Source organism: Meiothermus sp. Pnk-1, from assembly GCF_003226535.1.
Classification (GTDB): Bacteria; Deinococcota; Deinococci; order Deinococcales; family Thermaceae; genus Allomeiothermus.
Window position 1 is genome coordinate 54,033 of the sequence record NZ_QKOB01000010.1, and the last position, 54,814, is coordinate 108,846.

General features: G+C 63.5%; 54 protein-coding genes and 2 tRNA genes (2 of these 56 only partly in view). 25 read left to right on the forward strand and 31 right to left on the reverse strand.

Annotation, left to right across the window (positions count from 1 at the left end; translation table 11 throughout):
• The 7 genes in view from DNA98_RS13010 to DNA98_RS13040 are tightly spaced (at most 11 nt apart) and all read left to right on the forward strand, a layout consistent with a single transcriptional unit that may run on beyond the window.
• A protein-coding gene (locus DNA98_RS13010; protein WP_110531412.1) for a hypothetical protein crosses the window boundary here: on the forward strand, positions 1 to 482 show its 3' portion. Its footprint begins 148 nt before the window's first position; only the last 482 of its 630 coding nucleotides appear in the window; the start codon falls outside the window, past its left edge; it ends in the stop codon at positions 480 to 482.
• Positions 482 to 1,759 carry a DnaB-like helicase C-terminal domain-containing protein gene (locus DNA98_RS13015; protein ID WP_110531414.1) on the forward strand — a complete coding sequence of 426 codons (1,278 nt, stop codon included), beginning with the start codon at positions 482 to 484 and terminating at the stop codon, positions 1,757 to 1,759. Before DNA98_RS13010 ends, DNA98_RS13015 begins: the two co-directional genes overlap by 1 nt.
• A 9-nt stretch (positions 1,760 to 1,768) precedes the next feature.
• Complete coding sequence (locus tag DNA98_RS13020) at positions 1,769 to 1,987, forward strand: hypothetical protein (RefSeq protein WP_110531417.1); 219 nt, start codon at positions 1,769 to 1,771, stop codon at positions 1,985 to 1,987.
• 5 nt (positions 1,988 to 1,992) lie between these two features.
• Complete coding sequence (locus tag DNA98_RS13025) at positions 1,993 to 2,469, forward strand: hypothetical protein (protein ID WP_129865642.1); 477 nt, start codon at positions 1,993 to 1,995, stop codon at positions 2,467 to 2,469.
• 9 nt (positions 2,470 to 2,478) lie between these two features.
• Complete coding sequence (locus DNA98_RS13030) at positions 2,479 to 2,898, forward strand: hypothetical protein (RefSeq protein WP_110531421.1); 420 nt, start codon at positions 2,479 to 2,481, stop codon at positions 2,896 to 2,898.
• Positions 2,899 to 2,909: 11 nt separating this feature from the next.
• Positions 2,910 to 3,584, forward strand: a complete 675-nt coding sequence (locus DNA98_RS13035; protein ID WP_110531424.1) for a hypothetical protein — start codon at positions 2,910 to 2,912, stop codon at positions 3,582 to 3,584.
• A complete protein-coding gene (locus tag DNA98_RS13040; RefSeq protein WP_110531426.1) occupies positions 3,584 to 4,036 on the forward strand; it encodes a hypothetical protein in 453 nt (150 codons plus the stop codon). The genes DNA98_RS13035 and DNA98_RS13040 overlap by 1 nt, the downstream gene beginning before the upstream one ends.
• Here DNA98_RS13040 and DNA98_RS13045 read toward each other — a convergent pair.
• Positions 4,033 to 4,482, reverse strand: a complete 450-nt coding sequence (locus tag DNA98_RS13045; RefSeq protein WP_129865643.1) for a hypothetical protein — start codon at positions 4,480 to 4,482, stop codon at positions 4,033 to 4,035. The genes DNA98_RS13040 and DNA98_RS13045 overlap by 4 nt on opposite strands.
• A gap of 122 nt (positions 4,483 to 4,604) precedes the next feature.
• Here DNA98_RS13045 and DNA98_RS17695 point away from each other — a divergent pair, with 122 nt between their 5' ends.
• Positions 4,605 to 5,291, forward strand: a complete 687-nt coding sequence (locus DNA98_RS17695; protein WP_129865644.1) for a Rad52/Rad22 family DNA repair protein — start codon at positions 4,605 to 4,607, stop codon at positions 5,289 to 5,291.
• A 54-nt stretch (positions 5,292 to 5,345) separates the two neighbouring features.
• Here DNA98_RS17695 and DNA98_RS13055 read toward each other — a convergent pair whose 3' ends face one another.
• From DNA98_RS13055 to glgP, 12 genes are all read right to left on the reverse strand, one after another.
• Positions 5,346 to 6,263, reverse strand: coding sequence for a tyrosine-type recombinase/integrase (locus tag DNA98_RS13055; protein ID WP_110531430.1), 918 nt, complete (start codon positions 6,261 to 6,263; stop codon positions 5,346 to 5,348).
• A gap of 89 nt (positions 6,264 to 6,352) precedes the next feature.
• Positions 6,353 to 6,439: transfer RNA gene (locus DNA98_RS13060), tRNA-Leu, on the reverse strand.
• A gap of 123 nt (positions 6,440 to 6,562) precedes the next feature.
• Positions 6,563 to 6,889: a DUF503 domain-containing protein gene (locus tag DNA98_RS13065; RefSeq protein ID WP_110531432.1), complete on the reverse strand. Its 327-nt coding sequence runs from the start codon at positions 6,887 to 6,889 to the stop codon at positions 6,563 to 6,565.
• Positions 6,890 to 7,034: 145 nt separating this feature from the next.
• Positions 7,035 to 7,916 (reverse strand): formate dehydrogenase accessory sulfurtransferase FdhD, encoded by an 882-nt coding sequence (gene fdhD, locus DNA98_RS13070; protein ID WP_110531434.1) that lies wholly within the window; start codon positions 7,914 to 7,916, stop codon positions 7,035 to 7,037.
• Positions 7,913 to 10,183 (reverse strand): FdhF/YdeP family oxidoreductase, encoded by a 2,271-nt coding sequence (locus tag DNA98_RS13075; protein WP_110531436.1) that lies wholly within the window; start codon positions 10,181 to 10,183, stop codon positions 7,913 to 7,915. The genes fdhD and DNA98_RS13075 overlap by 4 nt, the downstream gene beginning before the upstream one ends.
• A 165-nt stretch (positions 10,184 to 10,348) precedes the next feature.
• A complete protein-coding gene (locus DNA98_RS13080; protein WP_110531438.1) occupies positions 10,349 to 11,419 on the reverse strand; it encodes an alpha/beta hydrolase in 1,071 nt (356 codons plus the stop codon).
• Positions 11,420 to 11,590: 171 nt separating this feature from the next.
• Positions 11,591 to 14,302 (reverse strand): aconitate hydratase AcnA, encoded by a 2,712-nt coding sequence (acnA, locus tag DNA98_RS13085; protein WP_110531440.1) that lies wholly within the window; start codon positions 14,300 to 14,302, stop codon positions 11,591 to 11,593.
• 398 nt (positions 14,303 to 14,700) lie between these two features.
• Positions 14,701 to 15,597: an FAD-binding oxidoreductase gene (locus tag DNA98_RS13090; protein WP_110531442.1), complete on the reverse strand. Its 897-nt coding sequence runs from the start codon at positions 15,595 to 15,597 to the stop codon at positions 14,701 to 14,703.
• Positions 15,572 to 15,997, reverse strand: coding sequence for a hypothetical protein (locus tag DNA98_RS13095; protein WP_110531444.1), 426 nt, complete (start codon positions 15,995 to 15,997; stop codon positions 15,572 to 15,574). Before DNA98_RS13095 ends, DNA98_RS13090 begins: the two co-directional genes overlap by 26 nt.
• A gap of 110 nt (positions 15,998 to 16,107) precedes the next feature.
• Positions 16,108 to 16,467 (reverse strand): hypothetical protein, encoded by a 360-nt coding sequence (locus DNA98_RS13100; protein WP_110531446.1) that lies wholly within the window; start codon positions 16,465 to 16,467, stop codon positions 16,108 to 16,110.
• 132 nt (positions 16,468 to 16,599) lie between these two features.
• Complete coding sequence (gene miaB / locus DNA98_RS13105; RefSeq protein WP_110531536.1) at positions 16,600 to 17,922, reverse strand: tRNA (N6-isopentenyl adenosine(37)-C2)-methylthiotransferase MiaB; 1,323 nt, start codon at positions 17,920 to 17,922, stop codon at positions 16,600 to 16,602.
• Positions 17,923 to 18,100: 178 nt separating this feature from the next.
• Positions 18,101 to 20,593 (reverse strand): alpha-glucan family phosphorylase, encoded by a 2,493-nt coding sequence (glgP, locus tag DNA98_RS13110; RefSeq protein ID WP_110531448.1) that lies wholly within the window; start codon positions 20,591 to 20,593, stop codon positions 18,101 to 18,103.
• Positions 20,594 to 20,685: 92 nt separating this feature from the next.
• Here glgP and DNA98_RS13115 point away from each other — a divergent pair, with 92 nt between their 5' ends.
• The 3 genes from DNA98_RS13115 (at position 20,686) to DNA98_RS13125 (ending at position 23,650) form a co-directional block, all read left to right on the forward strand.
• Positions 20,686 to 21,393 carry a YkgJ family cysteine cluster protein gene (locus DNA98_RS13115; protein WP_110531450.1) on the forward strand — a complete coding sequence of 236 codons (708 nt, stop codon included), beginning with the start codon at positions 20,686 to 20,688 and terminating at the stop codon, positions 21,391 to 21,393.
• Positions 21,394 to 21,977: 584 nt separating this feature from the next.
• Positions 21,978 to 23,285, forward strand: coding sequence for a serine hydrolase (locus tag DNA98_RS13120; RefSeq protein ID WP_158531650.1), 1,308 nt, complete (start codon positions 21,978 to 21,980; stop codon positions 23,283 to 23,285).
• 152 nt (positions 23,286 to 23,437) lie between these two features.
• Positions 23,438 to 23,650 carry a hypothetical protein gene (locus DNA98_RS13125; protein ID WP_110531454.1) on the forward strand — a complete coding sequence of 71 codons (213 nt, stop codon included), beginning with the start codon at positions 23,438 to 23,440 and terminating at the stop codon, positions 23,648 to 23,650.
• A 193-nt stretch (positions 23,651 to 23,843) separates the two neighbouring features.
• On the opposite strand, the gene DNA98_RS13130 is transcribed toward DNA98_RS13125, so the two are convergent.
• Positions 23,844 to 23,935: transfer RNA gene (locus DNA98_RS13130), tRNA-Ser, on the reverse strand.
• Positions 23,936 to 24,062: 127 nt separating this feature from the next.
• Between DNA98_RS13130 and rpmE the strand changes: the two genes are divergently transcribed.
• A complete protein-coding gene (gene rpmE, locus DNA98_RS13135) occupies positions 24,063 to 24,287 on the forward strand; it encodes a 50S ribosomal protein L31 (RefSeq protein WP_110531456.1) in 225 nt (74 codons plus the stop codon).
• Positions 24,288 to 24,396: 109 nt separating this feature from the next.
• Complete coding sequence (locus tag DNA98_RS13140) at positions 24,397 to 25,008, forward strand: thymidine kinase (protein WP_110531458.1); 612 nt, start codon at positions 24,397 to 24,399, stop codon at positions 25,006 to 25,008.
• Here the strand turns inward: DNA98_RS13140 and DNA98_RS13145 are convergent.
• On the reverse strand, positions 25,005 to 25,394 hold the full coding sequence (locus DNA98_RS13145) for an Hsp20/alpha crystallin family protein (RefSeq protein ID WP_110531460.1): 390 nt from the start codon (positions 25,392 to 25,394) through the stop codon (positions 25,005 to 25,007). The two genes, DNA98_RS13140 and DNA98_RS13145, sit on opposite strands and share 4 nt — an antisense overlap.
• Before the next feature lie 73 nt (positions 25,395 to 25,467).
• Here DNA98_RS13145 and miaA point away from each other — a divergent pair, with 73 nt between their 5' ends.
• The 4 genes from miaA to DNA98_RS13165 all read left to right on the forward strand — a co-directional run bounded on the left by miaA (position 25,468) and on the right by DNA98_RS13165 (position 29,927).
• Positions 25,468 to 26,385, forward strand: coding sequence for a tRNA (adenosine(37)-N6)-dimethylallyltransferase MiaA (gene miaA / locus DNA98_RS13150; RefSeq protein WP_110531538.1), 918 nt, complete (start codon positions 25,468 to 25,470; stop codon positions 26,383 to 26,385).
• A 158-nt stretch (positions 26,386 to 26,543) separates the two neighbouring features.
• Positions 26,544 to 27,986 carry an Asp-tRNA(Asn)/Glu-tRNA(Gln) amidotransferase subunit GatA gene (gene gatA, locus DNA98_RS13155; protein ID WP_110531462.1) on the forward strand — a complete coding sequence of 481 codons (1,443 nt, stop codon included), beginning with the start codon at positions 26,544 to 26,546 and terminating at the stop codon, positions 27,984 to 27,986.
• 88 nt (positions 27,987 to 28,074) lie between these two features.
• Positions 28,075 to 28,833: a PolC-type DNA polymerase III gene (locus DNA98_RS13160; protein WP_110531464.1), complete on the forward strand. Its 759-nt coding sequence runs from the start codon at positions 28,075 to 28,077 to the stop codon at positions 28,831 to 28,833.
• Entirely contained in the window at positions 28,830 to 29,927 is a 1,098-nt protein-coding gene (locus DNA98_RS13165; protein ID WP_110531466.1) for a hypothetical protein, read from the forward strand. Before DNA98_RS13160 ends, DNA98_RS13165 begins: the two co-directional genes overlap by 4 nt.
• Before the next feature lie 31 nt (positions 29,928 to 29,958).
• On the opposite strand, the gene csaB is transcribed toward DNA98_RS13165, so the two are convergent.
• The 4 genes from csaB to DNA98_RS13185 all read right to left on the reverse strand — a co-directional run bounded on the left by csaB (position 29,959) and on the right by DNA98_RS13185 (position 34,599).
• Positions 29,959 to 30,957, reverse strand: a complete 999-nt coding sequence (gene csaB, locus DNA98_RS13170) for a polysaccharide pyruvyl transferase CsaB (RefSeq protein ID WP_110531468.1) — start codon at positions 30,955 to 30,957, stop codon at positions 29,959 to 29,961.
• Positions 30,942 to 32,690 (reverse strand): DUF5693 family protein, encoded by a 1,749-nt coding sequence (locus DNA98_RS13175; RefSeq protein ID WP_110531470.1) that lies wholly within the window; start codon positions 32,688 to 32,690, stop codon positions 30,942 to 30,944. Before DNA98_RS13175 ends, csaB begins: the two co-directional genes overlap by 16 nt.
• Positions 32,687 to 33,355: a uridine kinase gene (udk, locus tag DNA98_RS13180; RefSeq protein ID WP_110531472.1), complete on the reverse strand. Its 669-nt coding sequence runs from the start codon at positions 33,353 to 33,355 to the stop codon at positions 32,687 to 32,689. Before udk ends, DNA98_RS13175 begins: the two co-directional genes overlap by 4 nt.
• A gap of 101 nt (positions 33,356 to 33,456) precedes the next feature.
• Positions 33,457 to 34,599, reverse strand: a complete 1,143-nt coding sequence (locus DNA98_RS13185) for an ABC transporter ATP-binding protein (protein ID WP_110531540.1) — start codon at positions 34,597 to 34,599, stop codon at positions 33,457 to 33,459.
• A 309-nt stretch (positions 34,600 to 34,908) separates the two neighbouring features.
• Here DNA98_RS13185 and mscL point away from each other — a divergent pair, with 309 nt between their 5' ends.
• Positions 34,909 to 35,307: a large conductance mechanosensitive channel protein MscL gene (gene mscL / locus DNA98_RS13190; RefSeq protein ID WP_110531474.1), complete on the forward strand. Its 399-nt coding sequence runs from the start codon at positions 34,909 to 34,911 to the stop codon at positions 35,305 to 35,307.
• Positions 35,308 to 35,351: 44 nt separating this feature from the next.
• Here the strand turns inward: mscL and icd are convergent, their stop codons facing one another.
• Together icd and DNA98_RS13200 are read right to left on the reverse strand one after the other, a co-directional pair.
• Positions 35,352 to 36,629 carry an NADP-dependent isocitrate dehydrogenase gene (gene icd / locus DNA98_RS13195; RefSeq protein WP_110531476.1) on the reverse strand — a complete coding sequence of 426 codons (1,278 nt, stop codon included), beginning with the start codon at positions 36,627 to 36,629 and terminating at the stop codon, positions 35,352 to 35,354.
• A 98-nt stretch (positions 36,630 to 36,727) separates the two neighbouring features.
• Positions 36,728 to 37,273, reverse strand: a complete 546-nt coding sequence (locus DNA98_RS13200) for a 5-formyltetrahydrofolate cyclo-ligase (RefSeq protein WP_110531478.1) — start codon at positions 37,271 to 37,273, stop codon at positions 36,728 to 36,730.
• A 137-nt stretch (positions 37,274 to 37,410) separates the two neighbouring features.
• Here DNA98_RS13200 and DNA98_RS13205 point away from each other — a divergent pair, with 137 nt between their 5' ends.
• The 6 genes from DNA98_RS13205 to DNA98_RS13230 all read left to right on the forward strand — a co-directional run bounded on the left by DNA98_RS13205 (position 37,411) and on the right by DNA98_RS13230 (position 43,395).
• Positions 37,411 to 37,620 (forward strand): FmdB family transcriptional regulator, encoded by a 210-nt coding sequence (locus DNA98_RS13205; protein WP_110531480.1) that lies wholly within the window; start codon positions 37,411 to 37,413, stop codon positions 37,618 to 37,620.
• Positions 37,621 to 37,734: 114 nt separating this feature from the next.
• Positions 37,735 to 38,691, forward strand: coding sequence for a prohibitin family protein (locus DNA98_RS13210; protein ID WP_174720006.1), 957 nt, complete (start codon positions 37,735 to 37,737; stop codon positions 38,689 to 38,691).
• A 91-nt stretch (positions 38,692 to 38,782) separates the two neighbouring features.
• Positions 38,783 to 40,030, forward strand: a complete 1,248-nt coding sequence (locus tag DNA98_RS13215) for an extracellular solute-binding protein (RefSeq protein ID WP_174720007.1) — start codon at positions 38,783 to 38,785, stop codon at positions 40,028 to 40,030.
• A gap of 36 nt (positions 40,031 to 40,066) precedes the next feature.
• A complete protein-coding gene (locus DNA98_RS13220) occupies positions 40,067 to 40,957 on the forward strand; it encodes a carbohydrate ABC transporter permease (RefSeq protein ID WP_110531481.1) in 891 nt (296 codons plus the stop codon).
• A 144-nt stretch (positions 40,958 to 41,101) separates the two neighbouring features.
• Positions 41,102 to 41,914, forward strand: a complete 813-nt coding sequence (locus DNA98_RS13225) for a carbohydrate ABC transporter permease (RefSeq protein ID WP_110531484.1) — start codon at positions 41,102 to 41,104, stop codon at positions 41,912 to 41,914.
• A 38-nt stretch (positions 41,915 to 41,952) separates the two neighbouring features.
• Positions 41,953 to 43,395 (forward strand): lyase family protein, encoded by a 1,443-nt coding sequence (locus tag DNA98_RS13230; RefSeq protein WP_110531486.1) that lies wholly within the window; start codon positions 41,953 to 41,955, stop codon positions 43,393 to 43,395.
• 412 nt (positions 43,396 to 43,807) lie between these two features.
• Here DNA98_RS13230 and DNA98_RS13235 read toward each other — a convergent pair whose 3' ends face one another.
• From DNA98_RS13235 to DNA98_RS13250, 4 genes are read right to left on the reverse strand one after another with little or no spacing between them, the layout of a single operon-like run.
• The gene (locus tag DNA98_RS13235; RefSeq protein WP_233493209.1) at positions 43,808 to 44,593 is read right to left on the reverse strand and encodes a glutaminyl-peptide cyclotransferase; all 786 of its coding nucleotides are present in this window, start codon (positions 44,591 to 44,593) and stop codon (positions 43,808 to 43,810) included.
• Positions 44,594 to 44,596: 3 nt separating this feature from the next.
• Positions 44,597 to 45,214 carry a dTMP kinase gene (gene tmk / locus DNA98_RS13240; protein ID WP_110531490.1) on the reverse strand — a complete coding sequence of 206 codons (618 nt, stop codon included), beginning with the start codon at positions 45,212 to 45,214 and terminating at the stop codon, positions 44,597 to 44,599.
• 19 nt (positions 45,215 to 45,233) lie between these two features.
• On the reverse strand, positions 45,234 to 46,010 hold the full coding sequence (locus DNA98_RS13245; RefSeq protein ID WP_110531492.1) for a Nif3-like dinuclear metal center hexameric protein: 777 nt from the start codon (positions 46,008 to 46,010) through the stop codon (positions 45,234 to 45,236).
• 44 nt (positions 46,011 to 46,054) lie between these two features.
• Positions 46,055 to 47,491: a UDP-N-acetylmuramoyl-L-alanyl-D-glutamate--2,6-diaminopimelate ligase gene (locus DNA98_RS13250; RefSeq protein ID WP_165363959.1), complete on the reverse strand. Its 1,437-nt coding sequence runs from the start codon at positions 47,489 to 47,491 to the stop codon at positions 46,055 to 46,057.
• An 87-nt stretch (positions 47,492 to 47,578) separates the two neighbouring features.
• Between DNA98_RS13250 and DNA98_RS13255 the strand changes: the two genes are divergently transcribed.
• Positions 47,579 to 48,610, forward strand: a complete 1,032-nt coding sequence (locus DNA98_RS13255) for a sensor domain-containing diguanylate cyclase (protein ID WP_110531496.1) — start codon at positions 47,579 to 47,581, stop codon at positions 48,608 to 48,610.
• On the opposite strand, the gene aguB is transcribed toward DNA98_RS13255, so the two are convergent.
• The 6 genes from aguB to DNA98_RS13285 form a co-directional block, all read right to left on the reverse strand.
• Positions 48,601 to 49,479 carry an N-carbamoylputrescine amidase gene (gene aguB, locus DNA98_RS13260; protein ID WP_110531497.1) on the reverse strand — a complete coding sequence of 293 codons (879 nt, stop codon included), beginning with the start codon at positions 49,477 to 49,479 and terminating at the stop codon, positions 48,601 to 48,603. The two genes, DNA98_RS13255 and aguB, sit on opposite strands and share 10 nt — an antisense overlap.
• Positions 49,480 to 50,529 carry an agmatine/peptidylarginine deiminase gene (locus DNA98_RS13265; protein ID WP_233493210.1) on the reverse strand — a complete coding sequence of 350 codons (1,050 nt, stop codon included), beginning with the start codon at positions 50,527 to 50,529 and terminating at the stop codon, positions 49,480 to 49,482.
• 29 nt (positions 50,530 to 50,558) lie between these two features.
• On the reverse strand, positions 50,559 to 51,203 hold the full coding sequence (locus DNA98_RS13270) for a deoxynucleoside kinase (protein WP_110531498.1): 645 nt from the start codon (positions 51,201 to 51,203) through the stop codon (positions 50,559 to 50,561).
• Between the two features lie 10 nt (positions 51,204 to 51,213).
• Positions 51,214 to 51,831, reverse strand: coding sequence for a deoxynucleoside kinase (locus DNA98_RS13275; RefSeq protein WP_110531500.1), 618 nt, complete (start codon positions 51,829 to 51,831; stop codon positions 51,214 to 51,216).
• Positions 51,832 to 51,902: 71 nt separating this feature from the next.
• Positions 51,903 to 52,979 carry a S1C family serine protease gene (locus tag DNA98_RS13280; RefSeq protein ID WP_110531548.1) on the reverse strand — a complete coding sequence of 359 codons (1,077 nt, stop codon included), beginning with the start codon at positions 52,977 to 52,979 and terminating at the stop codon, positions 51,903 to 51,905.
• 5 nt (positions 52,980 to 52,984) lie between these two features.
• Positions 52,985 to 54,814, reverse strand: partial view of an arginine--tRNA ligase gene (locus DNA98_RS13285; RefSeq protein WP_110531502.1) — the 3' portion only. 9 nt of this gene lie beyond the right edge of the window; the window shows 1,830 of its 1,839 coding nt (coding positions 10-1,839); its start codon lies off the right edge, out of view; it ends in the stop codon at positions 52,985 to 52,987.

A 54,814-nucleotide genomic window follows, 5' to 3' on the forward strand; every position in this document is an offset into this window, starting at 1 on the left:
ACCTCCGCCGGGCGCTCGACCCCCGGCAGTCGATCTTGTCCAGCATCTCCCTGATGCTCGGTGAGCTGTTGGAGGCCGTGCCCGAGAACAACAGCAAGGAGTTTTGGGTGGCCCCGTACCGCTCAAAAATCGGCCTCGCCCTCTACGACTTGGTGGATGGCGAGGGGAACCCCCCCGTTCAGCGGGGCTGGGCAGGGCTGATCCTCCCCCAGGAGGGGCGGCAGCTCCTGGGCGAGGGGGCATATGCCGTCTACCAGGGCGGCGTAGCCCTGATAGACATCCTCATTTCGCTGGGCCGAGCGATCCTGATCGGGATCATCACGGAGGGGCTCCGGCGGGCGGGGAAGCTGGAGGGCCTGGGCGGCCTCGATTTTGAGAAAATCAGACTGGAGTCCATTCAGAACGCTGCCGTGGCGATGGTCCTGGGCTACCATGAGGACGCCCTGACGATACTCAGGCTGGGGGATTTGGAGGTGTCCTGATGCAGGCGCAGCTCTCTTTACCGGCATCCCCAGCCGCCGAGCGCAACCTGGTGGGGGCGGTGCTGCTCGACGCCACGGCGCTGGATGCTGCCCTGAGCGCCGGAGTCGTCCCGGACGACTTCAGCGAGGTGCCCCTGCGCCGGGCCTGGGAGGCCATTCTAGCCGCCTTCCACGGCGGTCAACCCCTCACCCCGGTGGTGCTGGGGGGGCTGGGGGCCGATCCGGCCCTGCTCATGGAGCTGATGGCCGCCACCGCCGGGGCTGCGGCCTGGGCGGATAGCTACGCCCGGATGGTGCGGGATGCCGCTGAGCGGCGGCGGCTGATTCAGCTAGCCCTCAAGGCCGCCTCGGAGGCGGCCTCGGAGGCCCCCCTGGATGCAGTCTGGGCAAAGCTGCTCGACGCTCGGGCCAACGCCGGGAGCGCCGGGCAGCTCAAAACCTTCGCCGAGATGGCCGAGGGCCTGCTGGAGGCCCTGATGTCGGGGGAGTCGGGCGGGATGCCGACCGGCTTCCCCACCCTCGACCGCCTCTCGGGGGCCGGGGGGCTGTACCGCGACCTCAACATCCTGGCCGCCCGGCCTAGCCAGGGCAAAACCCAGGCCGCCTTGCAGATCATCGAGCACGTGGCCGAGCAGGGGGCGAGCGTGCTGTTCATCAACATGGACACCCCCGAGGAGCAGATACGCCGCCGACAGGTGGCCTACCGCCTGGGGATGACGGCCAACGATCTGCGCGAGGGTATCCGCAATAACCCGGCGATCCTCCAGCGGGCTAAGGCCGCCATCGAGGAGCTGAAACGGCTCCCCATCCACTACCGCTGTGGCCCCACCAGCATCCTGGACGTGCGCCTGGCCGCCCGGCAGTTGCGGGCCAGGGGCGACCTGGGCCTCATCGTGGTGGACTACTTGCAACAGGTATCCACCGGGAACGACCGGCACGACGAGTTTGAGCGAGTGACCATCGTCTCCCGCTCGCTCAAGGATTTGGCGAGCGAGCTGGAGGTGCCGGTGCTGGCCCTCTCGCAGCTCTCGCGGGGAACCGAGAGCCGCAACGACAAGCGGCCCAAGCTCTCCGACCTCCGGCAGTCGGGCCAGGTCGAGCAGGACGCGGCGATGGTGATCGCCCTCTACCGCCCTCACTACTACGACCGGGAGGCCAATCCCAACGAGGCGGAGTGGCTGCTACTCAAGCAAAAAGATGGCCCGGTGGGGACGATCCACATGCGGTACAACCCAGGCACCGGGTTCGGCGATGTGGGCGAGTTTTCCGAGAACTAGGAGGCGGAGATGGTCGTATTTGCGTTGGGGTGGTTGGCGTGCGGGCTCTGGGTGTGGGCGCTGTGCCGCGCGGAGGCGGCGCGGGCGAGGCAGCGGCTGCATTGGGGGTGGGGGCTCCCGGTGGTGCTGCTCGGCCCCGTGACCCCCTTGCTGGCCCTGGTGGTCGAGGCGGCGCGTACCCCCATTGACAGTTTATTTGACTCTAAGTATACCCAGCATTGGAGGTGATTGAGATGTACTGGTTGGCACGCTGGAAGCGCGAAGAAGGTGGAGAGCCCCGCCCCGGAGCCCTTGGGATGGCCTGGCCGGACCCGGCAGGAGAAGGGTGGCTGTTCGCCCACGGCGGCTCGGAATACCTCTGCTACCCCTGCTACGAGAGCGAGCTGGAGCTGATTCGCCGCTGGGACCGCGTGAAGGTGGGGGACCTCGATGGGCGCTACCGGCTCATCTCTGACCCCCAGGACCGGCTGGCGGTGCTGGAGCACCTCGGCCTGGACGGGGAAGCCCCCGAGTGGCCCCACCTCTTTGTTTGGGAAGAGGACGGGGAGTACGTGGAGGTGTGGGGCTGCCACTTCAGCGGGCTGCTACTGCTCGGCTACCCGGCGGTGATGCTGTTCCCCGCCGGGACCCTCCCCGAGCCTGACGACGACCCTGGGGAGTGGACGGAGTGGCGGGACTTCGAGGGGCCGGAGTTGCCCGCTGAGTGGTAGGAGGTAGCGATGAGGGTCGAGGGACTGTTTGACTTGAAGATCAAAGACATCGAGGTCTTACCCTCCGGCAAGGCGGTGGCCAAAGGCACCGCCTCGGCCAGCTTCAAGGTGGAGGAGGGCAAGTGGCACAGCAAGTACTTCGTTTTCCGCGCCTATGGGACCAAGGATGACCCCGATTGGCCCCTGGGGCTGCCCACCGGTGACCGGTGGATCAGGGGGGTCAAACTGAGCGGGGAGTACGAGGAGCGCCCCCTGCTCGACAAGCGCACCGGGGAGCAGAGCCCGGTGTCTTTCCTGACCGTGTTCGCCCCTGAAGCCGTCAAGGTCAAATCCGGCCAGGAGTGGGTTCCCTTGACCGGCGCAGGGAACGAGCCGGAGCCGGATATTGACGACGGGCTGGAGATCGACGAGGACGAGCTGCCGTTCTAAGGAGGTCACGCATGGGGATTCACGCAAAGGTCCTTGAGTTTGCCAAGCACCTGGCCGTTGCCTTCGGCAAGGTTTGGCCGGACTACCTGGGTGCAGTGGGTTACGACAACCTGGCGGAAGCGCTGCGCCAGGATGGCTACGGGGAGGGGGAGGCGTTCACCATCGACAACAACCCGAATGGAACCACCTACCTGTGCGACCGCGTGGAGTCGGGGCCGCTGGCCCTAGAGTGGCGCATCTGGATGAACGGCGACCAGCCCGAGTTTTGCGCTTGGGTGACGGAGGCTGGGTTGAGCAGCGACCGTTTGATCCGGGTTTGCTCGTTTTATCTCCGCTACGAACTAAGCGGCGGGCTCACGTTCGACGATGCCGTTCGCGCGCGGCACGTGAAGCTGATCCGGCGATTCATCGAGGCGGCGGATGCGCACGTTCCGGTCATGGAAAAGCTCAGCTTTGACTGGTGTGAGGAGGTAGCCCGGCGGAACGAAATCGCGGAGCTACGGGGGGCTATCGTTAGCGCTCCCTTAGAGGAGTTGCATCGCTTGGTGGAGCAGAGTGAGGCCATGAGCCGCGCAATGGCGCAGGAAGCTGCGGCTGAGTTCAGGGCGTTGCGCAGGGTGGTTGACGATGCCCGGAACCGCTGGGTGGAGTACCTGGACAGTTTGCTGCTACCGGCGGAGGCGTAATGCGCGACGGCCTGAAGCTCCTGGATGGGCGTTGCACCCCCGAGGACTTTGCCCTGGCCCTCGGGGGGCAGCCCGAACATGGCCGCTGGTGGCTGCGCTGGCACGGGCTCAAGCCTTACCGGGGGCATCCCGAGGGGGCCTGGGAGGTGGAGGAGATTCGCCGCATTCTGCTGGGCCAGCGGGTGCGCCCCCACCCCCGCCCGGCCCGGCGGCCCCGCGAGGGGGTGTGGTACGCCTGCGAGATACGCCTGCTCTACGCCTGGCGGGATCGCCCCCTGGCCGAGATTGCCCGCCATCTGGGGCGCAGCGAGGGGGCGGTGCGGGGAGCGATGGAGCGCTACGGCGTCTTCGATTATGTGCCCCCAGGCTGGGTGCCCGTTTACGAGGCCCCCGGCATAGGGGGGGCGGTGCGCCGCTTCTTCGGCGTCCCCCACGTCCTGCTGTCGGGCTAGACGAGCGTCTTGGTCCTCTTGCCACGGCCATCCTCGTCCGGGATGGCCGTGAGCAACTTTTCAAGAAAGCGCTCCCAGAAGCCCTCCTCTTGCCGCTTCGCCTCGAACCAGTCCAGAATGCCTTCCATGATATCGGAGAGGTTCTTGCGCTCCCCCTGCCGGGCCTGATGTATCTTCAACTCCAGCAACAGGGCATCGTCCTCGGGGTCGAGGTAAACGCCCAGCCGCCCGTGATCGCGGCGAGAGGCGCGCCCGATGTAGCGCAGCAGCTCGTCGCGCTCGCCCTTCTTGCCGCCATACACATCGCGGGCAAGGTCTAAAATGGCCCGGACAATCTCGCTGTACTGGGCGATATAGCCCATCTTTCTCAGTTCAAGCGCCACCTCCATCAGGCGATGGATGTGCTGCTCACTGGTGTAGTAAGTTCGCTTCACTCCGTATGACATATGCCCTCCTGATCCACCTATCCATCCACCTATCCATCCACCCTCACAAGACAAATATATCAAAGGTCATGTGTTGACGAATCTTTTGATCCTCTGTATACTAAGCGTCAAAGGAGGACTCAATGGCAGGGAAAACGCTCAACGAACTGCTCGGCAACCTACAAGCCCCGTTCGCCGAGGTGGACTGGAAGGTCCAGTCCACCACCAAGGACAAATCGCGGGGCCAGGTGGTGCCCTACATCGACGCCCGCTCGGTGGCGGAGCGGCTTGACGAGGCGGTCGGCCCCGAGGGCTGGCAGGACAGCTACGACATCCTCCTGGCCCAGGGGGACAGCTTCGTGGTGCGCTGCCGCCTGAGCGTGTTGGGGGTATCCAAGGAAGACGTAGGCGAGGGCGATAGCCTCAAAGCCGCTTTCTCCGATGCCCTGAAGCGCGCGGCGGTGAAGTTCGGGGTAGGGCGCTACCTGTACCGGATGCCCGACGTCTGGGTCGAGATCGAGGAGGGGCGCTTCATTCCCCGCTCGACCGTCCGGGCGCTGGACGCCGCCTACCGCCGCTTCATCGAGACGGGGGAGTGGCGGTTGGACGCTGCCCCCGCCAAGGCCCCAGCGGCTGAGCCCGCCGTCGCCAAGGCCGCCCCCGCTGCCCCTGCTGCCCCCGCCAAGTCGTCCAACGGCAACGATCTGGCGCGGCTCAAGGGGGAACTCGCGGCCCTGGCCCGGCAGGGGGCCAAGCTCCCGGCGGGGTGGGAGCGGGTGGCCGACGCGGAGGTGTTGCGGCGCTTAGTGGAGCGGCACAAGGCCAACTAGCCCACCCCCACCCACACGGCGTCCACCCCAGGCTCTGAGCCTGGGGTGGCGCTTTTACTCCATCCGGCGGAATCCCGGAGAGGCGCGGGTATGCACGGCCTTGAGGTTGGGGTCTCTCATCTGGGCGTAGTGCAGGGTCATGTACGGGCTCTCGTGGCCCAGAATGCGCTGGGCCGTGGCTACGTCCCCGCCCATCGTCAGCAGCTCGACGACAAAGCCCCGGCGGAAGGCGTGGACGCTCAGGCGGGGGAGGTTGGCCCGCTCGCATAGCCTGTGAATGAGCCGCAGCACCCCGTGCCGGTCGAGGGGCCGCTTGCCGTCGGCTACGAACACCTGCTCGAAGGGGGCCTCGCGGTATTCGGGGCGCTCGCGGCGCAAATAGGCGTTGACCATGCGCATCACCTGCGGGTCCACCGGCACCAGCCGCTCCTTCCCACGCTTGCCCCGCACCCGCACATAGCCGGGCTCAACGCGGAAATCCTCGAAGCGCAGGGCGCATAGCTCGCTGACCCGGAGCCCGGTGTTGAAGAGCAGGCCGAGGATGGCCTGGTCGCGCAGGGGGTGCCGGGTGAGCAGGGCAGCCTTCATCAGCGCCTTGAAGTCGTCGTAGCCGACCACCGGCAGGACTGGTTTCTCTCGCGGCGGGAACTTGAAGCTTTTGAAGGGGGTTGCCTCGATGAACTCGTTGGCCGCCAGGTGGCCGAAGAAAGCGCGGAGCCCCTTGAGGTTGGCCAGGATGCCATTGCGGCTATAGCGCGGCACGGGGCCGGTTTTGCGCCGCACCGTCAGGCCCTCCATGTACTCGACGAACAGGCGCAGGTGGTAGGGCTTGACCTGCTCGGGGTCGTGTAGCCCCTGCCCCTGCGCCCACTCGATGAACAGCCCCGCCGATTGCTGATAGAATCGGCGGGTGTTGGGGTTGCCGGTAGCGCGTAGCCAATCCTCCAGGAGGAACTGCCAGTTTGGACGCATTCCTACCTCCAGTGGTCGCGCGACCTGGCGAAGAGTGGTTACCTGACTTTTGCTCACCCCGTTGAGCTTTTGCCGTCTGGGGGAGTTTTTGGTGCCGGGAACAGGACTTGAACCTGCACACCCGTAGGGGTACACGACCCTGAATCGTGCGCGTCTACCAATTCCGCCATCCCGGCAGGCGCAAGGAAAATACTAGCGGGACGAGGCGGCTGCGTCAAGAGCATGCAATCGGTCAGGTGGGGTTTGTAGGACGTAGGACAACCTCATCGCTGCCGGCCAGGGGACGGTTTCTAGGCCGGCTACTGTGCCCAGAGGGGAACTATGCCCTCCAGGCTTACTTCGTCCACTTTCCAGTTCTCCTCAGCTACCTCGTACTCGGCTTGGGCGGCCAGAAAATCTGCGGCTTCGCGCAAAATAGTCTCCACCCAGACGATGTCGTAGCCCATGACGGTGAAGCCCACCACCTCCCAGCTATGGTCATCTTGCCCTGCGAGCCGAGCCACCGAGACCGGAAAACGTGAGCGCAGCCGCTCGACGGCGGGCTTTACCAGCGCCCTCTTCTCTTTAAGGCTACGTACCCAGGGCATCTCCAGGCGGGCGGTGTAGACACCAAGGTAGGCTTTCATGATGGTTCTACCCCTCCTTGCCGGGCGGGATGGCGCCTAGGCGTCAAATGCCATCGCTTTGCCGCGAGGCGGGGGAGGCCGGACGTAACGAGCGACAAGCTCCGGAGGGTGGGCGGGTAGCGGATAGCTCTTTGGGGCATTGCGTCTAGACTAGCAGAATTCGCTCGGGGTGAGCGTAAATATTGAAACGTTCTCCACGCAAAAACCCTACCAGGGTCAGGCCAAAGGAGGTCGCCAGGTCCACCGCGAGGTTGCTGGGGGCCGAGACCGAAGCGAAGATCGGGATGCCCGCGTTGAGGGCCTTCTGCACCAGCTCGAAGCTGGCCCGCCCGCTCACCACCACGATGCACTGCGCGAGCGGAAGCTTACCCTCCAAAAACGCCCAGCCCACCAGCTTGTCCATGGCGTTGTGTCGCCCGATGTCCTCGCGCAGGGCTATCAGGTGACCCTCGAGATCGAACAACCCCGCCGCGTGTAGCCCGCCGGTCAGGTCGAAGAGCTTCTGGGCATTACGCAGCTTTTCCGGTAGGGTGCGCAGGACCTCTGCCGTGACCGCAGCGTCGCCCAAGAGCGGCTGTAGCCCCCGTAGGGATAGCGACTCGAGGCTGGCCTTGCCGCATAGTCCGCAGGCGCTGGTGGTGAAGAAGTGGCGCTCGAGGGGGGCCAGCTCGGGCAAGGCTTCAGCGCGAAGCTCCACGTTGACGATGTTGTAGCGCTGATCTGCCCAGCGATCGGGGCGAAAAAACGCCGCCCCCTCGTCCACACAGTACGCAATTCTCCTGATCTCGCTCCGCTGCTGGATAACCCCCTCGCCGAACAGGAACCCTGCGGCCAACTCGAAATCGTTGCCGGGGGTGCGCAGCGTCACCGCGACGGTTTTCCGCTCGTTCCCGGCAACCAGGCGAAGCTCGAGCGGCTCCTCCACCGCCAGGTCGTCCGAGGCCCAGCGGGTTTGCTTTGGCTTGACCTCGAGCCGACGCACCTTGACTTTGTTGCCGACGCGTGGCCTGGCCGATACCTTGCTCATAGCGTGGCCTGGAGGCGGGGTTCCTCGGCAGAGGTGAGGGCTCGCGCCGGGCTGATGAAGACATAAGCGTCCTTATAGCCGGGGATTTTGGCTTTAGGGGAGCGCTTCTCCCCGATGAGTACGTTTCCCTCGGGCCAGTGTACCTGTACGCTGCCCCGCTTCACCTCCCCGATAAAGACCCGGCAGGTCAGCTTGCCCTTTTCGTTGCTCAGCACGACGTTCTGGCCGGAAGCGAGCCCAAGCTTCGCGACATCGCTGGCCGACATCAGCACGGCATCCCTGGGCAGCCCGTTGATGGGGTCGGTAGCTTCGTGCACCATGCTGTTGAACTGCTTCCCCCGCCGGGTGACGAGCCGCAAGGCCCCGGCGGGGATCCGGCGCTCGGGGAGCGGCACCGCCTTGAAGTGGGCCTTTCCGTCCGGGGTAGGGCAGACCCCGTCCGGGCAGAGGTGCGGGCCGCCATACTGGAAGGCATCGCCCTTGGCTTTGAGGTGCTGGATGCCGTCATAGAGGGGTACGACCCGGGCGATCTCGGCCCGCACTGCATCCATTCCCTCGAACTTCAGTTTGTCGGCCAGCCAGGGGCGGGCCCGGGCCGCGACCTCGAGCAGGACCTCCCCTTCGGGCCGGGCCTCCCGGATGCGGGGGCCGGGGATCTCCGGGCTGAAGATCACCCGGCGCTCGGTGCTGGTCTCGGTGACGCCGCCTTTGATCTCGTAGCGGGTGGTGGCGGGAAGCAGGATCACCTCCTCGCCCTCTACCAGCATCTGGCTCGAGATGACGATGTCCTGGTGCACCCGCAGGGGAACTTTGCCCAAGGCTTCGCGTACGCTATGGGGGTCCGGCAAGACCTCGAGGAAGTTCCCGCCTATGCTCCACAGTACCTCTAGCTGGCCTTGCCGGGCGGCCTCGAGCATCTCCGGCGCGGTGAGGCCGGCGCGGTCCGGCACCCCGAAGCCCCATAGCTCCTCGAACCGCGCCGCGTTTTCCGGGTTGATCGGCCATCCACCGGGGAACACCGTCGCATACGCCCCCATCTCGGCCCCGCCCTGCACCCCCGAATGCCCACGGATCGGCATCAAGCCGCAGCCCTCGCGGCCCAGGTAGCCCCGCGACAGGGCCAGGTTGATGATCGCCTGTACGGTATCCTCGCCGAAGGAGTGTTGGGTCACACCCATGCTCCACACCAGCACGGCCCGCTCGGCCTGGGCCAGCAGTTGGGCGAAGGCGCCCATCTCATCTCGGGAGAGACCGGCGCCTCCCTCGAGGCTCTCCCAGGGGGTATTGGCCAGCATCTGCTGGAGCTCGTCAAACCCTGCTGTGCGTGCTTCGATGAATTCCCGCTTGATCTGGCCCTGCTCGATGAGGTGCTTGAGCGTTCCGTGGACGAAGGCGATGTCCCCACCGGGCTCGACCTGGAAAAACCGGTCGGCGATCTTCGTACCGAACAGGGCGCTCTCGAGGTCGGAGGGCACCCAGTATCGCTCCATGGCCGGTTCGCGGTAGGGGTTGACCACCGCCACCTTGGTCCCGGCCTTTTTGGCGTAGTAGAGGTACTTCATCATCACCGGCTGGTTGACCGCCACGTTCGAGCCGAAGAACACGATCAGGTCGGTGCCGATGAGGTCACGGTAGCTGCAGGTGGTCGCGGCTACCCCCAGGGCTTCCTTCAGCGCGACGGTGCTGGGGCTATGGCAGATGCGGGCGGCGTTGTCGATGTTGTTGGTGCCTAGGGCCCGCACCGCTTTCTGGACCAGGTAGTAGGTCTCGTTGGGAAGGCCCCGGCTGGTCAGGTAGAAAGCCAGGCGCTCGGGCTGGCTGCGGGAGAGGCGCAGGGCGATGCGGTCCAGCGCTTCGCTCCAGGAGATGCGGGTGAAGCCTTTTTCCCCGCGCTTGCGCCGCATGGGATAGGGGAGGCGGCCCAGCTCGCGGAGTTCGGCGCTGGTTTTGCCCTCCAGCCTCGAGACGTCCTCGAGCGCCCCGGCCTCCAGCGGCCCCAGGGTGTTGAGCCGCAGAAGCCTGAGCCGCACGTTGCAAAGGTGAATGCCCCGGATGGTCCAGTCCCGCATCCCGTAGGTGCCCAATGCGCAGCCGTCACAGCAGCCGTCGCTCAGGATGCGATAGGCGTACTCGAGGTTATCCCGGTTCTCCCAGGCCGCCCGGAAGACCTCGAAGAAGTTGTTGGGTTTTTGCTCGCCGATCCCGAGGGGGACCCTGGAGGCCCACAGCTCCGGCATCCATCCCTTTTTGACGGGTTTCAAGGCCACCAAAACCTCCTAGCCATCACCGATTGGGTCTAAGGATAACCCAACCGCGAGGATCATGTGAGCGCTAGCTCTCTCTCCACCAGGAGAAGGGAGGTCGAGCCGAAGGGGCCGGAGCGCACGGAAGCTTCGCCTCGGCCCCAAGCGAGGGGGAGGCCTGGTTTGTCCTTACGAAGACGCCGCGTTTAGGTGAGCGTGGAAAATCGGGTCGAAGACCGCGGGTTTTTCCATGTGCGGCGAGTGTCCGGTGTCGGCGATGACCTCTTCGCGGAAATAACCGCCATTCCTGGCGTAACGCTCGAGCACATAGCGGGTCTGCCCCACCATCGGCTGGGGCGGGTGCACCTCGTCGCCGGGCCAACCGGGAACCGCGCCCATCTTGCCCAGGGTGCCCATATCGAAGAGGCTGAAATCGCTCACGATCTGGTCATCGGAGCCGCGCACCCAGAGGATGGGGGGTTTGGCCTTGGCCGAGAGCATCCGCTCCACGTTGTCCCCGATGTACTTGGGTGAGATGGCGTTGGCCGGGCCGAACTTGCCCGGGGCCACCCCCGGCCAGTGGGGGGAGGGTTCGAAGTCTCCGGGGTACCTGTCCGGCCCGATCCGCTCGGAGAGCAATCCCGAGAGCAACTCCTCCTCGCGTGGATGTTCGAAGGGCGGCTTCCAGTAAAAGCTGTTCATCACCGTGCGCGGCGAAGCTGGATATTCGGTGCCACGGTACTTCTCGGCCATCAGCCGGGCAAACTCGGGGTTGACGATGCCCCCACCTGAACCGGCGAAGTCAGGGGCGCAGGGGGTGCCCTGCAGGTCTTTGGTGCCCCCGAAGCCGAAGGGCGAGCCGGGGCAGATCACGGTCGCGCTCAGCACCCGCTCGGGATGCGCCGCGAGCATCGCCCAGATCACGCTCCCGCCCAGGCTGTGCCCGGCGACGTGAAACTTCTGGATGCCCAGGGTATCCATGAGGCTTAGCAGGTCGTCCACCCAGTCCATGCAGCCGCGGGTGGCGTCGATCGGTATATCTTGGGTGTCGCCGTAGCCGCGCAGGTCGGGGGCGATGGCGCGATACCCCTTCGGCAGGGCCAGCATGGTCTCCTCCCAAAAGGTCGCAGAGGAGGCATTCCCGTGAACCAAGAGTACCGCTATGCTATCCTCCGGCCCGCCCATCAGCACGTGCATCTGGATACGCGGGGTCTGGACCATGCGGGACTCGAGGCCGGGCAATGTCGGGATTGAACCCATAGCGCACTCCTTCACTTCGATTTTGGATTATGTTACCGGAGCCCTGTTACAAACTTGTTACTGAGCTGCACGTAAACCCATAAGCGGCTAGGTGCCCTCTGCCCGGTGCTATCGGGGAGTATAGCTAGAGGTGGGCCGGGTAAAGGCCCACCTCCGGCCATACTGGTCGCTTTACGCCTTCGCCTTCTCCGCCAGCATGTTCTTCAGCACGGTCTGGAGAATCCCGCCGTTCTTGTAGTAGTCCACCTCCACCGCCGTGTCGATGCGAGCTTTTACGGTGAAGTTCACCGCGGTTCCGTCGGGCTTGGTGGCCACCACGGTCAGTTCCTTGCCGGGGGTGATGTCCTCGAGGCCCAGGATATCGAAGGTCTCATACCCGGTGAGGCCCAGGGTTTGGACGTTCTGGCCCTCCTGGAAGACCAGCGGGAGCACCCCCATGCCCACCAAGTTGGAACGGTGGATGCGCTCGAAGCTCTCCGCGATCACCGCCTTGACACCCAGCAAGAAGGTGCCCTTGGCCGCCCAGTCGCGGCTAGAACCCGAGCCGTACTCCTTTCCACCCAGCACCACCAGCGGGGTGCCTTCGGCCTTGTAGCGCATGGCCGCGTCGTAGATGAACATCTGCTCACCCTCGGGGAGCTTCTTGGTGTAGGGGCCCTCTACCCCCTCGAGCATGAGGTTTTTGATGCGGATGTTGGCGAAGGTGCCGCGCATCATCACCTCGTGGTTGCCGCGCCGCGAGCCGTAGGAGTTGAAGTCGGCGGGTTCCACCCCGTGCTCCATCAGGTAGCGGGCCGCAGGGGAGTTTTTGGCGATGTTCCCGGCGGGGGAGATGTGGTCGGTGGTGATCGAGTCGCCCAGCACCAGCAAGGCCCGCGCTCCCTTGATGTCGCCGATTTCCCGGCTTTCGGTGAGGTTTTCGAAGAAGGGAGGGTTTTGGATATAGGTGGAGGCTGGATCGAACTGGTACAGCGTGCCGGTGGGAGCCGCAAGGGCCTTCCAGCGCTCGTCTCCCTCGAAGACGGTGGCGTACTCCCGGCGGAACATCTCGGCGTCGAGGGTGCGGTGGACGGCCGCCTTGATCTCCTCCTGGCTGGGCCAGATGTCCTTGAGGAAGACCGGCTTGCCGTTGGGGTCGTAGCCCAGGGGCTCCCGGGTGAAGTCGATGTCCATCCGACCGGCCAGGGCGTAGGCCACCACCAGCATGGGTGAGGCCAGGTAGTTAGCCTTCACGTCGGGGTTTACGCGCCCTTCGAAGTTGCGGTTGCCCGAGAGCACCGCCGCCACCACCAGGTCGCCTTCCTTTACCGCTTTGGAGATCTCCTCCGGCAGGGGGCCGGAGTTGCCGATGCAGGTGGTGCAGCCGTAGCCCACGGTGTGGAACTTGAGGGCTTCCAGGAAGGGGGTGAGCCCGGCGGCATCCAGGTACTCGGTCACCACCTTGGAGCCGGGGGCCAGCGACGATTTGACCCAGGGCTGGGTCTCGAGCCCGGCCTCTACCGCCTTCTTCGCCAAAAGCCCAGCCCCTAACATCACCGAGGGGTTGGAGGTGTTGGTGCAGCTGGTGATGGCGGCAATCACCACCGAGCCGTGGGTGATCTCGAACTCGTCCCGCCCCCGTTTGACCCTTACCTTTTTCTCCAGCTGCTCCGGCTTGAGCCCGAATCCGCGTTCCTTGACGTCTTTGGTGAGGTGTTCTTGAAAGCTTTGCTTTACTTCGCTCAGCCTGACCCTGTCCTGTGGACGCTTAGGCCCGGCTAGGGACGGTTCCACGGTGGAGAGGTCGAGCTCGAGGTGTTCGCTGTACAAAGGGGCGGCATCGTCGGTGCGCCACAGGCCGGTAGCTTTGGCGTACTTCTCTACCAGGTCCACCAGCTCTTCGGAACGCCCGGTAAGCCGGAGATAGGCTAAGGTCTCCTCGTCGATGGGGAAAAAGCCCATCGTAGCGCCGTATTCCGGCGACATGTTGGCGATGGTGGCGCGGTCCGCGAGCGGCAGCTTGGAGACGCCGGGGCCGTAGAACTCCACAAACTTGCCTACCGCCCCGTGCTTGCGGATCATCTCGGTGACGCGCAGCACCAAGTCGGTGGCGGTGGCCCCTTCGGGTAGCTCGCCGGAAAGCTTGAAACCGATCACCTTGGGGGCCAGCATGTAGTAGGGCTGACCGAGCATCACCGCCTCGGCTTCGATCCCCCCCACACCCCAGCCCAGCACCCCCAGGCCGTTGATCATGGTGGTGTGGCTATCGGTGCCGACCAAGGAATCGGGGAAGGCGTATACCCGGCCGTCCTCGTCCTTTTGGCTCATCACCACGCTCGCCAGGTACTCGAGGTTGACCTGGTGAACGATCCCGGTTCCCGGCGGCACCGCGCGGAATCCCTTGAGGGCGTTCTGGCCCCACTTGATGAGCCGGTAGCGCTCCTCGTTGCGAGCGTACTCCAGCTCGACGTTCTGGGCGAAGGCGTAGCTGGTTCCGAAGAAATCCACCTGCACCGAGTGGTCGATGACCAAATCCACAGGTACCGTGGGGTTGATCATCTCGGGGTCGCCCCCCAGCCTGGCTACCGCGTCCCGCATGGCGGCGAGATCCACTACCGCGGGAACCCCGGTGAAGTCTTGCAGAATGACCCTCGCCAGCATCAGGGGCACGTTGACCTCGCCGGGGTCGGGCTGCCACCGGGCCAAGGCCACCACGTCGTCCTTGGTGACTTTGTAGCCATCTTCGTTGCGCAATAGGCTCTCCAGCATCACCCGGATGGAGAAAGGCAGCTTGGACACCTCGGCGATGCCCTGTTTTTCCAGCTCTTGGATGTCGTAATAGTGTACTGTGCCCATCCGGGTGGAAAGGGTTTTGCGCGTACCAAATTCATCTCTGTAGGCCATAGTGGCTCCTTTCTGGATCTTGTCGGGCACGAACCAGCCGGAAAAACAACCGGTGGTCGGCGAGTTGCCTTAAGCGCAATGCCTCCTCATTTTACCCGAGCTCCTCTTGGGTAAAAAGGTTCGAGAAAGCGAACACGCCGCTGGAGTTGTAGGGGCTGGTTTGCGTGCCCGGGCGGGTGCGCCCTGCCTCAGACAGCTCTATTGTACGCTCGCGGATGCCTTTGATGCAAGCCAGCACGGGCAGCTTTACTTCGTACGCTAAACGCGGTGGATACTAGCAGGCCAATCGTATCGCTGGGCCAGGGGTTCATGAGATAATCGGGGTATGGTCCGCGTGATCCTCTTTGTGCTGGTGACGGCGCTGCTTTTGGCCGGTTGGCTGGCTTTACTGACCCGCATCAGCCCCCCACCCGCCTGAGCAAGCGCTCCGCGTACAGCGGGGCGTAGAAAAACCCGGCGGAGCCGAAGCCGGTGAGGGCGAAACCTGGGCCGGGGAGCTCCTTGAGGTAATGCCGATCCAGGCGGTAACGCACCCCGCTCCAGTGGCCTTTTACCGTGGGTCGAAAGCCCGCCAGCCGCTCTCCGTTGCCGAGGATGGCCTCGAGCTCCTCTTTGCTCGCCCGGTGCTCAGAATAAGTTTTTGTGTCGGGCAGGTGGCTACTTCCCACCACGTTCCCGGCGATATAGCCTCCGTACGAGCGAGCCGCGGTGAACCACTCCCTAACCAGGAGCACCGACCCCGCGGTGAAGCGGCCTCCTAAGCCGACAAGGCGGGCTCCCTCGGCTCCTCCGGCAAAGACCAGAAGTTCGGCTTCTACCTTCTGTCTGCCTTCGAGCCACAGGGTGTTACCCTCCAGACCCGTCACCCGTGCCCGCAGCAGCTCGAGCCCGTCCGCCAACCGCTCGAGCAGGGGGGCGCTCTCGAGCCAAAAAGCCTGCGGGAGATACAGGCCCGCCCTTTCCCATTGGTAGGCCGAGTACCGGCCCTTGAGCTTGGCTTCCCAGGCCTCGCGCTCGGCTTCGGGCACCGGGCGCAGGATTCCCGGGTGAACCGCGGCGAAGCGGGTATAAAAGCGGTGGGCGAATTCCAAAGCCTCCTCGGCCTCGGGCAAAATCGCCGCCCGCTGCCCCCGTATCGGGTTGACCAAGGCCACCGGGACCCGGCTGGCCCCGCCCAGCTCGCGGCTCACCACCAGGACCTTCCAGCCCGCCTCGTGTAAAAGCCGGGCCGCTGACAACCCGGCGATCCCGGCCCCTAAAACAGCGACCTCAGTGGATCTGGGTGCGGCGGACATTGCGCATAAGGTACCCCGCGAGCTCGGCCATGCCGGTGTACCACAGGCTCAGCGGGACGACCAGCCGATCGTTGGTGAAGATAGTCACCCCCAGCAGGTTGGTGCCGAGCTTATGTTTCCAGACCTTGATGCTCGACTGGCGTATGTCCTCGACGGTGTAAACCCGGTGCAGGAGGCCGAAGAGATGCACCGTGACACGTTCGCCGTGGACCTCGAGCCAGGAAAAGGCCGCGTGGATTAGCAGCACCAACACCAAAGCGCTACCAAGCCACAACCCGATGTCCTGCCAGAGAGGGCGGTGAGTGGTCAGGACCATGTGCAGCCACGAGAGCATGAAAGCAGTGAGGGTGATCCTCAGCCAGACTGGACGAAACACGGCGAAGTGCTCCCGCTGTTCCATACCCTTACTCTAGCAGCCGGGGTGAAAAAAGGGTGTACGCTTGAGCGAGTTCAGCAGGGGGCGCCCCAGGCATCCGCCGGAGCGCTGGGCTCGAGGGCCTGGGGGGGTCCTCAAGCCCCCTTCGGGTAGAAAAGGTACACGCTCCCCTCTTTGCGGCATAGACCCCGCTCGGCTAGGGCCTCGAGCGTCTCTCGCGCCAGGTCTTCCGGCAGGCCTACAGCCTCGCTGAACTCGGCTGCGCTAAGCTTTCCTCCCTTGCGCCAGGCGGTCTGCATGGCGATGCGTTCACGGGCAGCGGGGTTCATGTAGCTGCGCTCGAGCCCACCGTTCCAGCGATAGAACAAGTAAGCTCCGATCCCCCCGATAACGGCGGAGAGCACAAAGCCTCCCGTGTTCCAGCGGAAGGTGGCCAGACTCAAGGCAAAAAGCGCCGCACCGATGCCTAAGGCGATAAAGAAACGCGGTTGCATGGGTCAATTATCCGCGAAGGGACGAAAAGGGTACATCCTCGCCCAAAGCGCTCCGCCAGCCTGTGGGCTGAAGCAAATATCTCCTATCCCGAGAGGGGCGAGGGTCGCTTAGCGTGTTGCGGTTGGCGTGCCTCAAGCCATCATTAGCGGGATGGTGGCGGGCTCCTCCGCCCCTACCACCTCGCCTAGGAGCATGTGCGGCGTGGCCTGTTTGACCTCGACCTGGTACAAGCCCGGGCGCGGGGCCTGAGAAGCCGGGACTAAGACCGGGTGGTTGCCGCGGCTGTGGCCCTCGGCATAGTTATCGTCTTTGGCAGCGCCACGCACGAGAACCTCGAGCCTCCTTCCCACCCAACGCTGGTTTTGCTTGTAGCTCCACTCTTTTTGTTTTTCGATGAGGCGCTGAAGCCGCTCGACCTTGACCTCGCGGGGCAAGTCCTGGAAGTGCTTGTAGCTGGGGGTGCCGGGGCGCGGCGAGTAGATGAACATGTAGGCCGAGTCGTAGCCCACTTGGTCGTACAGCGAGAGGGTTTCTTGAAAATCCTCCTCCGTCTCACCGGGAAAACCCACGATGATGTCGGTGGAGAGCACCGCTTCCGGCATGGCCTCGCGGATGGCCCGGATGCGGTCCAGATACCACTCGCGGCGGTACTCCCGGCCCATCCGTCGCAGCACCCGGTTCGACCCCGACTGCACCGGCAAGTGGATGTACTCGCAGACCTGGGGGGTCTCGGCCATGGCCCGGATCACCTCATCGGTGAAGTTGACCGGGTGGGAGGTGGTGAACTTGATGCGGGGGATGCCAATCTGGCCCACCATCCGCAGCAGCTCGCCAAACTTGGGAAAGCCAGGCTGGTCGTTGCCGTAGGAGTTCACGTTCTGGCCCAGCAGGGTCACCTCGACTACCCCGGCCGCCTTGAGCTGTTCGATCTCCTGCAGGATCAGGTCGGGATGGCGCGATACCTCGGGCCCGCGGGTGGTGGGCACGATGCAGTAGGTGCAGTGGTGGTTGCAGCCGCGGATGATGCTCACGAAGGCCGAGAGCTGGCCCTGTGGGGCGGGAGGCAGGTGGTGGGTCAGCTCTTCGCGGAAAGAGAGGTCCCAGAAGCGGCTTTTGGCTTCTATGGCCTTACCGATCTCGGTGAGGGCGCCGGGGCCAAGGAGCACGTCCACCCCGAACTTACGGGCGATTTGCTGACCCTCCTCGAGCTGGGCCAAGCAGCCCATCATGCCCACCATCAAGTTGCGTCTGTCCTTTTCCTTGCGGAGTTCGCCCAAGAGCGAGCGAACCTTTTCCACCGGCTTGCCGCGCACCGCGCAGGTGTTGACCAGCACAAAGTCGGCTTCTTGCCAGGTGTCCACGAACTCCGCACCCAACGACGCCAGCTCGCTTTTGACGAGGTGGGTGTCGTACTCGTTCATCTGACAGCCGTAGGTGATAATGTGGGTTTTCATGCCTACCTCTAGGCTTACCGGAGGGATTCCGGAGCCGTGCAACATCCTCCAGTGTACCCAAGGGAGGGCGAATTGTCATATGAACCCTGGCTAAGGGCATCGGATTCACCCTGCCGAGGGCGGATAATCCACCGCTGGCGGCGTGCCCTCAGCCTGCCGCTCCCGAGCTGCCAGGGCCCTAAGCCCACTTGATGAAGGCCACTTCATGAGGGCTCGAGAGTTCGGGGTGAACCGCGATAGCCCGTACCCCGTAGACGTAGCTGCCGGGGCGGTGGGGCAGGTAGTTACCCTCGAAGACCAGAGCTTCGCGCTCACGACCTGCGGGCTTGAGCGGCAAGACTTCCAGGTCTCCGCTGCTGCGACGTACCACCAGCTCTACCCGTAAGGTATCTTCGGGCAGGTTGGGGGCGCTTAGGAAAGCCCTGAGGTTGAGGCCTTGGCCATTTACCATCACGTCGCCGCGGTTCTCCACCCAAAGCCGCACATTGCTCCACTGGTTCTTGAGCCGAGTTTTCCAGGCGGCGATCTCCTTGATCCCCTCCCCGGCGTTGAGGCGGGCTGAGCGCTGGGCCAGCGGGAGGTAGTACTGGTTGAGGTAGTCGCGCACCATGCGAGCCGCGGAGAAACGCGGCCCCACGCTCTTGATGCTCTCGCGCACCATGTTGAGCCAGCCCGATGGGGTCCCTTCAGCGCCGCGGGCATAGAACAGCGGCAGGATCTCGTACTCGAGGGTGTAGTAAAGCGCCTGGGCGTCGGCGGTGTCCTGGGCCTCCTCGGTGGCATAGCTGCGCTCATCGCCGATCTGCCAGCCGTTGCGGGTGTTGAAGGCTTCCGCCCACCAGCCATCCAGGATCGAGAAGTTGAGCGCTCCGTTGAGGGCCGCCTTCATGCCGGAGGTCCCGCTGGCCTCCATCGGGCGGCGCGGGGTATTGAGCCAGATGTCCACCCCCTGCACCAGCGACCGGGCCAAGCCCATGTCGTAGTTTTCCAGCAGGACCATCCGGTCTTCGAGCCCCAGCTCGCGAATTTTAGCCACCAGGTCTTTGATGAACGCCTTGCCCGGGTCGTCTTGGGGGTGAGCCTTACCGGCGAAGACGAACTGCACCGGATAGGGGCCGCGCACGATGCGCACCAAGCGCTCGGGGTCGGTAAAGAGAAGCACCGCCCGCTTGTACGTCGCGAAGCGGCGGGCAAACCCAATGGTGAGGGCGTTCGGGTCGAGGACTTTCTCCGCTTCCCGCAGTCGAGCCGGAGCCTCGCCGTTACGTTTGCGCTGCTCGAGGAGCCGGGCGCGCACCTCACGCACCAGGTTGGCCCGCAGGCTGTTGCGCAGCCGCCAGAGGTCCTCCTCCCGCAGGTCTTCGGTGCGCCAGAGCGCGGGGTCTTCCACCCGCTCGCGCCACTGCGGAGGGAAGTGCTGCCGGTAAAGCTGAAGGAGTTCGGGGTGTAAAAAAGTCCAGGTGTGAACCCCGTTGGTGACATGACCCACCGGTACCTCTTCCGGCTCGAGCCCCGGCCAGAGGTGGCGGAACATGTGACGCGAGACCTCCCCGTGTAGCTTGGAAACCCCGTTGGCGGCCCGGGAAAGGGTGAGGGCCAGATTGGACATCGAGAAGACCGGCCCCCAAGACTTCTGCTCCAGGCCCAGCGCCATGAACTCGTCGCGGCTGATGCCAAATTTGTCCCACCAGCCGTTTAGGTAGCGCTCCACTAGGTCGAGCGGAAAGGAGTCGTGCCCCGCAGGAACTGGGGTGTGGGTGGTGAAGAGGGCCCCGGAAGCGGCCGCTTCCAAGGCCTCGGAGAAGGACTTGCCCGCCGCCACCAGCTCGCGTATGCGCTCGAGGCCCATGAAGGCCGCGTGGCCTTCGTTCATGTGCCAGACCGCGGGGGATAGTCCCAAAGCCCGCAGTATCCGCACCCCGCCGACCCCCAGGATCAACTCCTGCTGAATGCGCATCTCCTGGCCTGGCACGTAAAGCCGGGCGGTGAGGTAGCGATCGTCGGGGGTATTCTCGGGCAGGTTGGTACTCATCAGGTAGACCGGGACAGTGCCCACCTGGGCCTTGTAGGCCGTTACCCATACCGTACGCCCAGGGAACTCCACCCCGACACGCAGGGGCCTGCCCTCGGCATCCTCCACCGGGGTAAGGGGTAGCTCTTCGGGGTGCTGCTCGTCGTAGACCTCTTTTTGCTGCCCATCCGGGGAGAGTTCCTGGCGGAAGTACCCCTGGTGGTAGAAAAGGCCCACCCCAACCAAGTTCAAACCGTGGTCAGAGGCCGCCTTGATGTGGTCCCCAGCCAGGATCCCCAAGCCCCCCGAGTAGATCGGCAGCGACTCATGAAAACCGAACTCCATGGAGAAGTAGCCGATCAGCGGAGCGGTGGATTGGGGACGGCTCGAGAGGTACTTGCGAAAGCTCTCCACCACCGCCTCGACCTGACCGAGGTAAGAAGCGTCTTCGGCCAGGGCGGCGATCCGGTCGGGATCGGTTTCGAGGAGTTGCTTGACCGGGTTTCCCCGGAAGCGCTTCCAGCTGCCGGGATCGAGCTGCTCAAAGAGGCGCTGGGCCTCTGGGTGCCAACTCCACCACAGGTTGTAGGCCACCTCGCGCAATCCCTGAAGGGGTACAGGCAAGGTGGGCATGGCGGTGATCCGTCCGAGTACGTTCATAAACCAAAGAGCATCTTACCATTGAGTGTTTTCGCGCCGACCGTAAGCTGAATCCAGACGCTGTGTACACCGCGCTCTAGACTGGTCCATAGGTGAGCAACGACCTCACGACCCGCCTTTTCGAGGCCGTGCAAAGTGCCCACGATGAGCTCGACCAGCAGGTTGCGGGTTACTTGGCCGATAGGAAGCTGGGTGTCAGCTGTCGCGAGGGGTGCGCGTTTTGCTGCTGCGCCATGGTGAGCCTCTCGCTGGCCGAGGCCGAGTATCTGCGGGTGCAGTTGAGCCCGGAGGGGCTTGCCCGTGTGCAGCAAACCGGCCCAAAGCGGTTGCAGCGGATTGCCCGCGAGAAAAATATCCCCGACTTTCCCACCCGTTATTTCCTCGAGGCCCACCCCTGTCCCCTACTTACCCCGGAGGGGAGCTGCTCGGCCTATGCTTACCGCCCCTTGGCCTGCCGCGGGGTACTCACCGACCTCGAGGCCCGCTACTGTCGTCCGGGAGCCATCCTCGCCCTCAAAGGAGCGGAACGAAGGGCCTATCTAAAGCAGCTCAAGCCTCATCACGGCCCCGAGCACTACCTCAACGTTCCCTGGCGGGCCTCGGAACGGGCTGCTCAGCGGATCTGGCGGTATGAACACAAAGTGCGGGGCTTCACTGTCGTCGGGGAGCTGGCGAGCCTGGTATACCTGCTGGGCCGAGCCGATTTCCGCACAGCCTTGAGCAAGGGACAAAAAGCCGTCCGGGATTACTTGGGCCATCGGGGGGTACTGGGGGGGGAGTGGGGATTCTGGATAGGATAGTGGCTACTGGTGGTCTGGTAACGAGGCTTGCGCACTTTTCCCTGCTAGGAGAGGACGATCCACCGCGTTTTGCGTCTTGCGTTTAGGGTATGGCGTATACAACCCCACCCTAGTACGTCCCCCGTCGTACGTCGAACGCAGGGGATCGGTCCCCCGGGTGTACGGAGCTTGCTCCGTCCCGACAGGGGATCGTCCCTCGGGTGTACGGCGGTACGCCGTCCCGAAGGGAATCTACCCTAGGTGTACCGGCTCCGCCAGTCCCGATAGGGGATCGTCTCCCGCGTTTAGCGTAAGACGTACAGCGTACGACGTATGACCTAAGTCACGTCTTGCGTTTTGCGTATTGCGTATGACGTACGACGTAGGACGTATACCACCCCCACCCCACCCCTCCCCTGCTAGGGGAGGGAGCACCCCGCGTTTGGCGCATGGCGTACGACGTACGGCGAGCAGCGGTGCGCTTGTATCCTCATGCAGCTCAGGAACCTTCTCGGGTACGATCCCCTCGAGCGCGGCGAACTGCCCGCAATGTCCACAGGTTCCAAGGGATGTCTGTGCTCCGGTCGCTTTTAGCCTTAGCTGCTTTGCTCGGCCTCGCCCTGCTCGGCTTCACTCAGGCCGCCTTCTCCCGAGCCGGCTTTGCCCAGCCGGTCAATGTCTGTCTAGCCCCTCTACCCACCACCTTCGGCACCCCTGCCAAGCCGCTCACCGGCTATTCCGACCGTAGCCTCGAGCCCTTTGACCGGGTGATGACCCGGCTTTTGGAACGCTACCAGATCCCCGGCGCGAGTTTGGCGGTGAGCAAGGATGGGCGGCTGCTATTGGCAAGGGGGTATGGCTGGGCCGATGTGGAAGCCAAGGAGCCGGTGCACCCGGACTCCCTTTTCCGCATCGGTAGCCTTACCAAGCCGATCACCGCGGTGACGGTGTTGCACCTGGGCGAGCAACTGGTACGGCAGGGGCGTTTCCCGAATTTAGAAACGTTCTTGCAGGCCAGGGTATACGAATTGTTGGCCCTCGAGCCCAAGGGCGGCCAGCTCGGCGATCCGCGCATCGCGGATATCACCGTGCGAGATCTTTTACAGCACTCCGCTGGCTGGAACCGCAACGTGGCGGGCGACCCCATGTTCCGCCCCACCCTCACATACGTGGCGCGATCGCTGGGCATGGGGGAGGCCATGCCTGTCCAACCGCTCATCGAATATATGTTCTCGCGCAAGCTGAGCTTCACGCCGGGAACCTTCTCGGCGTACTCAAACCTGGGCTACGCAGTACTAGGTCAGCTCATCGAGCGCCTGAGCGCCCAGAGCTACGCTGCTTACCTGCAGAAGATGCTTGGTCAGATGGGTATCCATCACATCACCGTAGGCCATACCCGTTTACAAGACCGTTTGCCTGGCGAGGTCAGGTACTACGACTTTCCCAACGCTCCCTTGGTCCCATCGGTCTTGGACGGCTCCATGGTGCCTCGCCCCTACGGGGAGTTCTACCTCGAGGCCCAAGCCGCCAACGGAGGGTTGGTGGCTTCGGCACCGGAGCTGGTGAAGTTCGTGGCGGTGCTCGAAGGGCACCGCCCGGAAGCCTCGCCGATCTCTCCGGAGGCCCGCAAGATCATGCTCGAGCGACCCCCACTCCCGCAGTACAAGGGGTCGAAGGTCTACTATGCCCTCGGTTGGAGCGTGCGCCCAGAGAAAAACGGCCTGATGTGGTCGCACGACGGAGCCTTGGCCGGAACCCGCACCCTGCTCTTGCGTCTGCCCGACGACACGGTGATCGCCGCGTTTTTCAACAGCCGTCCCTGGAACGATTGGAGTTTTATCGCCGACCTCAAGAATTCCTTGCTGAACGCCGCTCAGCAGGTTACCCGCTGGCCCGGTTACGACTGTTTTTGACCCACGTGATCCCTTAGCGTATCCGAGGTGTGAAGGCCCCGGCTTAGGGGCCCGCAGGGGGTAACGCCCAGAGCCTATTTGGCCTGAGCCACAAGAGCTTAGATAGTTACGCTGCGGTTATTGCTTTGCCTTAGGCTAAGGCCAGTAGAAACATGTTTTGGGAGCGCCTCAACGAGTACGCCGGGTATCGTCTTGGCGACCGGGTGTATTGGTCGGAAGGGGCCTGCGAGGGAACCATCCTCGAGATCGCCTGCTCCCCAGAGGGACCGGTTTTCTGGCTCTCCTGTGCGCCTTACTGGGTCAAGCCCGAGGTCGTCTGCCCGGCCCTTGGCCTATCCGAGGCCGTGGGCCTCGCTTTCGGATAGGGAGGTCGGTGAACTTCCACGAGCTGCAACGAGCGCCGGGCGGTCCATCGGCAAAGCCCAGCAATTTCTCCGGAGGAGGTCATAGGCCACCGCTTGGGCCGATCCACCACGTTTAGCACACGGCAAAAGCCCAAAAATCCAGGGTGGCTGAAATCGCAAACCCCCGCTCGAGCGGGGGATTTTCTCGTGCTGCTGGCGGAGAGGGAGGGATTCGAACCCTCGATAGAGCGAACGCCCTATACACGCTCTCCAGGCGTGCCCCTTCAACCACTCGGGCACCTCTCCGTGCGCTCCATATCCTAGCGGGCGGCCTCGAAACTTGCAAGTGATTGGGGCGGGTTGCAAGGGGCGCTGGTGGCTGCTAGAGTAGGAATGTTGCCGAGGGGGTAACTACCCGAGCGGAGGAGAGGAAATGAAGAAAGACATCCACCCCAAGTTAGTGCCGTGCAAGATCATCTGCAACGGCGAAGTGGTGCTCAATACCTACTCGACCAAGCCCGAGCTGCACGTGGAAGTATGGAGCGGCAACCACCCTTTCTGGACTGGCCAGCAGCGTTTTGTGGACACTGAAGGCCGGGTAGAGAAATTCCAGAAGAAATTCGGGGACACCTACAAGCGCAGCGGCAAGAAGAAATAAGCCACTCGAGACCGCTCGAGCAGGCCCCGAGCGGGGCCTGTTTTTTGTCCCGCGATCCTCCAGGCCCCCCACCTTCGGCTGGGCTTTTTGGGTAAACTTGTCGGCAGTTATGCCGCATCTCCCTCTTCACGCGGGTTGGATCGAAGTGGTGGTAGGCCCGATGTTCTCAGGAAAATCCGAAGAACTCATCCGCCGGGTCAAGCGGGCTTTGATCGGCGGACAAAGGGTGATGGTCTTCAAGCCTCACCTCGACGATCGCTATCACGCTTCCGACGTGGTGAGCCATGACGGGAAGCGTATAGAAGCCCTGTCGGTGGCAGATTCTGCCGAGTTGAGGCAAAACCTGCCCGATCCGCTACCTGAGGTGGTGGCGGTGGATGAGGCGCAGTTCTTCGATCCGGGTTTAGTGCCGCTGTTGCTCGAGCTGGCCCAGAAAGGGGTACGGGTCATGGTAGGGGGGCTCGACATGGATTTTCGTGCCGAGCCGTTTGGGATAATGCCCGAACTGTTAGCACGTGCGGAGTACGTGGAGAAGCTCACCGCAGTCTGCCCGGTTTGTGGAGCTCCCGCTACCCGCACCCAAAGGTTGGTGAACGGTCAGCCTGCCCGCTTTGACGACCCGGTGATTCTGGTGGGGGCCCAAGAGACTTACGAACCCCGTTGCCGCAAGTGCCACGTGGTGGTACGGGAGCCAGCTTTGAAGGAAGGGGCCCTTGGCTAGGCTTTATGCACGATGATCTCGAGCACCCCGCTTTTAAAGCTCGCCTGGGACTCTCCTGCGCGGATGGGGCCAGGCAGGGTCAGGGTACGGCGGAAGTAGCCCATGGGACGCTCCTGGCGGGGGTAGACTCCGTCGAAGGGGGCGTGGCGGATGCCTGCTAGGGTGAGGGTTTCGCCCTCCTCCTTGAGCTCCAGGTCTTCCGGCTTGACCCCCGGCAGATCCACCAGGATGCGGTACTGCTGCTCTTCATCCAGCACGTCTACCGCCGGGACCCACTCCGTAAAAGGATCGCCGGAGGCGTACTGGCGGGTGAGTTCCTCGAGCCTGCGCCGCAGGGCGCGGATTTGCTCGAGGGCGTGGGAGCTGCTCAGGCGTTCCAACGACATAGATTACAGCCTACTATACCCTCAGGCTAAGAACGATAAGCTCGCTGGCTAAGGCGAGGCCCCGATGAACTGGATGACGCCAATTCCCGTCCTGGCTGGCCCCACGGCTTCGGGTAAAACCGAGCTAGCCTTGCGATTGGCCCAAGAGCTTCCGCTAGAGGTTATCTCTGCCGACGCCAGCATGGTCTACCGGGGGATGGACATTGGCACCGCTAAGCCGAGCCGTACCGAACGCAACAGGGTGCGCCACCATCTGGTTGACTTGCTCGAGCCCAGCCAGCCGTTTAGCGTAGCAGCCTACGTCCAAGCCGCCGAGACCGCCATCGAGGACGTGCGATCACGGGGTCGTATCCCGTTGGTCGTGGGGGGAACCGGATACTATATCCGCGCCCTTTCCGAAGGCTTGTTTGAGTTGCCCGAACCCGACCCACAGCTGCACCAACAGCTCGAGCGGGAACTCCAGGAGCGGGGGTTTGAGCTCATGTGGAAAGAATTGGCCGCCGTGAGCCCCGCTGATGCCGTGCGAGTGGGCAAAAATCCTCGGCGCTTGGTGCGGGCCCTGGAGGTGTTGCGCCGCAGCGGGATACCCCCGGCCCAGGTCGCCCGGCGAGGGCCGCGCTTCTCGTATCGCAAGCTCATCCTTTGGCCGGAGTGGGGGTGGCTCGAGCCCCGGTTGCGCCTACGCGGCGAGGAGATGTTCCGGCGGGGGTTAGTGGAAGAGGTGCGCGGGTTGCTCGAGCGTTACCCGCAGATGCCCACAGCGCTTCAGGCTATCGGCTACAAGGAGGTAGCAGCCTATCTGCGCGGTGCGCTGCCGCTGGCCGAAACCCAAGAGCGGGTTTTCCGGGCCACCCGGGCTTACGCCAAGCGCCAGTTCACCTGGTTTCGCAAGGAGCCAGGGGACGTGACCTACCTGCCCCGGGGTGGGGAAAAAGCTTGGGAAGGGCTTTGGGCGTGGATTAGAAGCCAGGGCTTGCGCTACCAAGCCTAGGGCTCTGGCTAGGAGAAGATGATCCACTGCCTTTGGCGTCTTGCCTACGACGTAAGTACCGCCCAATGCCCCAAAGCGCGTACTTGGGGCGATTTGTTCTTTCCTGGATCCAAGGATTAAGGTTGGCGTTCCAGGCTGGGCACATTATGATGCGCAATATGTTGGCCCATGAAATCGTCGCCTCGGTCAAACGTCGGAGCATATCTCCCACCGAGGTGACCAAGCATTACCTAGAACGCATCGCTAGGCTAGACCCTCAGATCCGGGCCTTTTTGCGCGTCAACCCAGCGGCGCTCGGGGAGGCGCAGCAAGTCGAGCAGCGGCTGTCGGCGGGGGAAGAGTTGCCACTCGCAGGGGTTCCCATCGCCCTGAAAGACAATATATGCACCCACGGCCTCGAGACTACGTGTGCTTCGCGGATGCTCGAGCGCTTCGTCCCTCCCTATAACGCCACCGTAGTGGAGCGGTTACGCCAAGCGGGGGCGGTCATCCTCGGCAAAACCAACCTTGACGAGTTCGCCATGGGCTCCTCCACCGAGTTCTCGGCCTTCGGACCGACCCGCAATCCCTGGGATTTGGGGCGCGTGCCGGGGGGCTCCTCGGGAGGTTCGGCGGCGGCGGTGGCAGCGGATCTAGCCCCCCTCGCCCTAGGCTCGGACACCGGCGGGAGCGTACGGCAGCCTGCCGCTTTGTGCGGTGTGTACGGCTTCAAGCCCACCTATGGGCGGGTCTCGCGCTATGGTCTGGTAGCGTTCGCTTCATCGCTCGACCAGATCGGTCCCTTAGGGCGAAACCTGCGCGATATGGCCCTCCTGATGGACGTGATCGGCGGCCACGACCAGATGGACTCGACGAGCCTCGAGGTGCAACCGAACTTCGCGGCGACGCTGGAGCACAGGCCACAAGGCTTCACCGTGGGGGTCGTCAAGGAAGCCATGCAGCTGGGGAACTCAGAGGGGGTAGCGGCTGCCCTCCAGCGCTTCCAAGAGGTGCTCGAGGCGGAGGGCGTGCGCTTTGTGGAGGTGAGCATTCCCAGCCTGGAGTACGCTTTGGCCACCTACTACCTGGTCTGCACCAGCGAGGCCAGCTCCAACCTAGCCCGCTACGATGGGACCCTCTACGGCCTGCGCGTGGAAGGGGTAGGCGTCGACGAGACCATGAGGAAAACCCGCGCGGCGGGTTTCGGCCCGGAGGTCAAGCGGCGGATTCTGATGGGCACTTTCGCGCTTTCCTCCGGTTACTACGACGCCTATTACGGCAAGGCGCTGCGGGCTCGAGCCCGGCTCAAGGCCGACTTCGAGAGGGCTTTGACCCAGGCCGATGTCCTGCTTACGCCGACCAGCCCCTTCCCAGCTTTTCCTCTGGGGGTCAAGCTCGAAGACCCCCTCGCCATGTACCTTTCCGACATCGACACGGTGGCGGTCAACCTCGTGGGCTTCCCGGCCCTTGCGATCCCTGCGGGGTTTGAGGCGGGGTTGCCGGTAGGGGTGCAGCTGGTGGGCAAGCCGCTCGAGGACGAGCGCCTCTTCGCCTTGGCCCAGGTTTTCGAGCAAGCCACTGCCGCTGAGTTTGTGCAGACCGCCCCGATCGGGAGGGGTTGATGCGGGTGCTCGAAGTAACACCCCGTACCGGCTGGGCGATTCGGCAGGTGGCCTCTGGCATCCGGCGTTAGGCGTTACGCACGCGGCCATGAGCCCCACTCACTACCGCCTCGCAACCCGGATCGCTCGTCGCCTACGCCAAGAGGGGCATGCCCTACCCAAGGCCCGCCTCGCCGAGGAAGTCCTGGCCAGTCAAAACATGCCACAGGGGCCATGGGCAGCGCGGTTGCTCGAAGACTTGCTCGATGGGCGCTTTGAACAACGCCCTCAGGAGGTAGGGTTATGGGAATGGCGCAATCCCTTTCCGCCCCCAGGGAAACCGGTGGTGGTCTTAGACCTTGAGACTACAGGGCTTTCAGCCCTCGAGAACGAGATTATCGAAATCGCCCTCATCCGTTTGGAAGGGGAAAAGCGTCAGGTCTTTCAGCGCCTGGTGAACCCTGGTACCCCCCTTCCGCCTTTTATCCGTCGGCTCACCGGGATCACTCCCCGCGATCTAGAGGGGGCCCCTGATGTGTATACGGCGCTCGAGGAGGCCTTGCCCCTGATCAAAGATAGCGTCTTAATCATCCAAAATGCCCCCTTTGATCTAGGTTTCCTCCGGCCCCGATTGTTGCGCCTAGGGTATAAGATGGACAACGAAGTGATCGATACGGTGGCTTGGGCACGACGCGCACTTCCTGGACTCCCTAAACGGGGGCTCGACCACCTGGCCTGGGCCTTTGACCTCGACACCGCGGCGTCTAGGCACCGGGCGCTGGGCGATGTGGAGATTACGCTTTGGGTGGCTAAGGAGATGTACTACATGCTCACCGCCGGAAAACCGCTTGCCTTGGGGGACGTATGACCGGACGCTATGTGCTCACCAGCAACTGCTTGCAGACCGGGAGCATGCACCTGACCCGCAGCGTGCGCCAGTTTTTGAAACAGAATCAACCCAAGGTCCGCTTTCGCGATGAGGATGGCGAGGTCTACGAGGCCCCGGTGGACTGGGCAGCCAACCAGATCACCGGACTGGGGGGTTATTACGCCAAGCGCCGCCTGGGGGTGAACGAGGCCATCCATTTGCGGCTCGAGGGGGAGGAGATTTTGCTCGAGGCGGCCAGCCTCAAGCCTCCCCGGCCCCGCGCAGTGAGCGAAGAGCCCGGCTCGCGCCGGGAGGCCGAGCGAAGCGTCCCCAAAGTGGAGGCCGGCCCACCGAAGCGCATTCGGGTGACGCCCTATCCCAAGGAGGTGCTCTACCCCCACACCCCAGCCCCCCTCGAGCCCCCCGGTTTTGCCCATGAGCTCGAGCGCCTGGGGTTCTCCCGCGAAACGGGCGGCCCCCCTTGGCGCTTTCGCGCTGCTTTGGGTCGGCGGACGTATTCGATAGCCCTGTTGCGTTTGGGCGAAGGCAATGTCATGGAACTGCAAGAGCTGCGCTCTTCCGGCGCGGTGCGCTACGCCGGGATCGTGGCCCCCGAATCCCTTCGCGAGGAGGCGTTGCGCGAGGCCCGGAGTCTGGGGGTGAGTTACGTCTCGCCCGAAGCACTGCAAAAGCTGAGCCGTCTGCGCAGCGTTTTTCCTTTGGGGGCCCTCGACGTCGAACGGATGTTGCAGGCCGGGCGGCTCGACGTAGAAGCCCTGGAGGGCCTGGAAAACGAGATCAGCGGCCTGTTGGGGGAACGGGCAGCCTTCTCGGCGGTGCTGCTCTGCCTGGCCGAAGTTCCTTCGCAAAAGGTCTTTCTGCTGGCCGACGTGATGGAGGGAGTAGGGGAGATGGGGCTCGAGGCGGACTCGGTGCGACAGATCCTCGAGGTGCTCTGCGGCCCCCCCTTCCTCATGCTCAAGCGGCTGTCGCCAGGGGAGTACTTGATGCGCAGCTCGGTGGAAGCGGCGCTGGAAGAACTGGCGCAATACGCCCAGTTTGTGGGGATGCGGCTGGGAGCTACGGTGGGTTAGCTGGGACGGCCCTGCCAACCCGACGGCCCGGTTAGCGCCGGCTGACCTTGCCCGGCTGGTTGATGGGGGATAGCACTTGATCGAAGGAGGCCCGAGAGCGGGCTTTCATGGTCTCTATGGCTTCCCAGTTGGGCTGGCGGTGGGTGATCACGGCCTCGACCAACTCCCGTGCGTTGCCGGGGAGTTCCTGACAGAAGGCCCCGGCATCACGGCAGAATCCGGCCACCTTGGGGTCATAGGAGATTCCCGCGAAGGGGGTTCCTGCCGCGGCGGCCAGGATGGCTCCGTGGAGGCGGATCGAAAGCACGTACCCCGCTTGCGCCAAGAGATACATCACCCGGCGGGGATCCCAGGCCAGCTCGCGGGTAAAAGCGTTGAATTCCTCTAGGGCTGGTTCGTCGTGGCCGGGTTGCAGCCCTAGGACCATGACCTCGTAGCCCTCGGCTAGGAGGCGCTCCCCGGCCTTTTTGAGGGTAGCGTTGGCTTCGGGGAGGCCAGCCCGTACCACCAACACCACCAGGTTGCTTTCCCGCTCCACCGGTGGGGCTTGCAGGAGCAGCGCTGGATCGGCCCCCAATTGGGTATCGAGCCCCAGTTTGCGGGCGTACTCCAAGGAGCTTTCGTCGCGGAAAAAGGTTTTGACCCCGCGCAGGCTGCGCCGCACCCATCCTTCGCCCCGCCGCGAGAGCGGCCCCAGCGACTGGTTGAACACGTACACCGGTTTTCCCCGCCGCCGGGCCAGGCCGATCACCGCCAGGTAGTAAAGCAAACTGCCCGGAGAGGTCTTGTCCTGCAACAGCCCGCCCCCTCCCGAAAGCAACAGGTCAATGCGGCCAAAGGCCCTCCATAGGGCAAAGGGGTTGCTGCGCGACACGGCTCGGATGTCATAACGGGCCTCGGTGGCGGCGGGGTCTTTAGAGAGGGCCAGTACCTGGTGCCCACGCCGCTTGACCTCCTGCACGATGGCCTCGAGGATGGCCTCGTCTCCGGCATTCTGAAACCCGTAGTACCCGCTTACCCCAACCACCATTTGCGTAGCCTCCGCACCACGATAAGCCCTAGTCCACCCAGGATAAGCCCCACCAAGATGCCATTCAATACGCGAAACAACGAAATCGCCAAAGGCGTATGGTAGTGGGAGAAGGTATTGAGGATCGAGGCGATGCCCACCGCGATCAAGATTAGCATCCCGTTCTTGATCCAAATAGGCCAGGGAATCAATAAAGCTATAGGGGCCAGAGCGTGGGCGAAGATCTCCTTGAAGCGGGGGCGCACCATGGCATCTTGCAGCCAGGCCCGCAGTTGCAGTTCCCACTCGGGCACGATGGCTCCTGCCGCGTCGTTGCCCCGGCGGAGCACCGCCAGAGCGATCAGGGCCAGGCCGAAGAGCACCAAGCTCACCTCCCCCAGCCGTAGCGGGTGCGCCCATAGACGCTCGAGGGCCGGTCTCCAGGCCGCCGGCAGAAAAGAGAGGGCTACCAACAGGGGCGGGACCACCAGGGTGAGCGAGACCCCTTTGAAGGTCTCGAGCCCCAGCACTGCACGGGGATCGCTTCCCAAAGCGGCCAAAAACACCACCCCCGCCAGGGCATAGAGCACCGCGGCCAGCCAGAGCCACATCCCCGACCGGCGCTCCAGAAAGCCCAGCACCGGGAAGACCAAGGCCGCCAAGAGCGGCCCAGCATCGCTCCGCGCATATCCCAGCGCTCCCAAGAGGAGGAGTCCGGCCAGCGGCCAGCCCCAAGGAGCAGGGTAGCCCAGGGCGAGCAAGCCCAGCCCCGCTAGCACACCCACCCAGGCGGCCAGGCGAAGCGGTGAGGGAGCGAAGTCCCGAACTTTGGGGGTGCCGATGGGGATGTGGGAGCGCTCGAGGTCATCCTTGAGGCGTCCGAGCAACTCCTGGGTGTCCTCAGCAAGGGGGTAGGGGCGCAGGTAGAGGATCTGGTGTCCCCGCTCGCGGGCGGCCAGCACGAATTTATCCGCCACTTCGGCCGGCTTGAGCTTCTCCTGCCACTCCGGCTTTAGGCTGAAAAGCCGCAACACCGGAAGCTCGCGGGCCAGCCGGGGAAAGCCCTCTTGCGGGGTAGCTTCGATCCAGCCGATGGGCTTGCCCTGCAGAAGCGGAATGGCTTCCTCTAACCGGTTGGGGTTGCCGAGCACCTCGGTACCATTGAAGACGATGGCGTCTGCCTCAGGGGGAATGATGGAAGCCTGCAAACCGGGCGCGGGCAGGGTGCGGTGAGCAGCGTTGATGGGGCGAAACACCAGGTAGTAGCCTTGAGCCTTCAGGCGGCGGATCAACCCAGCGTCGTAACCAGCGGGATAGGAGGCCACGTTGACCGGCGTGCCCAACCAAAGACGCCCCCCGGCGGTGCGAAACTCGCTAGGGATATCCCACTGGGCGGCCATTCTCCGCAAAAGCTCGGCGTCGCCGCTCAGGTACGACCAGCCTGCGCGGAAACCGGCCTGGGGATACCCTAGGCTTAGGTTTCCTCCCGATTGGCCCAACAGAAGGCCTCGTTCGAGCAGATTTCCTACCGTTTGCTCGTAGATGGCTACCCCACCGATGCCTTCGCTTTGGTAGCGGGCCAACACTTGCTCAAAGCTTTGCCCTTTCAAGCGGGCCTCGTCCTCCACCGCGTTGCCGTCCATGACCAGCACCACTGGCCCAGGGTGCTCGGCGCGAAGGCGAGGGGAAAGGGCAAGTAGGCTAGGGATCAGCGCTAGGACGATCAGGGCGCGCAACAGGGGGGCTAGGTTCATACAGGTTGCCTCGCTCGAGCGGCCTCTTTGGGGTGGAGCAGGCTGTGGATTCGTGCGGTGAACATGGCCAAGGCTTGTTGGTTTTTGCCGCCGTGAGGGACGATGATATCGGCGTAGCGTTTAGAGGGTTCCACAAACGAGAGGTGCATGGGCCGCACCTGCTCGAGATATTGGCGGATCACGCTCTCCACGCTGCGGCCCCGTTCGGCCAGGTCGCGCTCCAGCCGTCGGATGAAGCGCACATCGGGATCGGTGTCCACAAAAACTTTCAAGTCCATATAGCTGCGTAGCCGCTCGTCGAAGAGAACCAGTACCCCTTCGAGCACCACCACCGGAGCAGGCTCGATCCGCACCGTTTGGGGGAGGCGGGTGTACTCCACAAACGAATACTGGGGCCGGTTTACCGCTTCGCCGCCTACCAGCTTGGCCACATGCTCGAGGTAGAGCTCGAGGTCGAAGGCTTGGGGGTGGTCGTAGTTGACCCCCAGCCGCTCCTCAAAGGGCAGATCGGATTGGTCTTTGTAGTAGTGGTCCATCTCTAAGACGGCCACTTGGCGAGGCAGGGCGGCCGCGGCTACCTCCTGGGCCACGGTGCTCTTGCCGCTGCCGGTTCCGCCGGCAATACCAATGACAAAAGGTCGCACACCGCTCACGCCCCCTATCATAAGCGCGCACGCTCTACTTCATGCTGGGTATGCGGTGAGAGGGCGCGGCCAAAAACAGCCATAGGGGCACCCGTCAGGATGCCCCTCGACCACGCGGAGGGTTAGGCTCGGGCCTGATCGCGGGTTTGTACGGTCGTGGAGCGGCCGATGCTCTTTTCGGTATCCACGTCAAAAGCGTGGATGCGGCCAGTGTCGGCCAGCAGCTCTACGGTGTCGCCGGGGCGCACCGGAGCGTGCCCGTCCACCTTGGCGGTGATCACCGTGCCGTCCACGTCCACGTGGATTTCGCTGTCCGCGCCCAAGGGCTCAACCACCTCGACAGTACCCTTGATGACGTTTTCGGCTTCGGGAATTGCCGTCCACCCTTTGAGCCCCAGGTGCTCGGGGCGGACGCCCAGCCATACTTCTTTGCCGCTGTAGGCTTTGAGTGGAGCGGCCAGGTTGGGGTTGGCCCGTACCCGGAAGCCCGATCCGCTGAGGTAGACGGCGTCTGCGCTTCCCTCGACCTTAGCCCGGATGAAGTTCATCGAGGGAGAGCCGATGAAGCCGGCCACGAATTTGTTGGCGGGGAAGTCGTAGAGGTTCAACGGGGTATCCACCTGCATGATCTCACCGTCGCGCATCACCACGATGCGGTGGCCCAGGGTCATGGCCTCTACCTGGTCGTGGGTTACGTAGATGGTGGTGACCCCTAGGCGGCGGGTGAGCTTGGCGATCTCGGCGCGCATCTCTACCCGCAGCTTGGCATCGAGGTTGGACAGCGGCTCGTCCATCAAAAACACCTTGGGCTCACGCACGATGGCCCGACCCATCGCCACGCGTTGGCGTTGACCGCCCGAGAGTTCGCGCGGCTTGCGCTGCAAGAGATGCTCGATCTTGAGAATGCGGGCGGCCTCCTTGACCCGCTGGTCGATCTCGCTCTTGGGCACTTTGCGCAGCCGCAGCCCAAAAGCCATGTTGTCATAGACGTTCATGTGCGGGTAGAGGGCGTAGTTCTGAAAGACCATGGCGATGTCGCGGTCCTTGGGGGGGACGTCGTTGACCAGCCGGTCGCCGATGTAAACCTTGCCGTCGGAAATCTCCTCGAGCCCGGCGATCATGCGCAGCGTAGTGGTCTTGCCGCAGCCCGAGGGGCCTACAAACACCACGAACTCGCCGTCTTCGGTCTCGAGGTTGAAATCCTTGACAGCCGTCACCTTGCTGCCGTAGCGCTTATATACGTGCTCCAGTCGGATTTTTGCCATGTCGAACTCCTTAGGTCCCACGCTTTGAGTTGGCTTGGCGCCCTCATCGGGGACGGTGTACCTTGGTCTGTCCAAACTCAGCGCACAATGCTGGGCTTTTACAGGCAACTCCAAACCAGAAAGGTACGCCCTAAGTTTAAGGGGCAGGCAAAGGTCTACGCAATACTGCCCGCGCCGACTGAATTGTGGCCTGTGTGACATATGCTTTTCGAGCCAACCGGACATACTCTCGTTAGGCAAAGCCATAAAGCCAAGCCCTCTCGCATTTCCGGCTCGAGCTATTGGTCATAGGGTAGGGGAGGTATAGCGATGCTACAGGGTTTTAGGGATTTTATCTTGCGGGGTAACGTGGTGGACCTGGCGGTAGCGGTGGTCATTGGGACGGCGTTTGGGGTGGTGGTAGACTCGATGGTCAAGGATGTCATCACCCCCATCATCGGTCTGGTCGGAGGGCAGCCAGACTTCTCCAACCTGCGGCTGTTCGCGGATGCCAAGGGGCAGGGGGGAATAGCCTACGGCAGCTTCCTAAACGCCATCATCAGCTTCCTCATCAAAGCTGCGGTGGTGTACTTCGTGATCGTTGTCCCAATGAAGCATGTGATGGAGCGGCTGAACCGGCCCCAAGCCCCCGAAGCGCCAGCAGCCCCTCCGGAGGAGATCGTACTGCTGCGGGAGATCCGCGATGCGCTCAGGGCTCAGCCGCGCTAGAGGCAAGCCCGCGGGTTTAGGGCGCCGTTGGTGTAGGGTCTCGCTCAGCCCATGTTCTCGATGAGGGCCTGTCCAAACTCGCTGCACTTGAGCAAGGTAGCGGAGCGGCCCTCCGCCAACATCAGCCGGTGGAAGTCGTAGGTGACGCGGCCCTGGGCGATGGTCCGGGTCATGGCGTTGATGATCAGATCGGCGGCTTCGGTCCAGCCCAGGTAGCGCAGCATCATCTCGCCGGAGAGGATCACCGAGGAGGGGTTGACCTGATCCTTGCCCGCGTACTTGGGCGCGGTGCCGTGGGTGGCCTCGAAGACGGCGTGGCCGGTCTTGTAGTTGACGTTGGAGCCGGGCGCGATGCCGATGCCGCCCACCTGAGCCGCGAGGGCGTCGGAGATGTAATCGCCGTTGAGGTTGAGGGTCGCGATCACCGAGTACTCGGCGGGGCGCAGCAGGATCTGCTGCAGGAAGTTATCGGCGATCATGTCCTTGACCACGATATCCTTGCCGGTCTTGGGGTTTTTGAAGGTGAGCCAGGGGCCGCCGTCGAGTTCGGTCGCGCCGTACTTGGCCTTGGCGAAGGCGTAGCCCCAGTCGCGGAAGGCGCCCTCGGTGAACTTCATGATGTTGCCCTTGTGCACCAAGGTCACGCTGGGGAGATCGTTCTGCACGGCGTAGTCCAGGGCAGCTTCCACCAGGCGCTGGGTGCCTTCCTCGGAGACCGGTTTGATGCCGATGCCGGCGGTGTTGGGGAAGCGGATTTTGCCGTAGGCTTTGGGGAATTCGCGCTGGAACCACTCGAGGAACTTTTTGACCTCGGGGCTGTCTTTGGCGAACTCGATACCCGCGTAGATGTCCTCGGTGTTCTCGCGGAAGATCACCATGTTGACCAGCTCGGGGTGGCGCACCGGGCTGGGCACCCCCTCGAACCACTGCACCGGGCGCACGCAGGCGTAGAGGTCGAGTTCCTGGCGCAGGGCCACGTTGATGCTGCGGATGCCTCCTCCGACCGGGGTGGTGAGGGGGCCCTTGATGGCCACGCGGTACTCGCGGATGAAGTCCAGGGTTTCCTCGGGAAGCCAGACCACCTCTCCATACACCGCATTGGCTTTCTCTCCGGCGTAGATCTCGGCCCAGGCGATTTTCCTCTTGCCGCCGTAGGCCTTTTCTACCGCCGCGTCCAGTACCGGCTGGGAGGCTCGCCAGATATCCGGGCCGGTGCCATCGCCTTCGATGAAGCCGATGATGGGATGGTCGGGCACTTGAAGCTGGCCACCTTGGAGGGTGAGCTTCTCGCCGTCGGGAACTTGGATGTGCTTGTAGGCCATGACTTGTCTCCTTCTCAGCAAACGCTGCTTGTTCCCAAATCATAAAGCGTATCGGGCGCCTTGATAGCAATGAGCCTCGTAGCTCCGGGGCGGTGGGCTCAGCCGGTCTGCGCGGTGGGCTGTACACCGTTTTCGGTGGCCAGGTATCCGACCCGGACATCCCAAGGGTCTCGAGGCAAACGCTCCACGATCAGCGCCGCAGGTACGAACCCCACGGTCAGAACGGAGGAGGGTAGGGCTCCTAAAAAACGGTCGTAGTAGCCCTTTCCGTAACCTAGCCGGTAACCCGCTCGATCGAAGCACAGCCCCGGTACAACCACCGCCTCGAGCACTTCCGGGCTCGCTGTGGGAGCTTGCTCTTCCGGCTCGAGGAATCCGTAGGGGTGTCGCACCAGCGGGCAAGGGAGGGGGTGGAGGCTGAGGCGGTAGCCTTGGATGCGGGGCAGGTAGTAGGTAGCCGGATAGACCTCAGGGAGCCTACCGGGATCGGGTTCGTGGCCAAAGGCGCTATAGATGAGGATGTGCCGGAGGGCTCGAGCCCGTAGAAACTCCGCTAGCTGCTGGACCATCTGCTGTGAGAGTTCGTTTATCGGCAGCTTGCTGCGGGTAGCTTTGGCCCAATTCCGAAAAAAAGGTTTGGTCATCTCCTCCACCCTAAGCGCTGGAGGGGTTTGGCTCAATCGGCAATGTGACGCATTGACACTTTGAGTCTCCGAGTGTCAATATACTTGATGTATGGGCCATTGGCCCCGCTGACCAAACAAGCTTGTGGAGGTAAACCGTGCCGGTGTACGTTTACTTGGGTTTAGAGTCGGGGAACTACTACGAGTTTCGGCAAGGCTTTCACGACGAGCCGCTGAGCAGGCACCCCGAGAACGGCGAACCGTTGAAGCGGGTGATCCAAGCTCCGGCGATTGCCTTCAAGGGTTCGGGTTGGTACGTTACCGACAGCAGGCCTAAGGAAAGCAAAAGCAGCGAATCGCACGACTAAAGCCCGGCCCGGAAAACCATCCGGTTCCAGCGCCGTACGGGCGCTGATTTCTTTTCTGCTAAATATACACTGGACTTCATAGCGCGCGCTGACGCCTATGGCAGGAGGTAGGGGATGGGTATACTGACGGGTTTAGGGGTTCTGATGGCGATCTTTGGGATCGCGTTGCTCGCGCGGCCAGGACGACGGGCGTTGGGGGGGCCTTTGGTGATTGTCGGCTTGGTGCTGGCAACGCTATCGCAAAGCTTCGTGGTCATCCCGGCCGGGAACGTGGGGGTGGTGTTCAATGTGCTGCGAGGGGTTCAACCTCAGCCCCTGGGTGAGGGGACCCACGTTGTGCTGCCTTTTATCCAAGAGGTCATCGTCTACGATGCCCGCCTACAGGAAGTGACCCTGGCGGCGCCCGTACCCGGAAGCCGCGAGCCCGGTCCCAGCGAGGAGGCCATCACCGCCCGCAGCAAGGAAGGCCTCGAGATCGGGGTGGACGTGACCGTGCAGTACCGGGTCAAACGTGACGAGGCCCCCCTTTTGCACCGGGAACTGGGGCCTCGTTTTCTCGACACCTTGATCATTCCGCAGATTCGCAGCAAAGTGCGAGACGCGGTGGGGCAGTTCAATGCCGCTGACCTTATCAGTACCCAGCGTACCCAGCTCGAGCGGGCCGTTACCCAAGGTCTGGGGGAAGAGCTAAAGAAGGGGCATATCGAGCTGGTAGGGGTGCTGTTGCGCCGCATTGATATCCCCCAATCGGTGGCTAAGGTTATCGAGGAGAAACAAACCGCTGAACAACAGGTGCAGGTGGCGGAGAACCGCCGCCGCCAGGCCGAGATTGACGCCCAGCGCCTGGTGGCCCAGGCTCGAGGCGAGCGCGACGCGGCAATCCTCAAGGCCGAAGGCGAGGCCAAAGCCATCGAACTGCGGGGCCGGGCGCTCAAGGCTTCCCCTGAGGTGATCCAGCTGACCGTGGCGGAAAAGCTGGCCCCTAACGTGCAGACCATTATGGTTCCCAGTACCGGCAACTTCCTGCTCGACTTGCGGAACGTGCCGAGCGGCCAGCAGCGCGCTCCGTGAACGGTTGGGGGTCGGCCGAAAAGAGAGCTAATGCCCAAAATTTGGTTTGAGGGCGTAGCCTGGGTAAGATTGCCCTCAAGGAGGAAGTACGATGAACAACCAGATCAGAAGGTGGGTTGTCGGAGCCATTGGGCTGCTGGGACTGGCCTGGGCCCAGAACGTCACCATCACCTACTGGCAGTACGACTTCAAAAGCAAGGTAGAAGCCGTAGACGAGCTCATTAAGCGCTTCCAGGCGGCCAACCCGGGTATCAAGGTGATACATCAGACCTTCCCCTACGACGCCTACCAGCAGAAAGTGGCTTCGGCGGTTCCTGCTGGGCAAGGCCCGGATGTGGTGAACCTCTATTACGGTTGGGTGCCGACTTGGGTCAAGGCGGGGTATTTGCAACCCCTGCCCGATAGTCTGGCCAAGGCCGTGGACAGCGACTTTATCTCAATGGTTCAGGCGGCCAAGGTAAACGGCAAACTCTACGGGGTACCTACCGCGGTACGTTCGTTGGCCCTGTTTTATAACAAGGACCTCTTCAAGGCGGCGGGGATCAGCGCCCCACCCAAGACCTGGTCGGAGTTTCTCGAGGACGGCAAGAAGCTTACCGTTAAGCAGGGAGATCGCTACGTTCAGATCGGCTACGGCATCGCTCCCGACGGCCAGGACCACCACTTGGTGCGGGAGGTGTTGCTGCGGCAGTTAGGCGGGCGGCCCTACTCCGATGACGTCAAGAAGGTCACTTACAACACCCCCGAGGGGGTCAAAGCCCTCACCCTGTATACTGACTGGGTCAAGCAGGCGGGGATCGGGGTGCCCAACTTCTTCCCGGGCAACAACGGCTACCGCGATGGCTTTATCGCCGGGAAGATCGGGATGATCATTGACGGTTCCTTTGCTATTGGCACCATCAGCAGCGGGGCCAGGTTCAACTGGGGGGTGGCTGAACTCCCCACCGAGCGCCCCGGAGCCCGCAAGGCCAACTTTGGCTCGTTCTGGCTGCACGGGTTAACCCCCCAGGCCACCGGCGAGAAACGCGAGGCGGCGATCAAGTTCTTGCAGTTCCTCACCTCCGAGGAAACCCAGCGCTACTGGCTCGAGAAGGTGGGCGAACTTCCGGCGCGCAAGTCGCTCATCAAAGATCCCAAGCTCTCCTTGAACCCCGTTTACGGCCCCTTTGTGCTCTCGCTGGCCTACGCCAAGGCCACCCCTTTTGTAGATGAAGCCGCTCAGCGCAAAGTGATGGTGGACGCCATCAATCGGGTCCTGCTGCAAAACGTCAACCCCGCCGATTCGCTCAAGCAGGCCGCCGCGGAAGAGCAAAAGGTGCTGGACGAATTCTGGAAGTAGAACCCCTGCCAGAGCGCCCCTTTTGGGTTTGATGCTATGCGCCTATCCCTCGCCCGCCGCGAGGCCCTCTGGGCCTTCGCCTTCTTGCTGCTTCCGCTGGCTTTCTTCTTGTTGGTCCGCCTCTGGCCCGCGTTCCAGGCTTTGTGGTTGTCGCTGTATGAGTGGAACGCGGACCCGGCCAAGCGCGCGTTCGTGGGGCTCGAGCATTACCAGCAGATGCTGGGCGACAAGCTGTTGCGCAAAGCGTTGCTCAACACGTTGCTCTATACCTTGGTCGGAGTCCCCGCCCAGCTCGTACTGGGGTTGGGGGTAGCGCTGCTCCTCAATGCGGTGGAGCGCTTTCGCGACCTGTTTCGAGCGATCTATTTTGCCCCCTACATCACCCCCGCGGTGGCGGTAGCTTGGGTGTTTAGCTGGATGCTCTCGCCCAATTTCGGCATCGTCAACGAGGTGTTGCGGCTGCTGGGGTTGCCCGCTCAACCCTTTTTGCAAAGCCCCGGGCAAGCCCTCCTCACCGTAACGGCGGTGGTCGTCTGGCAGAACTTGGGCTTTCAAGGGGTGCTCTTTCTGGCGGGGTTGCAGAACATTCCCCGCGAATACTACGAAGCCGCGCGCATTGACGGGGCGGGTAGCTGGGCCTTATTCCGCCACATCACCTTGCCCTTGCTGAACCCGGTGATAGTCTTCTCGGCAGTGATCGGTACCATCGGCTTCTTGCAGCTTTTCACCCAGGTGGTGAACCTCAACTTCACCGATCAGGGTGGCCCGCTAAGCTCTACGCTGGCGCTGGCCCTCTACATCTACCAGCAGGCCTTCAGCCGCTTTGAGCTAGGCTACGCGGCAGCCATTACCGTGCTGCTTTTCGTGATCATTCTGCTGATCACGTTGGTGCAGTTGCGGTTGCTTTCGAGGCGGGTGGAATACTGATATGCCTACCCGAGACCTTCTGCTACGGGCATACCTAAACTCCTCTGTTGGACGTGCTTCCCTGGTTGCCGCGGGGCTCCAACGGAAAAAACGGAGCGAGTGGCCGTTTGGCGTAAGACCCACGACGCACCCCGAGGAACGTGCATGAAACGCTGGCCCACCCTCCTTGCCTACGCCGTGCTCCTCCTGGGTAGCTTGGCGATGGCCTTTCCCTTTGTGTGGATGCTCTTTACCTCGCTCAAGCCCTTCCAGGAGATCTTCAGTCTTTGGCTTTTACCTCAGCACCCTACCCTCGACAACTACCGCCAGGTCCTCCTCCAAACCCAGTTCCCTCGCTGGTTCTTCAATAGCCTGGTGGTAGCGGTTATCACCACGCTCTCGGTCTTGTTCTTCGACTCCTTGGTAGGGTACACGCTGGCTAAACTGCGCTTCCCCGGCAAGGGGGTCATCTTCGTGCTGATCCTCTCGACCCTCATGATTCCCACCGAGATGCTCGTCATCCCCTGGTACGTGATGAGCGCGGAGAACGGCTGGGTCAACACCTACTGGGGGCTTTTGTTTCCCGGATTGATGAGCGCTTTTGGGGTGTTCTTGCTGCGGCAGTTTTTCCAAACCCTGCCCAGTGACCTCCTCGACGCTGGGCGCATCGACGGCCTAAGCGAGTTCGGGGTGTTCTGGCGGGTAGCCTTTCCTTTGGTTCGGCCCGCCCTGGCCGCGCTGGGAATCTTCACCTTTTTAGGCAACTGGAATTCCTTTTTGTGGCCCTTGGTGATCGTACAGACCGCCGAGATGCGCACCTTGCCGGTGGGGGTAGCCCTTTTCTCCGGCGAGGCAGGAACCGCTTGGAACTTGATCATGGCGGCCAGCAGCCTGGCCGTGTTGCCGGTGCTGTTGGTCTTTCTCTTTTTCCAGCGCCAGATCATCGAGGGGGTGGTGTTGACCGGGGTCAAGGGGTGAGCTTGTGTCTTCCTCCTCGAACCGAGTACCCTACCGCTATGTCCCGCTGGCACGCCGTTTACCGCCGTTGGGTGCTGGGCCGCCACTACCGTTTCGCCCGGGAGCACCTGGTTCCCTATTTCTTCGACGCGCTCACCGCTTATTCGCTGGGGCTTGCGGCCATCGGGGTGCCGCGCGCTGCCGAAGCGGCCAAGGCGCTCGCCGAGCTACGCAAGCATCCCTTGCCGAGCTTTAACGGCCTGGTGGAGGACGTCTTTTTCGCCATTGACCAGCAGCTCACCGAGCACTGGGGGCTCGAGGTCGCGGGGACGCTGCGCCGGGGCCTCTCCCGCAACGACCTTGACCTGACCGTCTTCCGGGCATTCGCCCGGGATCGGGCTTTGCTGGTGCTGGGCGACCTGCTGGCCCTGCGGCGGAGGATGCTGCTCTTGGCCGACGAGCACCGCGAAACTTTGATGGTGGCCTACACCCACCACCGCCCGGCCCAGCCCACCACCTTGGGCCACTACCTTTTGGGGTTAGAGAACCTCCTCTCGCGCGACACCCGGCGGCTATGGGCGGCCATCCAGACCACCAACGCCTCGCCGCTGGGGGCGAGTTCGCTGGCGGGAAGCCCCTACCGGGTAGACCGAGAGGCGATGGCCCGGCTGTTGGGCTTTGGCAAGGTGGTGGAGAACACCTACGACGCGGTAGCCGCAGGGGACTGGGCCCTCGAGCTGGCCCAGGCTCTGGCTGCTTTGGGGGCGAGCCTCTCCCGCATGGCCCGTGACTTGCTGTTTTGGGCCGAGCGCGAAGCCTTTGTAGTGGGGGAGCGGGTGGCGCAGGGCTCGTCCATCATGCCGCAAAAGCACAACCCGGTGATCCTCGAGCACGTGCGGGCCCTGGTGGCTGAACTCCTGGGAGGGCCCCAGATCCTCCTGGCCCTCAACCACAACACCGCCTATGGCGACCTCAACGACCACAGCACCGGCGTGCTGGAGCCCCTCGAGCGCCTATTCCATCTCGCCCAGGGGGCGCTCGAGCTCTCGCGGGTGGCGCTCGAGGAGAGCCGCTTTGTTCCTGAGCGGATAGCAGAGGGGTTGGCGGACAGGAGCGTGGTGGCCTCAGAGTTGGTGGATGTGCTGGTCGCGGAGGGGTATCTGCCCCTAGGTGAAGCCTATGCCCGGGTCAAGAGGATGCTCGCGGGTTTGGCCGGAGAGGGGCGTACCCTGGACCAGCTGGGCGAAGCTGACCTAGCGGCCTATTTGGGCTTTGGCGACCCGGATTTGCTGGCGGCGCTCGAGCCCCGCCGCTTTGTCGAGCGGCGCCGGGTTCAGGGCGGGGCTGCCCCCGGGGCCCAGATCGCCCACCAGCGCCAGGCTCGAGGGCGCCTCACCCAAGATCGCCGCACCTACAACGCCCTGCGGCTAGCGATCCGCCAGGCCCGCCGGTTGCTGAGCGAGCCGGAAGCGGTGCTTACAGCCGGCAAGATGGCTCTTTAGGGGCAACACCGGCGTAGGGGAATAATCCGCCGCGTCCTAGTACGTCCTACGTCATACGTCGAACGAAGGGAATCTACCCCCAGGTGTACCGGCCCTGCCGGTCCCGACAGGGAATCTACCCCAGGTGTACGGGCACCGCCCGTCCCGAAGGGAATCTACCCCCGCGTTTAGCGTCCCTGCCGGTCCCGACAGGGAATCTACCCCAGGTGTACGGGCACCGCCCGTCCCGAAGGGAATCTACCCCCGCGTTTAGCGTAAGACGTACGACGTAAGCCGCGTTTAGCGTTTTGCGTACGACGTACGACGTATGACCTAAGTCGCGTTTAGCGTCTGGCGTTTTGCGTATTGCGTACGACGTACAGCGTACGACATCAGTAAAACCCAATGTCCCACCAATCAACTTACCAGCGCACTAGCGGTTTGAGGGTACGAGTTCGATCTCGAATAGCCTGGGCCAGAGCTTGCCGGTGACGAATAGCCGGTCGGTAGCGGGGTCGTAGGCGATCCCGTTGAGCACGTCGGCACCGGGGTTAAGCAGCACCAGGTTGGTGAGGTCCACCACCCCCTCGACCCGACCGTTTTGGGGGTCGATGATCACGATCTGGGGGGTCTGCCAGACGTTGGCGTAGATCTTGCCCTTCACGTACTCGAGCTCGTTGAGCATCGGGAGGGGTTGCCCGTTCAGGGTGACGAGGAGGGTGCGCTCGACCTTGAGGGTTTTGGGGTCGAGAAAATATAGCTTGGCGCTTCCGTCGCTCAGGATGAGCTGTTTGCCGTCGTGGGTGAGCCCCCAGCCCTCGGTGGTGTAGTTCCAGGTGCGTTGTAGCGCAAACGTTTGGGGGTCGTAGATGAAGCCTACCTGGTTCTTCCAGGTGAGCTGGTAGAGGTGCCCATCCAGTAAGGTGATGCCCTCGCCAAAATACTGTGGCCCCAAAGCTTTGCGCTGCACCACCTTGCCGCTTTGCAGCTCGACTTTGCGCAGCTCGGATCGCCCCTCGAGCCCAGTCCCTTCGTACAGGAAGCCGTCGTGGAAGATCAGCCCTTGGGTGAAGGCTTGAGGGTCGTGGGGGAAGGTGTGGACCACCCGGAAGGTGTAGGTTTGCACGGCTTTAGGGGAGCTCTGCTGGCCACAGGCTAGGCTCAGCAGCACCAGCAGGAGGGCTAGAGCGCGCATGTGCTTACGATACGGCCTCTGCATGGCTCAAGCATAGCGTTTGAGCAGCAGGCTGAGGTGGTTTCTGAGTTCAGCCTGGACAGCCTGGGGGTTTTGGGTTGCATCGAGCACGACGAAGCGCTGGGGCTCGGCCCTGGCTAGCTCGAGGTAGCCGGCCCGCACCCGCCGGTGGAACCCCAGGGGCTCGCGCTCGAGGCGGTCCCGCCCTTGGAAGCGGGATAGCCCTACCTCGGGGGGCAGGTCCAGCAGGAAGGTCTTGTGCGGCGTGAGTCCCCCGGTGGCCCCCTGGCCCACCGCCCGGAGCCAGCCCAGATCCAGCCCCCGCCCGTAGCCCTGGTAGGCCAAGGAAGAGTCCAGGTAGCGGTCGCACAGGACGATCCTTCCCGCTTCCAGTGCCGGGGCGATGACCTGACGCACATGCTCGGCCCGGTCCGCCGAGTAAAGCAAGTACTCCGCCTCTGGCGACATCGCTTCGGATAGCAGCAGCAGCCGCCGCACTTCCGGTCCCAGCCAGCCCCCGTCACCGGGTTCACGGGTAAGCACTACCTCGCAGCCTTGAGCCTCGAGCCAAGGGGCGAGCATCCCCGCTTGGGTGGATTTCCCCGCCCCTTCGGGGCCTTCAAAGGTGATGAACAATCCTGGCATTTTCCCTCATCGATAGGCGTTACAGGCCGGTAGGGTGCTCGATAAAAACCCAAGGCAGGCCGAACTCTTGTTCGATCCGCTCCGCCAGAGCCTTCACGCCGAAGGTCTCGGTATCGTAGTGCCCGGCGTAGATGGCGTTCATGCCGCGCTCGAAAGTCTCGTGAAAGTTCTGGTGCTTGGGCTCCCCGGTGATGAGCAGCTCCGCCCCCCGGGAGTGAGCCGCGCCGATGAGGTCGGACCCGCTCCCCGAGACCACCGCCACCCGGCTTACCTCGCTGGGACCCCCCTGGTGGATCAGGCACTGGTTGGCGATGAGGTTGCCAAACTCGTCCGGCGTGGCGGTGATCCGGCCCATCTCGCTGGCTAGATCGGCGATGGACCGTGCCTGCGGCAGCCGCCCGATATACCCCACCTCGAAGGGTTCGAGATCCACTAGCCCCAGCTTTTGAGCGATCACCGCATTGTTGCCCACCTCGGGATGGACATCGAGGGGCAGATGCGAGGCGTAAAGGTTGATGCCACCCCTAAAGAGGGCCTCGAGCCGCCGTTTGTGGATCCCCACCACCGGACGTTGCCCCCCCCAGAACAACCCATGGTGAACGATCAGAAAGTCCACCCCTAGCGCTATGGCCTTGCTGATGGTGGCCTGGGCCGCATCTACGGCGGCTCCGATTTTGGTTACCTGCTCTTTTCCCTCTACCTGGAGCCCATTGAGCGAGGGGTCGCGGTAGAGGGCGCTGATCTCCCGGGTACGCAGCAGCTCATCCAGCCATGCTACGAGGACGTCGCGGTGCATGAGGGTAGTCTACCGTCAAACGCCGTGCGAATTTAGGCTCAGTGCTATAGCCCTAGGGCCTTCCGCGCCTCTTCCACTTCATTCCAAGGTAGAACCTCATGGCCGCGCTCGAGCGTCCTTTCGTGTCCCTTGCCCGCCAAGAGGAGGGTGTCCCCCGGTTCGGCGTGTGCGATGGCCCAGCGGATGGCCTCGCGCCGGTCGGGAATGAGGGCGTACCGCCCCCCTACCGCCTTGGCGGCCTCGGCCATCGTTTGTAGGATGGCCTCGAGGTTCTCCGAGCGGTGGTCCTCCTCGGTGAAGACCGCGAAATCGGCGAGTTCCCCCGCCGCCTGCCCGATCCCTGTGCGGCGCTCGGCCCCGCGTTCCCCAGCGGCCCCTACCACGATCACCAGCCGCCCCCGGGTGGTGGGGCGCAGGGTCTCGAGGGCCGCCCGCACGCTGGAGGCGGTGTGGGCGAAGTCCACGATGACCCGAAAAGGTGTAGCCTGTACGATCTGCATTCGCCCCGGAACCCCGGGGAAGAACTCGAGCCCGGCCTGCAACTCAGGGATCTTCACCTCCAGCCTGGCGGCAGCGGCCATCGCGGCCAGGGCGTTCAGGGCGTTGAACTTACCGATCATGGGTAGGCTCACCTTGAACACGCCCAGGGGGGATCTGACCCGAAAATGTAGCCCCGCTGCAGTCTCGAGCAGATCCTCGGCCTGCCAGTCGCCGCCCGTGCCGTAGCTCCAGTGCGCCAGGCCGGGAAGCTGGGGATAGTAGGGATCCTCGCGATTTAGGACGCCAAACCGCGAGCGCCGCAGCAGGGTCTGCTTGGCGGCGAAGTAGCGCTCCATGCTGCCGTGGAAGTCCAGGTGGTCGGGGGAGAGGTTGGTCCAAACCCCCACCTCGTACCCGAGGCCGCGCACCCGCTCCAGCACCAAGGCGTGGCTGCTGACCTCGAGCACCGCCCGCTTGCAGCCCGCCGCTACGAACCGGGCCAGCATCTCCTGCACCTGAGGGGCTTCCGGGGTAGTGAAGTGGCCGCGCAGGAAGAGTTCCTCCTCGCCGATCCTCACCCCCACCGTGGAGATCCTTCCCGCCGGAGGGGAGGCGAACTGGAGCAGGTGGTGGGTGAGTACGGTGACGGTGGTCTTGCCCTTGGTGCCGGTGACGCCGACCAACTGTAGCTTCTTTGCCGGATACTCCCAAAAAGCTGCCGAGAGGTCGGCCAGGGCTTGGCGGGCATCGGCGACCTTGAGGTAGGGGACGGGCAGCTTTAGGTCCTGGGTCCCCACGATGCCCACCGCGCCTCGCGCGATGGCCTCGGGGATAAAGTCATGACCGTTCAGGGGAGGACGGTTGGCCGATGGGAGGCCCTCGATGGCGACGAAGACAAAACCTGGCTCGACGAGCCTCGAGTCGTGGGTGACCCCGCTCACCGGGGTTGTGGGGTAGCCGGGGCCGAAGAGGACATCCAGGTATGGCACAGGGGATATCATAGGGCACCGCACAACGCAAGACGCGGTGGATCGGGTTGCAGCCCGGTTCGCAGTTGCGTGTCGGCAGCGGTAATATGGTATTTGTTCATGCGAGCCCCCCTCCCTGCGAACGAAGAAGCCCGGTTGGCCAAGCTGCGCGAGTATCGGATCCTCGATACCCTGCCCGAGCAGGCTTACGACGACATCACCTATCTGGCTTCCCGGATCTGTAACACCCCAATCTCCCTCATTACCCTGGTAGACCGCGACCGTCAATGGTTCAAATCGCGGGTGGGGCTAGAGCTGAGCGAGACCCCACGCGATTTCTCCTTTTGCGCCCACGCCATTTTGCAAAGCGGGGTGATGATCGTGCCCGATGCCCTGCAAGACCCCCGCTTTGCCGATAACCCGCTGGTCACCGGCGAACCCCACATTCGCTTTTATGCCGGGGCGCCGCTCCTCACCTCGAGCGGGGAGGCGCTGGGTACGGTGTGCGTGATCGACTCCCGGCCTCGCCAGATAGGGGACGAGGAACAAAAAGCCCTGGCTGCCCTCGCGCGCCAAGTGACAGCGCAGCTGGAGTTGCGCCGGGAGATCAGGGACCGCCAGCGTTACCAGGAACTCCTGGAGGAGGCCAACGCCCGGCTCAAGCACCTCGCCGAGCGCGACGAACTGACGGGCCTGTACAACCGGCGGGTGCTGATGGCCCGCTTCAGGGAGGAGTTTCACCGCGCACTGCGCTACGGACAGCCCCTCTCGCTGTTGATGATCGATGTAGATGGGTTCAAAGAGTACAACGACACCTACGGTCACCCCGCCGGGGACGAGGTGCTCAAACAGGTGGCGCGCAGGATCCAGTCGAGGCTACGGGCAGGGGATCTGCTCGCCCGCTACGGGGGGGAGGAGTTTGCGCTGCTGCTTCCTAACACCCCGTCCCAGGGAGCGATGGCTCTGGCTGAACGGCTGCGGCAGGAGGTGGAGCAGGCCTCCTGGCCCTCGCGTCCCGTTACCATCAGCGTAGGGGTGGCCACCCAGAGCGCTGCCGCAGAGGAACCCCACACCCTGCTCGCTGCCGCGGACGAGGCGCTGTACCAGGCCAAGCGGTTGGGGAAGAACCGCGTGGTCCAGGCTCAGCTATAGCGCGGGGTTCTCCCGTCCGAGGTCAGGAGCGGGCCGTAGAGATCCGGGCGGCGGTCGCGGAAAAATCCAAAGCCGGCACGAAACCGCCGGGCTTTCTCGAAGTCCATCTCGGCGTAGAGGATACCCTCCTCGAGGCTGCCGAACTCCGCCACCTTGCTGCCGGTGTAGTCGCAGAGAAAAGATCGCCCGTAGTATGTCTGTTGTCTGCCCTCGATCTCCTCGGTGCCGATCCGGTTGGCCGCTCCCACGTAGACCGAGTTGCAGACTGCATGGCCGATCATGGCCCGCTGCCACATCTCGCGGGTGTCGATCCCTCCGGCTTCCTCTGGCTCTGAACCGATGGCGGTGGGGTAGAGGAGGAGATCGGCCCCCAGCAAGGCCATGATGCGGGCCGCCTCGGGATACCACTGATCCCAGCAGATGCCCACTCCGACCGTGCCGTACCGGGTATTCCAGACCTTGAAGCCGGTCTCGCCGGGGTTGAAATAGTACTTTTCCTCGTAGCCGGGGCCGTCGGGGATGTGGCTTTTGCGGTAGACGCCAAGAAACGCGCCGCCCGCGTCGAACATGGCCAGGCTGTTGTAATGGGCTTGCCCGCTTCGCTCGAAAAAACTAATGGGCAGGACGACATTCAGCTCTTGGGCGAGCGCTTGGAAGCGAGGCAGGAACGGATGGCCCTCCACAGGATGGGCCAAGCTGAAGAACTCCTCCCGCTCGAGCTGGCAGAAGTACAGGCTCTCGAAGAGTTCCGGCAACAAAATGATCTGGGCACCCTTTTCGGCGGCCTCCCGGATGAAGCGCTCGGCCTGCTCGAGGTTGGCCTCGAGCGCTTGGCGCATGCGCATTTGCACGACAGCGAGTTTTGGCATTTAATCCCCTTTCCAGATCCTGCCCGCGGGCTGCTGCTGGGTCACGCAGTGGAAGCTTCCCCCGCCGGTGATAAGGGCGCGGCTCCTGAGCCCGATGACCTCTCTACCGGGGAACAAGGGGCCCAAGATGGAGAGGGCTAGCGCATCGTTGGGGTCGTCGTACTGCGGCACCACCACGAAACCGTTGCCGATGTAGAAGTTGGCATAGGTGGGTGGCAGGCGGTTGCCCAGCAGCTCGAGCCGCTGTTGCGGCAAAGGCAATTCTACGACCTCGAAGGGGTTGCCCTCGAGGTCGGTAAAGCCTTTCAGCCGGGCGAGGTTGGCCTTTAAGGTGGCGTGGTTGGGGTCGGAGGCCCTCGGTTCTACGCAAGCGACGATGGTGGTGGGCTTGACAAAGCGGGCGATGGTGTCGATGTGCCCATCGGTGTGGTCGCCCTCGAGCCCGCCCTCCAGCCACAGCACCTTCGCAAAGCCCAGGTAGTCGCGCAGATACCCCTCGATCTGCCCTTCGTTCAGGTGAGGGTTACGCTCGGGATGGAGCAGGCACTGCCGGGTGGTGAGTACCACCCCACCCCCGTTGGTTTCGAGGCTTCCCCCTTCCATCACCACCGGTACGTCCCAGTGGGCGGCCCCCAGGTGTTGGGCTACGTACTCGGGGGCTTCGTTATCCAACCGCCATTCGTACTTATTCCCCCAGGCGTTGAACTTCCAGTTAACCAAAGACACCTCTTGGCCGCGCCGCACGAAGATAGGGCCGTTATCGCGGAACCACACGTCATCGAGGGGAAGGCGGTGGCAGGTGAGATTGCCCGCGCCAATGCGCTTGCGGGCGTCCTCTTCGGCCTCCTCGTCGCGCACCAGGAGGTGTACCGGTTCGAAGCGGGCGATGGTCTGTACCAGTTCGGCAAACTCCTGACGAACAGGCTCGAGGTAGCCCGCCCACAACTCCTCGTCGAAAGGCCAGCTGGTCCAGGTCGCGGCGTGAGGTTCCCACTCAGCGGGCATGCAAAAGCCGAGTTCACGGGGGGTAGGGGTACGTAAGTGCTGCACAACCTGTCAGTTTAGCACCTCGGGGTGGTTTAGGGGTCAGGCCATAGGCGCTCTTGTACCGCCCGCACGTTCTTGATCCGCTGGTCCAAGAGGCGGATCAGCTCGAGGCGGTCTCGAGGGCTTTCCACGAAGTCCAGCCGGTCGCCTTCCAATACCAGCTTCGGCGAGAGGGCGTAATCCCCGATCCACCCTTCATAGAGCCGATTTAGCGCTCGAAGGTAGTCGGTGGGGATGCGTCGCTCATACTCCCGGCCTCGCTTGGCGATGCGCTGTTGGAGGGTCGAAAGGGAGGCGCGGATGTAGATGAGCAAGTCGGGTTTGCGCAGAGCGGGAGCGATCCCCTCATACAGCTGCTGGTAGGTTTGCCAGTCGCGCTCGGAAAGGTACCCCTGACGGTAAAGGTTGCAGGCGAAGATGGCGGCGTCTTCGAAGACGGTGCGGTCTTGCACCACCCGCGGATGGCGGTTGACTTCCTCGAGGTGCTGCTTGAGCCGTTTGGCTAGGAAAAACACCTGCGAGTGGAAGGCCCACCGCCCCATATCGGCGTAGAAGTCGGATAGGTAGGGGTTTTCGTCCACGGCTTCGTAGACCGGGCGGAGGCCGTACTCCTTGGCCATCAGTGTGGTCAGGCTGGACTTGCCCGAGCCGATGTTGCCGGCGATGGCGATATACATAGATGCCGAGCTAGTTCCCGGTCGCCTGGGGGATCCCCCCTAAGCGCTGCTGCACCTGGCGGACGATCCAGTCTTGGTCCGCCTCGTCGTAGGCGTAATCGAGCTGATCGGCCTCGACGATCCATAAGGGGTGTGGGTAGGTGGCGAAGTGCCGGTCGTAGGATTGGCCCAGCTGCTCGAGGTAGCCGTGATCGATCTGCTGCTCAAAAGGGCGGCCCCGACGGCGGATGCGCTCCAGCAGCACCGGCAGCGGTGCCCGCAGGTACACGGTGAGGTCGGGGGTGGGGATGCGGGGGGAGAGGTGACGGTAGAGGTCGGCGTAGAGCTCCCACTCTGCCCCGCTGAGGTTCAGCGAGGCAAAGATAGCGTCCTTGTCGAAGAGATAGTCCGCCACCACCCCCCGGCTAAAAAGCGCCGGCTGGGCCAGCGGCAGGAGCTGTTTGTAGCGTGAGAGCAAAAAAAAGACCTGTACCTTAAAAGCGTAGCGGGTAGGGTCTTGATAAAACAGCGGTAGAAAGGGGTTTTCCTCCACCACCTCGAGCAGCCTTTCCGCGCCTAAACGTTCGGCTAGCAGCCGAGCAAGGGTGGTCTTGCCCACCCCGATCACGCCTTCGATCGCGATATACATGTCGGCTATAGGCTATCGGCTGAAGGCGAGGAGCTCAAGACTTGACACGAACGGGTAAAGGCCCAAGTCCCCTAGCGCCGGGCGATCATGGTCAGCGTTATTTCGATCTTGCGCCCCTCGCGCCAGACGATGAGCTTTACCCGGTCGCCGGGGCGGAAGCGAGCGATGGTCTGGGTGACCTCGGCCTTGTTCTTCACCGCCTTGTTGTTGATGGCCAGGATGATGTCGCCTAGGTTGACCAGCCGGCCCCGCGCATCGCGCTGCGCCGCCCGCAGCCCCGCGTTGGCTGCGGGGCTACCCCGCTCGATCTTGTCGACCATGCTGCCTTGGGATGAGACCAGCCCCACCCCCCGCAACAGCAGGGGGTCCAGATCTCCCAGGTCCACCAGGCTGGCCCCTAGCCAACCGCGCTGGGGCACCCCGAAACGCTCGAGGTCTTGGATGCTCTGGCGTACCAAGTCGGCGGGTATGGCTACCCCGTAGCCACCGATCCCGCTGGCCCCGGCCAGCACCGCGTCCATCAGGCCGATCACCCGGCCCTGCAAATCTAGCACCGGGCCGCCGGAGTTGCCCTGCTCGGTACGGGAGTCGATATACAGCACATCCCCTATTTCTTGGCCGACTTCAGGGTTGTCCGATGCGGCAGAGAGGGGAGCGATGCCGGCCAGCATGCCGGTGGAGGCCAGATTGCGCTGCCCAAAGGGGCTGCCGATGACCAAAACGCTCAGCCCCGGAGGGAGGCTCTGCGAGCTTCCCCACGCCAAGGTGGCCGGGGCCACCACTCCTCGCACCCCCAGGATGGCCACGTCAATACCGCGATCAAGGGCCACGATCTCCGCGGGGAATTCGCGGCCATCGTTAAGGGTTACGCGCAGGTCGCGTAACCCGCTGACCACGTGGTAATTGGTTACGATCCGGCTGGGGCTATAAAAGAAACCGGAACCCGTGACGGGGCCTTCGTTGCCGGTGGTCGGGTCTTGGGCGATTCCCTGGACTAGCACCACTCCCGGCAGGCTGCGGCGCAAGACCTCGACCCGGGCGATCTCATCTGGGGTGGTGAGCCGGGGGGTTGGCTGGGCCAAGGCCCACCAGGCCGCCGCGGCTACCACAGTGGCGAGCGCGAAGGGGAGCAGGGGAATCCGGTGCATCTCGATCACATTACTTCGGGGGCATTAAGACCCAACAAAGTGAGCCCCTGGTTAAGCGTTTGTTTAAGGCTCTTGACCAGTTCGAGCCGCACCCCGCGTAAGCCCGTGGGGGCGCTGAGCACCGCTGTGGCCGGCTTTCCCTCGGCGGTTTTGGCGTTGTAGTAGCCGTTCCAGGCGGCCCCCAAATCCAGCAGGTATTGGGCCAGGAGGTGGGGGGCCCGGCTGGCGGCGGCTTCTCGGATCACGTCGGGGAAACGCAACAAAGCTTTAGCTAACCCGACTTCGTAAGCGGTAGCCTGGGTGTAGTCGGGGGCTTCGCCCAGTACTCCCTGCTCCTCGGCTTTGCGCAGGATTGAACTGGCCCGGGCGTGGGCGTACTGCAGGTAAGGGCCGGTGTCGCCTTCGAAGGAGAGGGCCTGGTCGTAGCGGAAGTCGATCTGCTTTTTGGGCTCGGTCTTGACCATCGCAAAGCGCACCGCGCCCACCCCGATCTGCTCGGCGGCGGTCTGGGGGTCTGGGTGCGAAGGGTTTTTCTCGGCGATGATGGCCCGGGCGCGCTGTACCGCTTCGTCCAACACTTCGTCCACCGACACCGTGATGCCCTTGCGCCCGGACATCTGTTTGCCCTCGAGCAGCACCGTCTCGTACGCCAGGTGGTAAGCCCCTTCGGCCAGGTCGTGCCGTCCGGCCACCTCGAGCCCGGCCCGCACGATCATCTGGGGGTGGGACTGGCGGACGTCGATGACGTTGATGGTCTCGCTGGCCCCGGTGTGCTCCTGGAGATGGCCGGAAGGGGTGCTGGTGTACATCAGGCGGCCCGGGGTGAAGGCCGGGTAGTCCCCCGGATAGGGGTCGAACCTGAGCCCCTGCAGCAGCCCCATCTTCCACATCTGGAAGGCGATGTCTTTGGCGTAGTAGGTGCTGGCTCCATTGGAACGCACCAGCACGAAATAGGGGTCTTCCAAACCGGGGATGATCGCGCTGGCGTCGATGACCAACGCCCCGGCGTATTTGCCCTCGCTCGGGCGCAGCACGTAGGGGCTTTGCTCGAGGATGGCCAGCGCTTTGTGCAACAGCCCCTCGCGCACGAGGTCCGATTCCCACACCAAGAGGTCGTAGCGGGCGCCCAGCCGCAGCATGGTTTCGAGCTGGGCCCGCAGGATCTTGTCCACCTCGGCCCGCAGCTCTCCGGCCTCCAGCCGGTGCAGCACCTGAGCGATCTGGGGCTCGAGCTGGGCTTTATTGGCCTCGTCTTCCAGGTCGCGGTGGAGGCGCACATAAGCCTCGCCCACCCAGTGGTCGTACTTCTTGGAGCCGTCGTAGACCAAGCCGTAGTGCTGTAGGGCGAAGAGCGAGTCGGCGGCCTGCCGCCCGGTATCGTCGATATAGTTGAGGACTTCCACCTGGCGCCCGGCGTAGCGCAGGATGCGCGCTACCGCGTCTCCCAAGCAGACATTTCGCAGGTGGCCGACGTGGAGTTCCTTGTTGGGGTTCACCGCGGTGTGCTCGACCAGCACCTTGCCCGGTTGGGGAGGGAAGGGCTCGAGGGGCCGAGTCGCTGCCTTGACCAAGTGAGCCGGGTCCAGCTCGAAGTTGAGGTATCCCCCTACCGCGAAGGCCCGCCGCACGAAGGGAGGGAGCTCGAGCCGCTGGACGATCTCGAGGGCGATCTGGGGCGGAGCCTTGCGTAAGGTGCGAGCCAGCGTAAACGCCACCGGGGAGCCGTAGTCGCCCTCCCTGCCGGGTGGGGTCTCCTGAAGGACGATCTCGGGCAACTCGTCTACGCCCAGGCTGTGTAGGGCCTGGGCGAGGGCGGACTTGAGGGGGGCTAAAAC

Coding starts and splice junctions, on each gene's coding strand:
- DNA98_RS13015 (WP_110531414.1), top strand. CDS start 482: ATGCAGGCGCAGCTCTCTTTACCGGCATCCCCAGCCGCCGAGCGCAAC.
- DNA98_RS13020 (WP_110531417.1), top strand. CDS start 1,769: ATGGTCGTATTTGCGTTGGGGTGGTTGGCGTGCGGGCTCTGGGTGTGG.
- DNA98_RS13025 (WP_129865642.1), top strand. CDS start 1,993: ATGTACTGGTTGGCACGCTGGAAGCGCGAAGAAGGTGGAGAGCCCCGC.
- DNA98_RS13030 (WP_110531421.1), top strand. CDS start 2,479: ATGAGGGTCGAGGGACTGTTTGACTTGAAGATCAAAGACATCGAGGTC.
- DNA98_RS13035 (WP_110531424.1), top strand. CDS start 2,910: ATGGGGATTCACGCAAAGGTCCTTGAGTTTGCCAAGCACCTGGCCGTT.
- DNA98_RS13040 (WP_110531426.1), top strand. CDS start 3,584: ATGCGCGACGGCCTGAAGCTCCTGGATGGGCGTTGCACCCCCGAGGAC.
- DNA98_RS13045 (WP_129865643.1), bottom strand. CDS start 4,482: ATGTCATACGGAGTGAAGCGAACTTACTACACCAGTGAGCAGCACATC.
- DNA98_RS17695 (WP_129865644.1), top strand. CDS start 4,605: ATGGCAGGGAAAACGCTCAACGAACTGCTCGGCAACCTACAAGCCCCG.
- DNA98_RS13055 (WP_110531430.1), bottom strand. CDS start 6,263: ATGCGTCCAAACTGGCAGTTCCTCCTGGAGGATTGGCTACGCGCTACC.
- DNA98_RS13065 (WP_110531432.1), bottom strand. CDS start 6,889: ATGAAAGCCTACCTTGGTGTCTACACCGCCCGCCTGGAGATGCCCTGG.
- fdhD (WP_110531434.1), bottom strand. CDS start 7,916: ATGAGCAAGGTATCGGCCAGGCCACGCGTCGGCAACAAAGTCAAGGTG.
- DNA98_RS13080 (WP_110531438.1), bottom strand. CDS start 11,419: ATGGGTTCAATCCCGACATTGCCCGGCCTCGAGTCCCGCATGGTCCAG.
- acnA (WP_110531440.1), bottom strand. CDS start 14,302: ATGGCCTACAGAGATGAATTTGGTACGCGCAAAACCCTTTCCACCCGG.
- DNA98_RS13090 (WP_110531442.1), bottom strand. CDS start 15,597: ATGTCCGCCGCACCCAGATCCACTGAGGTCGCTGTTTTAGGGGCCGGG.
- DNA98_RS13095 (WP_110531444.1), bottom strand. CDS start 15,997: ATGGAACAGCGGGAGCACTTCGCCGTGTTTCGTCCAGTCTGGCTGAGG.
- DNA98_RS13100 (WP_110531446.1), bottom strand. CDS start 16,467: ATGCAACCGCGTTTCTTTATCGCCTTAGGCATCGGTGCGGCGCTTTTT.
- miaB (WP_110531536.1), bottom strand. CDS start 17,922: ATGAAAACCCACATTATCACCTACGGCTGTCAGATGAACGAGTACGAC.
- glgP (WP_110531448.1), bottom strand. CDS start 20,593: ATGAACGTACTCGGACGGATCACCGCCATGCCCACCTTGCCTGTACCC.
- DNA98_RS13125 (WP_110531454.1), top strand. CDS start 23,438: ATGTTTTGGGAGCGCCTCAACGAGTACGCCGGGTATCGTCTTGGCGAC.
- rpmE (WP_110531456.1), top strand. CDS start 24,063: ATGAAGAAAGACATCCACCCCAAGTTAGTGCCGTGCAAGATCATCTGC.
- DNA98_RS13140 (WP_110531458.1), top strand. CDS start 24,397: ATGCCGCATCTCCCTCTTCACGCGGGTTGGATCGAAGTGGTGGTAGGC.
- DNA98_RS13145 (WP_110531460.1), bottom strand. CDS start 25,394: ATGTCGTTGGAACGCCTGAGCAGCTCCCACGCCCTCGAGCAAATCCGC.
- miaA (WP_110531538.1), top strand. CDS start 25,468: ATGACGCCAATTCCCGTCCTGGCTGGCCCCACGGCTTCGGGTAAAACC.
- gatA (WP_110531462.1), top strand. CDS start 26,544: ATGTTGGCCCATGAAATCGTCGCCTCGGTCAAACGTCGGAGCATATCT.
- DNA98_RS13160 (WP_110531464.1), top strand. CDS start 28,075: ATGAGCCCCACTCACTACCGCCTCGCAACCCGGATCGCTCGTCGCCTA.
- DNA98_RS13165 (WP_110531466.1), top strand. CDS start 28,830: ATGACCGGACGCTATGTGCTCACCAGCAACTGCTTGCAGACCGGGAGC.
- csaB (WP_110531468.1), bottom strand. CDS start 30,957: ATGGTGGTTGGGGTAAGCGGGTACTACGGGTTTCAGAATGCCGGAGAC.
- DNA98_RS13175 (WP_110531470.1), bottom strand. CDS start 32,690: ATGAACCTAGCCCCCCTGTTGCGCGCCCTGATCGTCCTAGCGCTGATC.
- udk (WP_110531472.1), bottom strand. CDS start 33,355: ATGATAGGGGGCGTGAGCGGTGTGCGACCTTTTGTCATTGGTATTGCC.
- DNA98_RS13185 (WP_110531540.1), bottom strand. CDS start 34,599: ATGGCAAAAATCCGACTGGAGCACGTATATAAGCGCTACGGCAGCAAG.
- mscL (WP_110531474.1), top strand. CDS start 34,909: ATGCTACAGGGTTTTAGGGATTTTATCTTGCGGGGTAACGTGGTGGAC.
- icd (WP_110531476.1), bottom strand. CDS start 36,629: ATGGCCTACAAGCACATCCAAGTTCCCGACGGCGAGAAGCTCACCCTC.
- DNA98_RS13200 (WP_110531478.1), bottom strand. CDS start 37,273: ATGACCAAACCTTTTTTTCGGAATTGGGCCAAAGCTACCCGCAGCAAG.
- DNA98_RS13210 (WP_174720006.1), top strand. CDS start 37,735: ATGGGTATACTGACGGGTTTAGGGGTTCTGATGGCGATCTTTGGGATC.
- DNA98_RS13215 (WP_174720007.1), top strand. CDS start 38,783: ATGAACAACCAGATCAGAAGGTGGGTTGTCGGAGCCATTGGGCTGCTG.
- DNA98_RS13220 (WP_110531481.1), top strand. CDS start 40,067: ATGCGCCTATCCCTCGCCCGCCGCGAGGCCCTCTGGGCCTTCGCCTTC.
- DNA98_RS13225 (WP_110531484.1), top strand. CDS start 41,102: ATGAAACGCTGGCCCACCCTCCTTGCCTACGCCGTGCTCCTCCTGGGT.
- DNA98_RS13230 (WP_110531486.1), top strand. CDS start 41,953: ATGTCCCGCTGGCACGCCGTTTACCGCCGTTGGGTGCTGGGCCGCCAC.
- DNA98_RS13235 (WP_233493209.1), bottom strand. CDS start 44,593: ATGCAGAGGCCGTATCGTAAGCACATGCGCGCTCTAGCCCTCCTGCTG.
- tmk (WP_110531490.1), bottom strand. CDS start 45,214: ATGCCAGGATTGTTCATCACCTTTGAAGGCCCCGAAGGGGCGGGGAAA.
- DNA98_RS13245 (WP_110531492.1), bottom strand. CDS start 46,010: ATGCACCGCGACGTCCTCGTAGCATGGCTGGATGAGCTGCTGCGTACC.
- DNA98_RS13250 (WP_165363959.1), bottom strand. CDS start 47,491: ATGATATCCCCTGTGCCATACCTGGATGTCCTCTTCGGCCCCGGCTAC.
- DNA98_RS13255 (WP_110531496.1), top strand. CDS start 47,579: ATGCGAGCCCCCCTCCCTGCGAACGAAGAAGCCCGGTTGGCCAAGCTG.
- aguB (WP_110531497.1), bottom strand. CDS start 49,479: ATGCCAAAACTCGCTGTCGTGCAAATGCGCATGCGCCAAGCGCTCGAG.
- DNA98_RS13270 (WP_110531498.1), bottom strand. CDS start 51,203: ATGTATATCGCCATCGCCGGCAACATCGGCTCGGGCAAGTCCAGCCTG.
- DNA98_RS13275 (WP_110531500.1), bottom strand. CDS start 51,831: ATGTATATCGCGATCGAAGGCGTGATCGGGGTGGGCAAGACCACCCTT.
- DNA98_RS13280 (WP_110531548.1), bottom strand. CDS start 52,979: ATGCACCGGATTCCCCTGCTCCCCTTCGCGCTCGCCACTGTGGTAGCC.